This is a genomic window from Nitrosopumilus ureiphilus, from assembly GCF_013407185.1.
GTDB lineage: Archaea > Thermoproteota > Nitrososphaeria > Nitrososphaerales > Nitrosopumilaceae > Nitrosopumilus > Nitrosopumilus ureiphilus.
The window spans coordinates 286827-343903 of the sequence record NZ_CP026995.1 but is presented as its reverse complement, the minus strand read 5'-3'; the positions used below and the strand labels follow the sequence as shown (position 1 = coordinate 343903).

The 57077-nt window shown below is 34.4% G+C and carries 66 protein-coding genes and 5 tRNA genes (2 of these 71 cut by a window edge); 28 read left to right on the top strand and 43 right to left on the bottom strand.

What is annotated here, in order from left to right:
* From C5F50_RS01975 to C5F50_RS01960, 4 genes are all read left to right on the top strand, one after another.
* Positions 1-92: the 3' portion of a ribosome biogenesis/translation initiation ATPase RLI gene (locus C5F50_RS01975; protein WP_179372874.1), read on the top strand. Its footprint begins 1696 nt before the window's first position; 92 of the gene's 1788 nt are visible here — the last part of the coding sequence; its start codon lies off the left edge, out of view; it ends in the stop codon at positions 90-92.
* 81 nt (positions 93-173) lie between these two features.
* On the top strand, positions 174-566 hold the full coding sequence (locus tag C5F50_RS01970; RefSeq protein ID WP_179372038.1) for a hypothetical protein: 393 nt from the start codon (positions 174-176) through the stop codon (positions 564-566).
* A gap of 358 nt (positions 567-924) precedes the next feature.
* A complete protein-coding gene (locus tag C5F50_RS01965) occupies positions 925-1320 on the top strand; it encodes a hypothetical protein (protein ID WP_179372037.1) in 396 nt (131 codons plus the stop codon).
* A 113-nt stretch (positions 1321-1433) separates the two neighbouring features.
* Entirely contained in the window at positions 1434-2261 is an 828-nt protein-coding gene (locus C5F50_RS01960) for a class I SAM-dependent methyltransferase (protein WP_179372036.1), read from the top strand.
* Here C5F50_RS01960 and C5F50_RS01955 read toward each other — a convergent pair whose 3' ends face one another.
* Positions 2262-2480, bottom strand: a complete 219-nt coding sequence (locus C5F50_RS01955) for a transcriptional regulator (RefSeq protein ID WP_179372035.1) — start codon at positions 2478-2480, stop codon at positions 2262-2264.
* 37 nt (positions 2481-2517) lie between these two features.
* Positions 2518-3015 (bottom strand): ribosomal protein S18-alanine N-acetyltransferase, encoded by a 498-nt coding sequence (gene rimI / locus C5F50_RS01950; protein WP_179372034.1) that lies wholly within the window; start codon positions 3013-3015, stop codon positions 2518-2520.
* Positions 3016-3089: 74 nt separating this feature from the next.
* Here rimI and C5F50_RS01945 point away from each other — a divergent pair, with 74 nt between their 5' ends.
* Positions 3090-4196 carry a site-2 protease family protein gene (locus tag C5F50_RS01945; protein ID WP_179372033.1) on the top strand — a complete coding sequence of 369 codons (1107 nt, stop codon included), beginning with the start codon at positions 3090-3092 and terminating at the stop codon, positions 4194-4196.
* Here the strand turns inward: C5F50_RS01945 and C5F50_RS01940 are convergent.
* Positions 4188-5270: a nickel-dependent lactate racemase family protein gene (locus C5F50_RS01940; protein ID WP_179372032.1), complete on the bottom strand. Its 1083-nt coding sequence runs from the start codon at positions 5268-5270 to the stop codon at positions 4188-4190. The genes C5F50_RS01945 and C5F50_RS01940 overlap by 9 nt on opposite strands.
* Before the next feature lie 50 nt (positions 5271-5320).
* Here C5F50_RS01940 and pyrE point away from each other — a divergent pair, with 50 nt between their 5' ends.
* Positions 5321-5926 (top strand): orotate phosphoribosyltransferase, encoded by a 606-nt coding sequence (pyrE, locus tag C5F50_RS01935; RefSeq protein ID WP_179372031.1) that lies wholly within the window; start codon positions 5321-5323, stop codon positions 5924-5926.
* A 376-nt stretch (positions 5927-6302) separates the two neighbouring features.
* Here pyrE and C5F50_RS13165 read toward each other — a convergent pair whose 3' ends face one another.
* The 5 genes from C5F50_RS13165 to C5F50_RS01915 all read right to left on the bottom strand — a co-directional run bounded on the left by C5F50_RS13165 (position 6303) and on the right by C5F50_RS01915 (position 9254).
* Positions 6303-6428 (bottom strand): hypothetical protein, encoded by a 126-nt coding sequence (locus tag C5F50_RS13165; RefSeq protein WP_280924465.1) that lies wholly within the window; start codon positions 6426-6428, stop codon positions 6303-6305.
* A gap of 21 nt (positions 6429-6449) precedes the next feature.
* Positions 6450-7361 (bottom strand): transcription initiation factor IIB, encoded by a 912-nt coding sequence (locus C5F50_RS01930; protein WP_179372030.1) that lies wholly within the window; start codon positions 7359-7361, stop codon positions 6450-6452.
* A gap of 18 nt (positions 7362-7379) precedes the next feature.
* Positions 7380-8243, bottom strand: a complete 864-nt coding sequence (locus C5F50_RS01925; RefSeq protein WP_179372029.1) for a hypothetical protein — start codon at positions 8241-8243, stop codon at positions 7380-7382.
* 263 nt (positions 8244-8506) lie between these two features.
* A tRNA-Ile gene (locus C5F50_RS01920) sits at positions 8507-8580 on the bottom strand.
* Between the two features lie 41 nt (positions 8581-8621).
* On the bottom strand, positions 8622-9254 hold the full coding sequence (locus tag C5F50_RS01915) for an iron-containing redox enzyme family protein (protein WP_179372028.1): 633 nt from the start codon (positions 9252-9254) through the stop codon (positions 8622-8624).
* An 80-nt stretch (positions 9255-9334) separates the two neighbouring features.
* Here C5F50_RS01915 and C5F50_RS01910 point away from each other — a divergent pair.
* Positions 9335-9428 (top strand) — tRNA-Glu (locus C5F50_RS01910).
* Positions 9429-9442: 14 nt separating this feature from the next.
* Positions 9443-10321, top strand: a complete 879-nt coding sequence (locus C5F50_RS01905) for a polyprenyl synthetase family protein (protein WP_246282107.1) — start codon at positions 9443-9445, stop codon at positions 10319-10321.
* Here C5F50_RS01905 and C5F50_RS01900 read toward each other — a convergent pair.
* From C5F50_RS01900 to C5F50_RS01850, 11 genes are read right to left on the bottom strand one after another with little or no spacing between them, the layout of a single operon-like run.
* Positions 10311-11795 carry an NADH-quinone oxidoreductase subunit N gene (locus C5F50_RS01900; RefSeq protein WP_179372027.1) on the bottom strand — a complete coding sequence of 495 codons (1485 nt, stop codon included), beginning with the start codon at positions 11793-11795 and terminating at the stop codon, positions 10311-10313. The two genes, C5F50_RS01905 and C5F50_RS01900, sit on opposite strands and share 11 nt — an antisense overlap.
* Positions 11796-11807: 12 nt before the next feature.
* The gene (locus tag C5F50_RS01895; RefSeq protein WP_179372026.1) at positions 11808-13886 is read right to left on the bottom strand and encodes an NADH-quinone oxidoreductase subunit 5 family protein; all 2079 of its coding nucleotides are present in this window, start codon (positions 13884-13886) and stop codon (positions 11808-11810) included.
* Between the two features lie 3 nt (positions 13887-13889).
* Positions 13890-15443 (bottom strand): complex I subunit 4 family protein, encoded by a 1554-nt coding sequence (locus tag C5F50_RS01890; RefSeq protein WP_179372025.1) that lies wholly within the window; start codon positions 15441-15443, stop codon positions 13890-13892.
* Positions 15443-15748 (bottom strand): NADH-quinone oxidoreductase subunit NuoK, encoded by a 306-nt coding sequence (nuoK, locus tag C5F50_RS01885; protein ID WP_179372024.1) that lies wholly within the window; start codon positions 15746-15748, stop codon positions 15443-15445. The genes C5F50_RS01890 and nuoK overlap by 1 nt, the downstream gene beginning before the upstream one ends.
* Positions 15729-16241, bottom strand: coding sequence for an NADH-quinone oxidoreductase subunit J family protein (locus C5F50_RS01880; protein ID WP_179372023.1), 513 nt, complete (start codon positions 16239-16241; stop codon positions 15729-15731). The genes nuoK and C5F50_RS01880 overlap by 20 nt, the downstream gene beginning before the upstream one ends.
* Positions 16234-16731, bottom strand: a complete 498-nt coding sequence (locus C5F50_RS01875) for an NADH-quinone oxidoreductase subunit I (RefSeq protein ID WP_179372022.1) — start codon at positions 16729-16731, stop codon at positions 16234-16236. Before C5F50_RS01875 ends, C5F50_RS01880 begins: the two co-directional genes overlap by 8 nt.
* Positions 16731-18029, bottom strand: a complete 1299-nt coding sequence (gene nuoH, locus C5F50_RS01870; protein WP_179372021.1) for an NADH-quinone oxidoreductase subunit NuoH — start codon at positions 18027-18029, stop codon at positions 16731-16733. The genes C5F50_RS01875 and nuoH overlap by 1 nt, the downstream gene beginning before the upstream one ends.
* Positions 18030-19166: an NADH-quinone oxidoreductase subunit D gene (locus C5F50_RS01865; protein ID WP_179372020.1), complete on the bottom strand. Its 1137-nt coding sequence runs from the start codon at positions 19164-19166 to the stop codon at positions 18030-18032.
* A gap of 1 nt (position 19167) precedes the next feature.
* Positions 19168-19755: an NADH-quinone oxidoreductase subunit C gene (locus tag C5F50_RS01860; protein ID WP_179372019.1), complete on the bottom strand. Its 588-nt coding sequence runs from the start codon at positions 19753-19755 to the stop codon at positions 19168-19170.
* On the bottom strand, positions 19755-20279 hold the full coding sequence (locus C5F50_RS01855) for an NADH-quinone oxidoreductase subunit B (RefSeq protein WP_179363006.1): 525 nt from the start codon (positions 20277-20279) through the stop codon (positions 19755-19757). The genes C5F50_RS01860 and C5F50_RS01855 overlap by 1 nt, the downstream gene beginning before the upstream one ends.
* Before the next feature lie 40 nt (positions 20280-20319).
* The gene (locus C5F50_RS01850) at positions 20320-20652 is read right to left on the bottom strand and encodes an NADH-quinone oxidoreductase subunit A (protein WP_109876566.1); all 333 of its coding nucleotides are present in this window, start codon (positions 20650-20652) and stop codon (positions 20320-20322) included.
* A gap of 156 nt (positions 20653-20808) precedes the next feature.
* Between C5F50_RS01850 and C5F50_RS01845 the strand changes: the two genes are divergently transcribed.
* On the top strand, positions 20809-21273 hold the full coding sequence (locus C5F50_RS01845; protein ID WP_179372018.1) for a redoxin domain-containing protein: 465 nt from the start codon (positions 20809-20811) through the stop codon (positions 21271-21273).
* A 14-nt stretch (positions 21274-21287) separates the two neighbouring features.
* Here the strand turns inward: C5F50_RS01845 and C5F50_RS01840 are convergent, their stop codons facing one another.
* The 6 genes from C5F50_RS01840 to C5F50_RS13035 form a co-directional block, all read right to left on the bottom strand.
* The gene (locus C5F50_RS01840) at positions 21288-21800 is read right to left on the bottom strand and encodes an acyl-CoA carboxylase biotin carboxyl carrier protein subunit (RefSeq protein ID WP_179372017.1); all 513 of its coding nucleotides are present in this window, start codon (positions 21798-21800) and stop codon (positions 21288-21290) included.
* A 6-nt stretch (positions 21801-21806) separates the two neighbouring features.
* Positions 21807-23294 (bottom strand): acetyl-CoA carboxylase biotin carboxylase subunit, encoded by a 1488-nt coding sequence (locus tag C5F50_RS01835; RefSeq protein ID WP_179372016.1) that lies wholly within the window; start codon positions 23292-23294, stop codon positions 21807-21809.
* A 6-nt stretch (positions 23295-23300) separates the two neighbouring features.
* A complete protein-coding gene (locus C5F50_RS01830; protein WP_179372015.1) occupies positions 23301-24848 on the bottom strand; it encodes an acyl-CoA carboxylase subunit beta in 1548 nt (515 codons plus the stop codon).
* A 106-nt stretch (positions 24849-24954) separates the two neighbouring features.
* Positions 24955-25266 carry a hypothetical protein gene (locus C5F50_RS01825; protein ID WP_179372014.1) on the bottom strand — a complete coding sequence of 104 codons (312 nt, stop codon included), beginning with the start codon at positions 25264-25266 and terminating at the stop codon, positions 24955-24957.
* Positions 25263-26420 carry an AAA family ATPase gene (locus C5F50_RS01820; RefSeq protein WP_179372013.1) on the bottom strand — a complete coding sequence of 386 codons (1158 nt, stop codon included), beginning with the start codon at positions 26418-26420 and terminating at the stop codon, positions 25263-25265. Before C5F50_RS01820 ends, C5F50_RS01825 begins: the two co-directional genes overlap by 4 nt.
* Before the next feature lie 8 nt (positions 26421-26428).
* Positions 26429-27544: a hypothetical protein gene (locus tag C5F50_RS13035; RefSeq protein ID WP_246282106.1), complete on the bottom strand. Its 1116-nt coding sequence runs from the start codon at positions 27542-27544 to the stop codon at positions 26429-26431.
* 82 nt (positions 27545-27626) lie between these two features.
* Here C5F50_RS13035 and C5F50_RS01810 point away from each other — a divergent pair, with 82 nt between their 5' ends.
* From C5F50_RS01810 to C5F50_RS01800, 3 genes are all read left to right on the top strand, one after another.
* Complete coding sequence (locus C5F50_RS01810) at positions 27627-28427, top strand: inositol monophosphatase family protein (RefSeq protein WP_179372012.1); 801 nt, start codon at positions 27627-27629, stop codon at positions 28425-28427.
* A 131-nt stretch (positions 28428-28558) separates the two neighbouring features.
* Complete coding sequence (locus C5F50_RS01805; protein ID WP_179372011.1) at positions 28559-29401, top strand: FAD-binding oxidoreductase; 843 nt, start codon at positions 28559-28561, stop codon at positions 29399-29401.
* 110 nt (positions 29402-29511) lie between these two features.
* Positions 29512-29679, top strand: coding sequence for a DUF1059 domain-containing protein (locus tag C5F50_RS01800; protein WP_179372010.1), 168 nt, complete (start codon positions 29512-29514; stop codon positions 29677-29679).
* Positions 29680-29683: 4 nt separating this feature from the next.
* Here the strand turns inward: C5F50_RS01800 and C5F50_RS01795 are convergent, their stop codons facing one another.
* From C5F50_RS01795 to C5F50_RS01780, 4 genes are all read right to left on the bottom strand, one after another.
* A complete protein-coding gene (locus C5F50_RS01795; RefSeq protein ID WP_179372009.1) occupies positions 29684-30760 on the bottom strand; it encodes a glutamyl-tRNA reductase in 1077 nt (358 codons plus the stop codon).
* Between the two features lie 12 nt (positions 30761-30772).
* Positions 30773-31483 (bottom strand): hypothetical protein, encoded by a 711-nt coding sequence (locus tag C5F50_RS01790; protein ID WP_179372008.1) that lies wholly within the window; start codon positions 31481-31483, stop codon positions 30773-30775.
* Positions 31484-32199: 716 nt separating this feature from the next.
* Positions 32200-32808, bottom strand: coding sequence for a response regulator (locus C5F50_RS01785; protein WP_246282105.1), 609 nt, complete (start codon positions 32806-32808; stop codon positions 32200-32202).
* A gap of 586 nt (positions 32809-33394) precedes the next feature.
* Positions 33395-33967, bottom strand: coding sequence for a hypothetical protein (locus C5F50_RS01780; protein WP_179372006.1), 573 nt, complete (start codon positions 33965-33967; stop codon positions 33395-33397).
* A gap of 195 nt (positions 33968-34162) precedes the next feature.
* Here C5F50_RS01780 and C5F50_RS01775 point away from each other — a divergent pair, with 195 nt between their 5' ends.
* The 4 genes from C5F50_RS01775 (at position 34163) to C5F50_RS01760 (ending at position 36689) form a co-directional block, all read left to right on the top strand.
* A complete protein-coding gene (locus tag C5F50_RS01775; RefSeq protein ID WP_179372005.1) occupies positions 34163-35098 on the top strand; it encodes a metal ABC transporter substrate-binding protein in 936 nt (311 codons plus the stop codon).
* A 310-nt stretch (positions 35099-35408) separates the two neighbouring features.
* Entirely contained in the window at positions 35409-35807 is a 399-nt protein-coding gene (locus C5F50_RS01770; protein ID WP_246282104.1) for a winged helix-turn-helix transcriptional regulator, read from the top strand.
* 79 nt (positions 35808-35886) lie between these two features.
* On the top strand, positions 35887-36225 hold the full coding sequence (locus C5F50_RS01765; RefSeq protein ID WP_179372004.1) for a YciI family protein: 339 nt from the start codon (positions 35887-35889) through the stop codon (positions 36223-36225).
* A 116-nt stretch (positions 36226-36341) separates the two neighbouring features.
* A complete protein-coding gene (locus C5F50_RS01760) occupies positions 36342-36689 on the top strand; it encodes a TfoX/Sxy family protein (protein ID WP_179372003.1) in 348 nt (115 codons plus the stop codon).
* Between the two features lie 23 nt (positions 36690-36712).
* Here the strand turns inward: C5F50_RS01760 and C5F50_RS01755 are convergent, their stop codons facing one another.
* Both C5F50_RS01755 and C5F50_RS01750 read right to left on the bottom strand, forming a co-directional pair.
* A complete protein-coding gene (locus C5F50_RS01755; RefSeq protein ID WP_179372002.1) occupies positions 36713-36937 on the bottom strand; it encodes a hypothetical protein in 225 nt (74 codons plus the stop codon).
* Positions 36938-36976: 39 nt separating this feature from the next.
* A tRNA-Asp gene (locus C5F50_RS01750) sits at positions 36977-37054 on the bottom strand.
* A gap of 96 nt (positions 37055-37150) precedes the next feature.
* Between C5F50_RS01750 and C5F50_RS01745 the strand changes: the two genes are divergently transcribed.
* Both C5F50_RS01745 and C5F50_RS01740 read left to right on the top strand, forming a co-directional pair.
* Positions 37151-37224 (top strand) — tRNA-Lys (locus C5F50_RS01745).
* A 508-nt stretch (positions 37225-37732) separates the two neighbouring features.
* The gene (locus tag C5F50_RS01740; protein ID WP_179372001.1) at positions 37733-37900 is read left to right on the top strand and encodes a hypothetical protein; all 168 of its coding nucleotides are present in this window, start codon (positions 37733-37735) and stop codon (positions 37898-37900) included.
* 39 nt (positions 37901-37939) lie between these two features.
* Here C5F50_RS01740 and C5F50_RS01735 read toward each other — a convergent pair whose 3' ends face one another.
* Entirely contained in the window at positions 37940-39823 is a 1884-nt protein-coding gene (locus C5F50_RS01735) for a DNA/RNA non-specific endonuclease (protein WP_179372000.1), read from the bottom strand.
* A gap of 441 nt (positions 39824-40264) precedes the next feature.
* On the opposite strand from C5F50_RS01735, the gene C5F50_RS01730 reads away from it, so the two are divergent.
* A complete protein-coding gene (locus C5F50_RS01730; protein WP_179371999.1) occupies positions 40265-40780 on the top strand; it encodes a hypothetical protein in 516 nt (171 codons plus the stop codon).
* 11 nt (positions 40781-40791) lie between these two features.
* Here the strand turns inward: C5F50_RS01730 and C5F50_RS01725 are convergent, their stop codons facing one another.
* The 3 genes from C5F50_RS01725 to C5F50_RS01715 form a co-directional block, all read right to left on the bottom strand.
* Positions 40792-41202, bottom strand: coding sequence for a hypothetical protein (locus C5F50_RS01725; protein WP_179371998.1), 411 nt, complete (start codon positions 41200-41202; stop codon positions 40792-40794).
* A 109-nt stretch (positions 41203-41311) separates the two neighbouring features.
* Positions 41312-42634 carry a beta-propeller fold lactonase family protein gene (locus C5F50_RS01720; protein ID WP_179371997.1) on the bottom strand — a complete coding sequence of 441 codons (1323 nt, stop codon included), beginning with the start codon at positions 42632-42634 and terminating at the stop codon, positions 41312-41314.
* Between the two features lie 243 nt (positions 42635-42877).
* Positions 42878-43387 (bottom strand): nucleoside 2-deoxyribosyltransferase, encoded by a 510-nt coding sequence (locus tag C5F50_RS01715; protein WP_179371996.1) that lies wholly within the window; start codon positions 43385-43387, stop codon positions 42878-42880.
* A 167-nt stretch (positions 43388-43554) separates the two neighbouring features.
* Between C5F50_RS01715 and C5F50_RS01710 the strand changes: the two genes are divergently transcribed.
* Complete coding sequence (locus C5F50_RS01710; RefSeq protein WP_179371995.1) at positions 43555-44073, top strand: hypothetical protein; 519 nt, start codon at positions 43555-43557, stop codon at positions 44071-44073.
* Positions 44074-44155: 82 nt separating this feature from the next.
* Here the strand turns inward: C5F50_RS01710 and argH are convergent, their stop codons facing one another.
* Complete coding sequence (gene argH, locus C5F50_RS01705; RefSeq protein ID WP_179371994.1) at positions 44156-45616, bottom strand: argininosuccinate lyase; 1461 nt, start codon at positions 45614-45616, stop codon at positions 44156-44158.
* Positions 45617-45665: 49 nt separating this feature from the next.
* Here argH and C5F50_RS01700 point away from each other — a divergent pair, with 49 nt between their 5' ends.
* Positions 45666-45989, top strand: coding sequence for a metal-sulfur cluster assembly factor (locus C5F50_RS01700; RefSeq protein ID WP_179371993.1), 324 nt, complete (start codon positions 45666-45668; stop codon positions 45987-45989).
* Here C5F50_RS01700 and C5F50_RS01695 read toward each other — a convergent pair.
* From C5F50_RS01695 to C5F50_RS01680, 4 genes are read right to left on the bottom strand one after another with little or no spacing between them, the layout of a single operon-like run.
* Positions 45986-46753: a succinate dehydrogenase/fumarate reductase iron-sulfur subunit gene (locus C5F50_RS01695; protein ID WP_179371992.1), complete on the bottom strand. Its 768-nt coding sequence runs from the start codon at positions 46751-46753 to the stop codon at positions 45986-45988. The two genes, C5F50_RS01700 and C5F50_RS01695, sit on opposite strands and share 4 nt — an antisense overlap.
* A gap of 2 nt (positions 46754-46755) precedes the next feature.
* Positions 46756-47100 (bottom strand): succinate dehydrogenase/fumarate reductase transmembrane subunit, encoded by a 345-nt coding sequence (locus C5F50_RS01690; protein ID WP_179371991.1) that lies wholly within the window; start codon positions 47098-47100, stop codon positions 46756-46758.
* Between the two features lies 1 nt (position 47101).
* The gene (locus C5F50_RS01685; RefSeq protein ID WP_179371990.1) at positions 47102-47533 is read right to left on the bottom strand and encodes a succinate dehydrogenase/fumarate reductase transmembrane subunit; all 432 of its coding nucleotides are present in this window, start codon (positions 47531-47533) and stop codon (positions 47102-47104) included.
* Positions 47534-49246 carry a succinate dehydrogenase/fumarate reductase flavoprotein subunit gene (locus tag C5F50_RS01680; protein ID WP_179371989.1) on the bottom strand — a complete coding sequence of 571 codons (1713 nt, stop codon included), beginning with the start codon at positions 49244-49246 and terminating at the stop codon, positions 47534-47536.
* A gap of 94 nt (positions 49247-49340) precedes the next feature.
* Here C5F50_RS01680 and C5F50_RS01675 point away from each other — a divergent pair, with 94 nt between their 5' ends.
* The 3 genes from C5F50_RS01675 to C5F50_RS01665 all read left to right on the top strand — a co-directional run bounded on the left by C5F50_RS01675 (position 49341) and on the right by C5F50_RS01665 (position 52093).
* On the top strand, positions 49341-49850 hold the full coding sequence (locus tag C5F50_RS01675) for a PadR family transcriptional regulator (RefSeq protein WP_179372870.1): 510 nt from the start codon (positions 49341-49343) through the stop codon (positions 49848-49850).
* A gap of 42 nt (positions 49851-49892) precedes the next feature.
* Positions 49893-51182 carry an MFS transporter gene (locus C5F50_RS01670; RefSeq protein ID WP_179371988.1) on the top strand — a complete coding sequence of 430 codons (1290 nt, stop codon included), beginning with the start codon at positions 49893-49895 and terminating at the stop codon, positions 51180-51182.
* 62 nt (positions 51183-51244) lie between these two features.
* Positions 51245-52093: an isocitrate lyase/PEP mutase family protein gene (locus C5F50_RS01665; RefSeq protein ID WP_179372869.1), complete on the top strand. Its 849-nt coding sequence runs from the start codon at positions 51245-51247 to the stop codon at positions 52091-52093.
* Between the two features lie 28 nt (positions 52094-52121).
* Here the strand turns inward: C5F50_RS01665 and C5F50_RS01660 are convergent, their stop codons facing one another.
* On the bottom strand, positions 52122-52409 hold the full coding sequence (locus tag C5F50_RS01660) for an AlbA family DNA/RNA-binding protein (protein WP_048117992.1): 288 nt from the start codon (positions 52407-52409) through the stop codon (positions 52122-52124).
* 114 nt (positions 52410-52523) lie between these two features.
* Here C5F50_RS01660 and C5F50_RS01655 point away from each other — a divergent pair, with 114 nt between their 5' ends.
* Positions 52524-53057 (top strand): HEAT repeat domain-containing protein, encoded by a 534-nt coding sequence (locus tag C5F50_RS01655; RefSeq protein ID WP_179371987.1) that lies wholly within the window; start codon positions 52524-52526, stop codon positions 53055-53057.
* Here the strand turns inward: C5F50_RS01655 and C5F50_RS01650 are convergent.
* A tRNA-Ala gene (locus C5F50_RS01650) sits at positions 53058-53131 on the bottom strand. It abuts the gene before it with no gap.
* 124 nt (positions 53132-53255) lie between these two features.
* Between C5F50_RS01650 and C5F50_RS01645 the strand changes: the two genes are divergently transcribed.
* Both C5F50_RS01645 and C5F50_RS01640 read left to right on the top strand, forming a co-directional pair.
* Entirely contained in the window at positions 53256-54101 is an 846-nt protein-coding gene (locus tag C5F50_RS01645) for a ferredoxin--NADP reductase (RefSeq protein WP_179371986.1), read from the top strand.
* Positions 54102-54163: 62 nt separating this feature from the next.
* On the top strand, positions 54164-54775 hold the full coding sequence (locus C5F50_RS01640; protein WP_179371985.1) for a hypothetical protein: 612 nt from the start codon (positions 54164-54166) through the stop codon (positions 54773-54775).
* 225 nt (positions 54776-55000) lie between these two features.
* On the opposite strand, the gene C5F50_RS01635 is transcribed toward C5F50_RS01640, so the two are convergent.
* Positions 55001-56524 (bottom strand): metallophosphoesterase, encoded by a 1524-nt coding sequence (locus C5F50_RS01635; RefSeq protein ID WP_179371984.1) that lies wholly within the window; start codon positions 56522-56524, stop codon positions 55001-55003.
* 208 nt (positions 56525-56732) lie between these two features.
* Between C5F50_RS01635 and C5F50_RS01630 the strand changes: the two genes are divergently transcribed.
* Positions 56733-57077, top strand: the 5' portion of a protein-coding gene (locus C5F50_RS01630; RefSeq protein ID WP_179371983.1) for a vWA domain-containing protein. It continues 900 nt past the right edge of the window; the window shows 345 of its 1245 coding nt (coding positions 1-345); its start codon is at positions 56733-56735; the stop codon falls past the right edge of the window.

Sequence of the window (57077 nt, the reverse complement as noted above, 5' to 3'; positions counted from 1 at the left end):
ATGAAAGGAGTCTCAGACCTCGTGTGAACAAACTAGAGAGTAGATTAGATAAAGATCAGAAAACATCTGGAAATTTCTATTACAAACACTAAAAACTACTGGTAACCATATGTATGACATATACGTCATATATGACATGGACAAACCAGTGCAGGACTTTTTGGACTCGGTCTATGTCAGGTCTCACAGCGACGAGACAGTCAGGATCTCAGTTTAACATCAATATTGTTAGATCTGGATGTGATGGTGGTGCTGAAACCGCAAACTACAAAGGAACTTTGACTAATGGATTTAGTACAATACCAATCCAACAGAGTTTTCCATCAATAGTAACAAGCGGTACTTCCCCAAACTGTAACACGTTTCATTGGCAAAACAATGTGTTTCTGAATATTCAACACACAGGAGATGGATCTGGATGTGTTGGTAATCTAATCACAAATCCAACAACATCATATACCATACTTTGTGGCACAATAAAGGCTGGATTGTATGTTGTGTATGTTAATGCTGACTATGAGGCAAATCAAGATATGGGTGGTTACACCTTGGTAGCTGTAATATAGCACCATTTCTTTTTTTTATCATGATCAACAAAGAAGAACATGAACAGTATTTGCAAGTAATTAAGATGTTAGTAGATAAAAAATTAGCGGATTCCAATACTGAAGAAAAATTGATTCGATATGAAACACAGGAAATTTATCTAAAATTGATAAAAGATTTTTTTAAATTGGATCCAACCTCATTTCTACCTAAGAAAAAATGATCAAATCTCCAGATAAATTCTGATTGCAGTATTGCCTGTGTGATATATTGAGACTGTACAAGGGTTGTCAACTCATCTGACCATGTCCCATCAGCGAAACAGCATCCTAAAGTCTGGCCTAAAGTATAATGTATGCATTAATGAATATCACAAAGGTGAATAAAACAAATCTAGTTATTATTATTGGTATAATTTTGACCGTTATTGCAGTTGGGATAGTTTTATTTCATCATCATTCTTTGGAGCAATTATATGAATCACAAAATACACAAAGTCAACTTGAAAGAGTGTTTTCTGATTGTGCATGTGTAAATAAAATTAACAAATATCCCGAACCCGATCAACTCTGCCTTGATTTATTATCATCATGGCAAAATGATACACATTTCATTGACAGTAACATATGCAAATTCATTGAATTAGATGAAGCAGAAAACAAACAATTAATCACAACTGAAAGAACAAACCCAATGCCACTAATTTTGGCAATTGTTATTCTGTCAGGGATGTCTCTTTCCAGTTTTTACATTATTGTAAGAAATAAAAGTTAAAGTAAATCAACATTACATATTCAAAATCATTTGGAATTTTTCAAAAAAGTGCCAAAAATGAGGTTATCTAGAATATTTATTCGCCTTAATTTTTATTACAAGCATTGACTCGGATGCTAAAAAAAGCACTTGCAAGTGTGCTTTCTGAAAAAGAAAGTGAGGATTTGATCTCAGCATTTGATCAAATTGGAGACATAATTATTGTAAGAATTCCAGACACCTTGTTACCAAAGAAGAAAATCATTGGTGAAACTTTGCTAAATGAAGTAAAAATTGCCCGAAGTGTATACTATCAAGCATCAGATGTGGAAGGAGATTTTCGTACAAGAAATTTGGAGATCCTAGCAGGAGAAGACAATACTGAGACAGAATACAAAGAATTTGGATGTAAATTCATAGTTGACGTTGAAAAGGCATTTTTTTCACCTAGACTTTCAACAGAAAGGGAAAGAATTGCAAATTTGATTCAGGAGGGAGAAATTGTGACCAACATGTTTGCAGGAGTTGGAATGTTTTCAATAATGGCTGCAAAAAAGAAAAAATGTACTGTATATAGTTTGGATATCAATCCAGTTGCCTCAAAACTGTGTGAAAAAAACATAGAATTAAACAAACTAGCAGGAAAAGTAATATCAATTAATGGAGATGCATCAAAAATTATCAAAGAACAGTTAGAGAACAAATCAGATAGAACATTGATGTTATTACCAGAAAGATCTGATGAATTTTTAGAATCTGCAATCAGTACAACTAAAAATGGCGGAACAATTCATTATTATTCACATATTCACGCTGATAAAAAATCAGAAGCTGGAAAACTATCAGAAGCACACTACCTTCAAGTCACACCAGTCAAATCAGAAATTCTAAGTTCAAAAATTGTAAGGGCAGTAGGTCCAAGATATTATCAAACAGTAGTTGATGTAAAAATTTCCAAATAGCTAATCTTCAGAGGTAATTGATGCTGACGAAAGTTTTGTTGTTGCCATAACATATCCAATCCATGCAATTACTCCAAGAATTCCCCCTGCAATCATTAACACAGATAATTGCAATACAATTGGACTCCATTCAGAGAGCATTAACAAATATGCATAAAGAAAAAAGCTACCAATGCAAAGCACAAAAATTGTAATGCCCATCCCTTTACGCTTATCCATGGCGGAGAATTTTTTGAGAGTTATTTATTGGTTTGAACTAATCTAATTCAATTGCCATAAGATATGCATCTTCGCCATCTCGATAATAGGCGTTTAGTTGTTGTCTAATAACAAATCCTAGTTTTTCATACAGTCTAACAGCTTCGTTATTACTACATCTAACTTCCAAATAGAATTCATCACACTTTCTTAATTTTACGCCATTAACGGATTCTTCTACAAGTGCTCTCCCAATACCTTTTTTTCTAAATTCATCAAGAACTGCAATAGAAACCACATGACCTTTTTTAACAAACCCTAATTTTTTAAAATTTGAAAACCCGTATTCAGTTTTACACATAATATAACCAACGTGTTTTCCTCCAATTTCTGCAACAATGAACGCCTCAGGAAGCTCTGCCAGCAGGCTTTCATAGAAATAATCAGAGTAATGTTCTGGAAGGGTTTTCAGATTAATTTCCATCACAGAAATAAGATCGCTTGGTTCTGCTCTTCTAATATTGCAATCTCCTAGTTGTCTAAGAATTACTTGCATACTATAGATTATGAGCATCAATATTTATTTTTAAACCAAAAGACCATTTAATGGAAAGATGTAGCGTTTAACAGATGGAAGACGCCTCACAAGAAAACATTATTTCATTAGTCAAATCCATATTTGAGGTAAGTGATTTTACAAAAACGGAGTTTTCTTTAGAGTTTCGAATAGAAGATTATGATTTCAAATCAAAGTTTGAGGATTTAGCTAGAAAATTGGAGAATAGGAGTTATGCAGGGAAATTAGAAGAGATGAATGGTGGAAGATATGTAATCATTCAGAAATTTTCACCAAAAAAACAGAGAAGATGGATGAGTTCTTCGTGGACTCCCAGAATATTGTTTGCAGTCGTAATTTCATTTGTAATGATTGATGGATACTATAGAACATCAGGAACTAATTCCATTATAGAAATTGGAGATCCTCTCGAAATGGCAGGAGTATACACATTATCATTATTAGGAATTCTAGGAATTCATGAGCTGGGCCATATTATTGCTGCAAAAATACACAGACTAAAAACAACTTGGCCTTACTTTATTCCAGGGTTACCAGTAATTGGAATTCCAACATTTGGTGCATTTATTCAGTCAAAAGGATTAACAATTAATCGGGAAATTTTGTTTGATGTTGCTATTGCAGGTCCTATTGCAGGATTAGTGATTGCAGTTATAGTTTCAATTTATGGAGCATATACTGCACCAATGTTGGAGCAAGATATTGCAGCAGGGTTATTTGCCGAATCCAAATTAATAGAATGGAATCAGGGTGAGCCACTACTAATGACTGCAAGCCTAGCATTGTTTGGAAAAGGAGGAGAGGGACACGAGGTAATCATGACACCAGTCATGTTTGCAGCATGGATTGGATTTTTAATTACGTTTTTGAATTTACTTCCAGCATGGCAACTAGACGGAGGACATATGGCAAGAACATTACTTGGCCCAAAACTTCACAGATATGCAACTTTTGGAAGTATGGCAATTCTTGTTTTGTTAAATTACTGGTTAATGGCAATGTTAATTCTCATTATGAGTTCAAGAAATCCTGGAGCAACTCCACTTGATGATATTTCACCACTTTCGAGAAACAGAAAACTTGCATACATTGGAATTATAGGATTAGCAATTTTATGTGCACCATTACCATCAGATTTTCTACCAAATCTCTTACCTTAGTAAAAGTCTAGCACCATCTGTAACAACTGCAACCTTTTGTCTTGCTCCTTGTGTTTTTAAAATATAATCCATAGAATATTTTATTCCAGGTAGTGAAATCATGTTTAGTTTCTTGGTATAAAAGTCAGGCAAGATTGAAACTAGACCAATCTGAAAATTCTTTTGTACTTCTGAGAGAAATAACAGATCTTCCATTCCACTAATGTATTTGGTAGGATTTCTTAGTTGCTCCAAAGTTAATCTATCTTCAATGTATTGTTGAATTGCATCAGATCCCAATCCACCTTTACATTCAGCCACCAAAATTGCAAGACCGTCTTTTTTTATTGCACTGGAACAGTTCCAAAGAGACGAAAGGGATTTTCCTAAATCAAAATTACTTGCATCCTTGCCGGTACTAATCACCATAGTTTTATGCTCCCCTACATCTTTTATTGAGTTGGATTCCAAGGTTTTTGTTGTAGAAATAGTTTCAGATGGATGACCTATTGAAAAATCAATCATGCCTTTAGAATTTGCAACTATTTCAATACCTTGAATTTCAAAATTATCAGTGAATTTTTTTGCTTCTACTAAACTTTCAGGATGCTGTCCTGGTACAGGCAAATTTCCTTGTCTTTTAGCATATGCTGAAAGCATAGAATCTAAACCAAATTTTTTGAGAAGGCGAGTTGAAATAGTTTCATAGCCAAATAATCCATCAAATTCCATCTCACCCATAAATACAAGATTTGAATTTGAAATGCCTACGTCATCAAATTCGTTAATTGAGCTTCCTTCAGGAAGTCCTGCTTTGACCAAATTCAATATTTTTTTCTCAGCAAAAATTTTCGGGAATGGTTTTGATTTTTGCTCGCACAAAATAAACAGAGAAGAGATAATTTTTTGAATGGATTTTGAATTATGTAAAACTACTAGTTCCATAGGTTTTGATAAATCAAGAGAGTTGAGTTTTTCATTTATAGCAGAATCCTCCAAAATTTTTCCATCAGAATCGATTTTTTGCTCTAAATTTTCTGCTCTTATATCTAAAACAACGTCTGTGATACCATAATTTAACCAGATTTCAGGCATAATTCATTGATAATACAAACCAAAATAAATCCAGTGTAGTTAACTTTGGTATGGAATTTGTAAAAGAGTTTGCAACCTTTTTGCATCAAAAAGGCATTATAAAATTTGGAGAATTTACACTTGCAAGTGGAAAAAAGAGTTCTTACTATGTGGATTTAAGACTAGTTCCAAGCTATCCTCATGAATTTAGAAAAATGGTGAAATATCTTGAAAACGAGATTGCTCAAAATATAGGATTAGATAATTTTGAGTCCATTGCTTCTGTCCCAACAGGAGGATTAGTAATTGCATCAGCATTAGCAATAGAAACTGTAAAACCTCTAATCTATGTTAGAAGCAAACCAAAAGATTATGGTACTTCAAAATCAGTTGAAGGAAAAATTCATGATGGAATGAAAGTAGTTATGATTGACGATGTTGCAACTACTGGAGGTTCAGTCGTGAATGCAATAAAATCACTAAAAGAAGTCAACATTTCAGTAAAGGACGCATATGTAATTGTCAATAGAATGGAAGGTGCGGATCAAGCCTTATCTGAATTAGGAGTCAACATGCATTCAATTCTTGATATTTTGCAGATCACAGAAGCATTGTATGAACAAAATTTAGTAGATGAGAATGTTTTAGAAAAGGTGAAAAAACAAATTAACAAATGAATACTGGCAGCTCAGACAAATGCCTTCCAATCATCATTTCAGATATAACTCTGATTCTTCATTGCAGCCAATGAATTTTGGATTGGCTCATTTTAAAACTAATGGAAAAAGATATGGGTCAAAAGGGCTTTAGAATATTTTGCTTGTAGATTTAGATTCAGTTTAGGCGTCATAATTTTATTTTTTTAAGATACTATCTATACAAACAACTAGAAATGAAGTTTTTCACATATTTAGAATCAGATACTTTAACCAATCAAATAATTTCTCTTGAGATAATCAAGGTATGGCATCAAACTAAAAGATCAATACCGCAAATGGGTTCAACTCCATGTGAACTCAATCACCAGATTGGGTATGAAAAGGGATGTAAGAATTACAATTCTAGTGGTTCACGGTTTTCTGAACCACATGCAGGACAGTTAGAGATTGGTTTCAAACCTACTTCTCTGTTAAAAATACATCCACAGTCAACACATACCCTAAGATCAGCTTTTACCATACTATGAAAAGCATTTTATGATTATTGAAGTTTTTTCCATATACCATCCACCTCTTTGAGGCTTTTGCATCTGTTTCGGATTGTGACTTCTGTTATTCCTGCAGCATCAGCAATCTCTTTTTGCGTTCTATTTTCTTCAAGATTAATGCATGCAAGATATAGAGCAGAGGCAGCAACACCCATTGGATGTTTTCCTGCTAAGGCATTTTGTCTTTCTGCATTTTTTAGGATTTTCATTGCATAACGTTTTGTTTTTTCAGACAACTCGGCATTGCTTGCAATTTTTGCAACGCATGAAACAGAATCAACTACGGGCATTTTAAGGTCTAATTCTTTGAAGATTAGTCTGTAGGTTGCAGAGATTTCTTTTCTTTTAATTCCTATGGTTGCAGCAACTTCCCTTAATGTTCGTGGAGTTTCTGATTCACGACATGCGGCATAAAGACAAGCTGCAATAAGGGATGAGATGGAACGTCCCCGAACTAGTTTCTTTTCCAAGGCTTTTCTATAAATATAAGATGCTTTTTCAGCGATTGCATCAGGCAAAGATAATTTTTCTTTCATTTTTAACAATTCTAGAAGAGCTTGTTGGAGATTTTTATCATTACTGGTTTTGACACGGCTTCGACTGTCCCATTTTCGTAATCGTGTCATAGATGATTTCATCGAAGTTGATAATGGATTACCAGCAGAGTCTTTGTCAAAAGGATTAATCATAGTGCTAAGACCACGATCATGCCTTGTTAACGAGGTCTTGTCTCCAGTATGAGATTTGATTGTAGGAGAATCTGTAAATCTTCTCTCAGACCTGCTATCATTGACCTTTTCTTCAACTACAATGCCACAATTTGAGCAAAATACTTCGGAAGATTCTACATCAGTAACTAGTGTGTTTTTTCCACATCGGAGGCATTTTATTTCCTGGAAGCTCATAGCATAATCAAAAAAGAATTAGTTACCTGCATGTCTTTTCAGGTCTTTTGACATTGTAATTAGTTGATTTTCTAGTTTTTTTGGACTTGCTATATAAAAATCAGCATAAAAATGATCATCATCTTCAAGCCATTTTGTATCAATTCCCTTATGGTGTAAAAGAGATAGGGTCTTGTGTTTTTCTTCAGGATCAGAGAATCTTCTCTGACGAATAGGCCGAAGATCAGTCTTTACCAAGGAATAACCATAATAATCAAAGGTTTTCTCAATTTGTTCCATATCAAAAATCCTCAAAACAGAAAATGCAAAAACTGGGCCTTTTTTTGGATTCTCCGAATTTATCCCAGATTGTTGTTTTTTTATTAATTCAAAGAGATTGGAGAATGCTTTGTATCCAATGTATCCAATACAGCCTGTTGCAATCACCATGTCAAATTGAGGTAATTCCTGCATAGGCAGATTTCCAGATTCAAGATTTACACATATTCCTTTTTTGCATAATTGAACATCTTCAGAAAATTTTAACGCAGGATTCGAAATATCAATCTGGTAAAAATCAAAAGAGTCATCAGATGGAAGATTATCAAAGAATTGTTTTGATCGTTCAAGTGAAGGTTCTTCTTTTAAAAAGAAATCATCAAGGTCAGACATTGTAAGATCATATTGCATTAATGCAGAATTGATACCATATGAACTTCCAATATCCAAAATTTTTAATTTTTTTGAAATTTTTTTGTAAAGTTGTTTTGCTAGCGATAGATACAATGGTTTAGTTTTATCAGGAATGCGATAGTCTAATTTTTTCATTTCTTTTAAATATGAATTTGGGAATTTTTGTGTGTAAATATTTGTAAAATCTTTTTTTACTTTTAATTCTTCCATGTTGGAGAAATGTTATCATAGCACTTGTTATAAAACCATCGATGAAAATATCTGCAATATTATTAATGTAATAATTTTTAAATGAATTTTCTAAGACTGTTTACACGGTTTTGATGAAGAGTGATGACGATTAACCTACTACACATAATGCTCTTTGCACCAAACCTCTATTCTATTTTGAAAAATATCATAAAAAAAATAATTCTCAAGAAGGATTTACGATATTAATTTGATATCGAATTCAGAAAGGTGCAGATAGGGTATGGGCCCGAAGGGCTTCGATCCCTTGGCTCACCGGTTATGAGCCGGTTACTCTACCAAGCTGAGTTACGGGCCCTAAGCAGATGAATTTATTCTTAGGTTTAAAATGTTATGAGATTAGCAATATTCTTCATAACAACTATCAAGCAACAAGTTTTGTGCAGAAATAGATTTGTCTGCAATTTCAATCAGATTGTTTGAATCAGTTGAAGATTTTTCCAAAATATTTCTCCATGATGCAGCATGACGAACATCAGCTTCTGTATGGAGTTCAAAATATTCTGTAGCTTCATGACTTGTCAGACCATAAAATTCAGCCAATCCATCAAGTTTAGTTTGACTGATTTTTGGAATTTCTTTTTCAAAAGCATACATTGCACATGCACCGCCTTCAAAAGTATCCATCAATCCATTCAGATCAGATACTGCTTTCTGAGTTTTTGATGTTCCAGCATATGGAATCAATTCGTCTTCAGAAACACCAAGTTCTTCTGCAAAGGCAAGCCACGGTTTAATATGATCAGATTCTTCGTGTTGGTTTTCAATTAATTCGCCAACAACTGCTTCTGGTGCTTTCTCAATAATGGGAGTCATAAAATCTGGAACAGCTTTTACAAGTTGAAAATATTCTTTGGAATATCCTGCCAAAGATTCTTGGGTCAACTTTCCATCAGACCACATTTGATAGAATGGATGTTTTAGCAAACTTCTTTCTTCAATCATTTCATCAATTTTTTTAATTATACTCATATTTCATCTCCTAAATTGCCAATAAAAAAATCTTTGTTGTTTACAAAAGATTTTATGGTCAAAACACAGAATTTTCTTGGGTTCCAGTGGTGTAGACCGGTCAAGCATACTGCCCTTTCAAGGCAGTGATCCCGGGTTCAAAATCAAACGATGAAAATCCCGGCTGGAGCACCAAGATTTATTTACTAATGACAAAGTTTTTTGATCAGGCAATTTTGGACAGGAAAAATATCGAAATCAATCCACTACTTGAAACCTATGGAATGTATATTCAAAAAATTGATGAAGCGTTAGATGATGAACTTTCTCTTTATTCTGAATCAGAATTCATTGAACCATTAAAATATTCATTAGATGGCGGAAAACGAATTAGGCCAATTATTTTGACTCTTGCAGCTGAGAGCGTAGGAAAAGTTGATGAAAATACATGGTCAGCATCTTGTGCTGTTGAATTTTTACATATGGAATCGATCATTCATGATGACATTATTGATAATGAAACTATGAGAAGGCAAAAAGATCCATTTCATATCAAATTTGGTTACAATACCAGTATACTTACAGGGGACTTTGTTTTAGGATTAATTCTTGCAATATCTTCAAGATTAGACAATGCCAGAATTACAAAAGATTTAGCCACAACTGCCATGTTGATGAGTGAAGGCGAAATGATTGAAAATAGATTAGAAACCAGTGAGGATGTTACATTTGATGATTATCTCAAAGTAATCGAATACAAAACTGCAACTGCATTTGAGGTAGCAGCAAGAATAGGTGCAATCATTGCAAATGGATCCGAAGAGCAGATTGAAGCATTAACTGAATATGGAAAAAACATTGGGATTGCATATCAAATTAGAGATGATTTGTTGGACTGGAAAAACGAAGACAAGTTGTTTAATCTACTAATTAAGAAAAGTTCCGACCCAAGAGATGTTTTTAATAAAATGGAAGAGTTGTTAAGAGAATATTCTGAAAAAGCAAGAGTCGGTTTAAGAAAAATTCCAGATAATGACGCAAAAATAAATCTAGATAATTTAATTAAATTTACTTCATTTAAGGCATAAGGCCTAAACTAATAACCGGAGCTGCAAATTCTACAAATTTAATTAATGGATCTGGATATACACCGAATCCTACCAAGAAGATTGTTGAGAAGATCATAACTGCGATAACAGATTTTGGCTCTGCAACTCTTTTTTCTGTTTCACCTTCAAAGTACATTTTTCGTGTAATCCAACCATAGTAAGCAAGAGATAATGCACTGTTAAGAACTCCTGCAATTGCAAGCCATGGTGCCCACCATAAAGCAGAACTTGCATCTAATGCACTACCAAATAACATCAGCTTACTCCAAAATCCTGAAAGTGGAGGAATTCCAGCCAATGCAAACAATGCAATTACCAAACCTAGAGCAGTAATCGGCATTCTTCTTCCAAGTCCTTTGAGTTTATCAATATTAGTTACAGCAAGAGTTGTTACAATTCCTGCAACTGCAATGAAAGCTGCTCCCTTCATTACGGCGTGATTCATGATTTGATATAAAGAACCCTGCAATCCAAGTGAGCTATGCGGTGCAACTGCAAGGCCAATCAAAATGTATCCTGCATGTGCAATACTTGAATATGCTAGCATTCTTGAAAGATTCTTTTGCATAATTGCAGCAACGTTTCCTATAGTCATTGTCATCACAGCAATAATACCAAGGGCTAATGTCCAGTCAAGATTTAGAACTACCATTCCCAGGACTACAACTCTGATTGTAGCTGCAAATCCAGCTTTCTTTGTTGCTGCTGCAAGGAGTGCAGTTATTGGTGAAGGCGCACCCTCATAGGTATCAGGAAGCCATTGATGGAAAGGTACAAGTCCCATCTTGAATCCAAATCCTGCAATAAACATTCCAACAGAAAGTAATGCTAGAGGCAGCAGAGATGGATCAAGCGTTGAGTAACCTTGAATCACCTCTCCAATATTTGTAGAACCAGTTAATCCATAGGAAATAGAAATTCCGTAAACTATGATTGCAGAGGACAATGCGCCAAACAAGAAATATTTTAGAGCAGCCTCATTTGAGCTTGGGTTCTTTTTCATAAATCCAACTAAGACATATGTTGGAATACTCATCAGCTCCCATGCAACAAACAACATAACCAAATCTGTAGAGTATGCTACTAACACCATACCAATAGTTGCAAGTAAAATTAGAGAATAGTATACTGCAGGAGAATTATGTTTTCTCATGTAATTGAAAGAGCCAACTGTTGTGAACAAAGCAACAATTAACATTGCTATTGCAAAGAATCCACCAAATGCATCATCAACTACAACATCATCTGAGAAAAGAGCAGATGCAGAAACATTTTCGTTAATGAATTGATATCCAACATATCCCATGGATACAATTAAGGCTGCAAATGCAATTACTGCATAAAATGAATTAGACCCTTTTTCTTTTCTAGCGATACTGATAATCGGAAGAATGACACCGACAGTACCCAATATTGCAATTAATACCAATGGGGTTGAAGTAATTTCTAACAAGTCATCAATCTCCTATATCAACAATATCAGAACCACGAATAGTAGTCCTGCTCCAAATACGAATAGATATGATTGTGAGACACCAGTTTGAGTTCCTTGTACAACTTTTGCACTCCATCCAACGGCTTTCTGAACTCCATCATTCATACCATAATCGATAGCTGTCTTTTCAAAGTATCTGAATACACCTCTTGCCAACCACAATGGTGCTACAACAAAGCACCAGTAGATAATTGCATTAAGATACCATCTGTTTAAGATAATTTTGTGAATTGCATAAAAGAAGATGTTAGAATTTACAAATCTTACAGGATCAACCCACCTGCCAATATAGAAGATGTAACCTAGTCCAATTCCAATTGCAAATGCTGCCAACGAAGATCCTAACGCAATTGGATTAAGACCCTGTAAGAATTCAGGAAGAATAGATGTTTCTGTAGCTGCATGTTCAGTGGTAATACCAAAGGATTCTTCAAGATAATCTACAAACAATTCATGAAGTCCTTCTTCTGTAGATAAACCAATTAGTCCAATTCCAATTGTAAGAACTGCAAGAATTCCATATGGTATCCACATTGATAATGATGCTTCATGAATATGATGTCCTTCTTCTTCCATCTTTTCGATGTGTTTGCTCTTCTTTCCAAAGAACACCATTCCAATCATTCTTGTAGTGTAAAATGCTGTAATTACTGCAGTCAATACTGCAATTGCATAAAGTGGCATTGCCCATTCATTTCCTGATTCATAGACTGCTGCAAATATTGCATCCTTACTCCAGAAACCAGTTGTGATAAATGGTGCACCCATCAATCCCAAACCCGCAGCCCACATGAATGCATAAGTCTTCTTCATCTGTTTTCTAAGACCACCCATATCGGACATGAATCTAGAACCAACAATATGCAACAGAGAACCTGCTGCCATGAATAATGATGCTTTGAACATTGCGTGAGAAATCAAATGGAAGAAACCTGCAGTGTAACCATCCACATATTGATGAGATAATCCTGCAACACCCATGGCCATCATCATATAACCAATTTGAGAGCCAGTAGAATATGCAAGGACTTTCTTAATTTCAGGACTGACCATTCCTTGTGTTGCCAACAATAACGCAGTAATTGCACCAACCCAAGCAACAATTTCAAAGAATTGATCTGCAAGAATTCCAGCAGCACCTAATGCAAAAACAAGAGGTCCAATTCTTGCAACTAAGAAGACGCCTGCTTTGACCATTGTTGCAGCATGGATCAATGCTGAAACTGCTGTAGGTCCAGTCATTGCTTCTAAGAGCCATTCGTTTAGTGGGAATTGTGCAGATTTTCCAACTGCTCCTCCAAACAATAAAACAAATGCAGGAACCAATAATCCCTGAGCAGACATTGCAGTTGCCCATGCAGTATCACCCATTAGTTCTTTAAATCCAAATGTCCCTGCAAACAAAAATATCAAAAGCATACCTGCAATCATCATAACATCACCAACTTTGGTCATGATGAATGCCTTCATACCTGCATGTGTTGGAGAATAGTAGTCTAACATTCCAAGAACAGTACGTCCTTCAGTTCCAACATGATCTTTCTTCTTATCGCGATACCAAAAGCTGATCAAGGCATATGATGCAAGTCCTACACCTTCCCATCCAAAGAATACTTGAAGTAAGTTATCAGACAATACAATTAACTGCATAGAACCAATAAAGAACATCATCCAGAACCAAAATCTTGTAATGTCTTTATCACCTTTCATGTAACCTGTACTGTATATCATAATGAGAAATGAAATCCAACCCACAACATTTGCCATGATTATAGAAAGTGGATCTGCTAACACACCACCTTTGAGACCAATTGCCTCAATCCACATTATTTGATGATGTAATTCCTGAGCCTCCAAGGCAACAGGAATCATTGATGCTGCAGATAATGCACTCATCAAAGCAAATCCAACTGCCACATATCCAGTTGCATTCTTTGACATTTTGCCAATTCCAGGCATAATTAGTGCAGCAGCAAATGGCAAAATCCAAACAAGCCATGCACTAAGAGTTCCAACTTCAAATGGCAATCCTAAAGCTTCAGTTGCCATATTCTAAACCCCTAACACTCCATTCATGTACGGAATAATTGTTTTCAAAAAGATATCCGGATAAATTCCCACTACAATAGAAAATCCTGCCAATACCATCATTGGTGCAGTCATGTACCAACTTCCTTCTTTCACATTTTCAAGATGTTCAGGAGTTTTTCCAAAGAACACGCGTTTTAGCATCCAAAGCATATAAGACATTGTAAGAACAGTTGCAACAAGACCTAAACCAAATGTCACCGCTCTAATTGTTGAGCCCTCTTCAATTGCAGTCTCTAATGCACCGTAAAAGAGAATCCATTCTCCCATGAATCCACTAGTTGGTGGCACACCCATGATTGTCAATGCACCAATAACTGCACACACTGCTGTAATTGGCATCTTTCCAGCTAATCCTCCAAGTTTGGAGATGCTTCTTGTTCCAACCTTAAGGATAATAATTCCAGCCATCATGAAGAGGATGCCTTTTCCAATACCGTGTGTTACATACATCATTTCTGCACCTGAAAGACCAAGTACAGAAATTGAGCCAATACCAAACAGGATGTAACCCATCTGACTAATACTAGAATAAGCAAGAAGACGTTTCAAGTCATCCTGCATAAGTGCCATTGCACCACCATAAATCATTGTAACTAGCCCCCAAATGTGGAACCATATTGCAAGGTCTGCAAATGTTGTAGGTAAGAATTCAACAATTAATCTGAAAATACCATAAGCACCAATTCCGATCATGGCAGGTGACAATAATGCACTAATTGGTGTAGGTGCAGAACCGTGGACATATGGAAGCCAAATGTGGAACATGAAGACTGCCAGTTTAACTCCAAGACCTAATGCAATTGCAATTGCAGAGAGCATTACAATGTCTTGTGGAATTTCTGATTCATGAATATCTGCAAAGTCAAAACTTCCAATTGTGAGACCAATCATTAAAAAGCCTAATAGTAAAACAACTGCGCCTGCATGAGTCCAAAACAAAAACATTAAACCAATCTTTCTTCTTTGACCTGCACCCCAAAGTGCAACTAAGAAGAAACCTGGAATCAACATGAACTCAAAGAACAGATAGAATTCAATTAGGTTTGTTGCAAGAATTGTTCCAAGCATTCCCATTGCAAAGACAAGATAAAGTGCAAAATAAAGTCCAGATTTTGCATTTACATAATTTGAAAGAGAAGAAGATTCAATTACGGATGTCTGTCCACTTGAAGATGTATTGATTTTTTGTTCTTCTTCGAATTGTTCGTGGAATATATGAATCATGTATGGTTTTGAGTAAAGTACCAAGATAGTAGATAGCACATAAATAATTATTGCAAACGGTGATGCTAAACCGTCTAATAAGAAACCAAACTCACCAAACTGTTCCGTCCATGGATAGTGTTCTTCAACAGTTCCGGAAAGTGCAGCAGTGATTACAAGAATTGTTGTGTAAAGTAAAATTGCAAACGTAAACCACATTGCTTGTGTTGGACCAACTTTTCTTCCGATAATGTAGGCCACCGGAGACAGTAACAATGGCAAGAAAATTGCCTGTAATAATGCATATTCCATTAGCCTTTCAAACTCCTAAAGTCTGCAATATCTATATTTTGATACATTCGATAAGCAACAATAATCAAGGACAATCCAACTGCTACTTCAGCTGCTGCAATTGCGATTGAGAATAAAGCCAAAGTCTGGCCACCACTATGAGGTAAGAATCTACCAAATGCTACAAGGTTAAGATTTGCAGCATTGATAATAATTTCAACTGCAAATAACATTCGAATGAAATTGCGTTTCACTGCAAGACCGTAAATTCCTATGCCCAACAGAGCAACGGATACAAGTGTAAAATCAACTAGTTCGCTGGTCATTTTCCACATCCTCTCGTTTGGCTAAAACTAGTGCACCAGTTACAGAACCAGCTAAAATTAATCCCATTAAAATTAAAGCAGGCCAATAATATGTTACAAAGTCAGTACCAATATCTCTAAAATCAACTGGGGGTTCATCAGTAGTTATTGTTTTAATTCCTGAATCCAAGAATACAGCCCCTAGTGTCACCATAACTACTAACATTAACCCAATTCCTGCAAACTTTCTCCTCTTATCTTCAATTTTTTTGAAAATTAATTCTCTTTTTACTAACATTACAGTAAACAAAATCAGGACAGCGATGGAACCGACATACACTGCTAATTGGAACAATGCAACAAATGGTGAATCCAACAAGAAGAAGAATCCTGCTATACCACCAAGCGTTCCCATTAAAGCAATTGAGCCATAAATCAATGATCTTAATTCAAGTGCAGCAATTGCTGAACCAATTGTTATTACAGTTAATGCAAGAAATGCTGCATCAGCCATGTGATGCACCTCTATCAGTAATTTGGATTTCACTATCTTGTGCTACATATGGTTTTACAGCAAGCTGCGCAGGAGTATAGATTAATCCTTCTTTTGAAAATGAAGAAAGTTCATAATCGTTAGTCATGTAAAGAGCATAAAATGGGCATGCATCAACACATAGTCCACAAAAAACACATTTGCCATAATCAATTTGTGGCATGATAGATTTTTTATTTTGTTTTTGCTCTTCTGGAACTTTAACCATTGCAATTGCCTCTGCAACACCTTCACATGCAATAGAACATAATTGACAACCAGTACAATGATCATGAAATAACATATGTCGTCCCTTTAGTCCAGCAATTCCAACACCTGTAGAAGGATCATATTGGTATCCATCACCTACAAATTTTAGTTTCTCTTCAGGATAACGAAGTGTAAATCGTTTTGTTGCAATATGTTTAATTCCAGAGTTTAATGCACGAATAATACCTGTTGCAGTTCCCATTATTGTAATCCTCCTGGTCCTAACACTCCAGCGTAAAGCAATCCTAGAGCAATAAAGATGTTAACGAATGCAAGTCCAATAAGTTTGGTCCAACCAAGACTCAATAGCATATCAATTCTAATTCTTGGGAACACACCTCTTGGTAATAGTATGAAGAAGATGACTCCAACAGTTTTTAGAACAAACCAAAGTGTCCCATTAAGCATTTCTTGTGTGAATAATGGTAATCCGGGAATATTAGCAGTAATAGGACCCATTACGATTCCATCTGTAAGAATTTCTGCTGGGAATGGAGGCACAACCATTGGACCATTCCATCCACCAAGGAATAACACTACAAACAATGCTGCAAATGCATAAAGTTTCAGATAGGTTCCTAATTGAACAAGCCCATACATCATTCCAGATAATTCAGTTAACCACCCAGCTACAATCTCACTTTCTGCCTCTGGTAAGTCAAATGGAATTCTTTCTAATTCTGCTAGCATTGTAATGAAAAAGACAATAGCACCAACTGGTAAAAATACAATCCAAGGGAAACTAGATTGACTTGCTGCAATTTCAGATAAGTTTAGAGTTCCAGTTAGAATAACAACGCCTAACAAAGATAGAATTAATGGAATTTCAAATGAAACCATCTGGAATAAAGCTCTGATGCCTCCAATGAATGGGAATTTACTATTTGCAGACCATGCAGAAAGAATTGTAATGATTGGGAAAAATCCAATCACTGCAAATACTCCCAGTAATCCTAAATCTACATCTGCAACTACCCAACCTGGTGCAACAGGAATTAATGCCACAAATGCTGCAGCTGCACCAACAAACATTACTGGTGCTGCCCAAAAAATTGGCTTATCGGCTTTTGCAGGAATGATAATTTCTTTTGAGATTAATTTTAGTCCATCTCCCATTAATTGTAAAATACCTTCAATTTTTCCACAGTAAAATGGACCAACTCTCAATTGTAATTTTGCAAGCATTTTTCTTTCAACAAAAATTGTACCCGCAGCAAGTAGTGCTGCAAAACCAAATCCTGGAAATGCTATTACTCGAAAAATATCAGTTGCCATGAAGGCTTTGATAATTGGAAGAGTACGTGATGGATCTGCTATCCAAGTTAATGCAAGAAATGGTGTAAGTAATTCCCCATTAATGACAGGCATTTCGATTGCAAATAAAACCATGAAGACTAATGGAATTCCAATTAAAACCAATATCAAGAGTATCCAAAAGACATTATCAAGTAGTGATTTGATAAATTCACTAAGTTTGAATTTTGGTGCAATTACGGACATTTATCGGTCTGCCTCCACTGGCCAATAGTTAAGACTCCAATAAACAGATGGCATGTTACCAAGTTTTTCGCCTTTGAGAAGATAGGGCAATGCAATTAAGTTTCTAAAAGAGCCAACACTCATCTTCAGTCTGTATGGCTCGGTTTTGCCATCAGACACAATATAACATCCTAGAGAACCTCTTCCAGATTCAACACGTTTGTACACTGAGTTAAGGCCTTTACCTTTTGGATTAGGTTTTAGTTTAGTTCTAACAGAACCAGACTTGGGCATTTTTTGTAATGCTTGTCTAATAATATTACAACTTTCCATCATATCAAGCCACGGAACTCTTGATCTTGCATAAGAATCGCCTTCCTTCATTACATTAGTGTGAACATCTAATTCATCATAGACATCATAAGGTTCCTTTATTCGAAGATCATAATCTACACCACTTGCACGAAGTACAGAACCAGTTGTACCAAGTCTAATTGCATCTTGACGGGAAAGAATACCAGTATCACGAGTTCTAGAAATCAGAATGGGGTTATCGTAAAACACTGCGGCATATTCTTTGATACGTTTTTCAAAGTAATTTACTTGACGTAAACAAACATCTTCAAAGTTTGGGGGCAAATCATTTCTTACTCCACCTGGAACAAAGTGAGCATGTGTAACTCTTGCACCAGTCATTTTTTCCATTAGATCAATTAAGAGTTCACGATCACCTGCAGGCCACATGAACATTGTAGAATGTCCTAAGAAAATACCATAAATTGCTAGCCAGTACATTGTGTAAATACATCGGTTTAGTTCAGATGCAATAACTCTAACATATTTTGCACGTTCTGGGACTTCAATCCCAACAATTTCTTCAACTCCCAAAACATATGGATAAAGAATATTACATGAATCATGAATTACTGGTCTTTCTAAGTGAGGAATGTTTGTAATGTAATTTCTATACTCTGCCATTTTTTCTTCACCACGATGAACATATCCAGGATCGGGATCACATGCTACAATATAATCACCATCAATTTGAACAATAATTCTCATGTGACCAGAACCTGGATGTTGTGGTCCAACATTGAGAGTCATTATTCTCTCATCAACTTTTTGGAGTGCTAGTCCAGGAGGTAATTCAGTAGTCATTCTATCTTCCCTTTATTGCAAAGTCCTTTCTAAGTGGTGGTAAATCTGCCCAATCTTCTGGCAAGAGTAATCGTCTATTATCAGGATGTCCTTCAAAGTAAACTCCAAACATTTCAAAAACTTCTCTTTCATGAAATTCTACACTGTAAAATACATCTCTAAGAGTTGGAAGTTTAGTTGCATCATTTCCAGGAATTGGGTTTTCTTCTCTTTGTGCCCTGGTGGATAAAACAAGAATTTGACTTGCCAATGAAGAATCAGTATAAGATCCTATATGATAAACAACCTCAATTTCTTTATCTTGAGGATAATCTACACCTGAAACAGATTCTACGTGATCATAGTTTAATCCATCACGAATGAATTCAGCAACATCATGAACATTTTCTCTTCCAACATTGATTCCGACTCTATCCTGTTTTACAAATGCAACTTCAACTTTATCCCCAAATTTTTCAACAATTTTATCAGAAATTCCTTTTTCAAATGCAGGTAAATCTACGGGTTTTTCTTCAGGTTTTTTTGCAGGAGGTGAAGTTTTCTCTTCAGGCTTTACATCTGCAGAAGGTTTTTCAGAATCAGAGCTCATTATACAAACTTCCTAGCCTTCATTCTCTTAATTTTCTCTTGCAGTAACATACAACCTTGGATTAGAGTTTCAGGTCTAGGTGGGCAACCTGGAACATAGACATCAACTGGAATAACTCCATCAATTCCTGGAAGTACGTTGTATGAATCAAAATACAACCCTCCAGTAATTGCACAAGCTCCCATAGCAATAACATATTTTGGTTCTGGCATTTGATCATAAACTAACCTAAGACGTGGCGCCATTTTTCTTGTAATAGTTCCTTGAACAACAACTAAATCACATTGTCTAAGTGAACCAAATGCTTCAATGATACCAAATCTTTCAACATCATATCTAGGACTTGATGCTGCGCCAAATTCAACACTGCAACAAGCTGTTTCAATGTGGACAGGCCAGAGTGACCAAATTCTACCCCAATTGATGGCATAGCCCAATGGCTTATCAATTGCTTTTTCTAAAATGTCTCCTAACTTTCCGATAAAGACATTTGCGTTTTCTGGCGTTACCAAGTCTTTAAGCAATCTTATCCCCTATCCTCGTAAATACAATTTATATAAAAAACTACCATATTCTCCTTCTCCCTGATTGATATAATGCAAACGCCATTGCACCAAACATAATTGCTAAAAATCCCATCATAGGCAGTGTTGCACTTTTAGGAAGTTCCAAAAGAGCACTGCCCCAGGCATACAAGAAAATTGCCATTACATCAAAAACAACAAACATGAGAATGTAAGGATAATATTGCATCATGAAATGAGTTCTTCCTTCACCAGTTGGGACTTGACCACATTCCATTGGCAAAAACTTTACAGGATTACTTCGTTTTCTTGGAGAAATCATTCTTGAAATTATTAATGCTGGAGCCATTGCTGCTACAGCAAAGCCAAACATCAATACAACGGTACTATAATTGCCCGCTAATTCCCCGACCAATTTAGCTTTTGACCCTAATTTTTGTATAAAAAGGTATGCTTCCTTTTTTCCGATCAAATTTTAAAAAAAATTATTTTTCTAAAGTACTTTATAGACCATTTACAAAATGCGATCATGACATTGAATATTGGAGATATAGCTCCTAACTTTGAACTTCCAGATACAGAATTGAAATTACGGACTTTGGATGAATTTAAGGGCAAAAAAATTGTATTATCATTCATAGTTGCTGCCAGTTCACCAGTTTGTGAAACAGAATTGTGTACTTTGAGAGACTCTTGGCAAGAAATTGCAGATCTTGGTGCACAAGTAATAGCAATCAGTAATGATGGTCCATTTGCAAATAAAGCATTTGCCGAAAAAAATAACTTCAATTTTCCTTTGTTGGGAGATTATGCAAGTAAAACAATTCGCGACTATGACATATTGATGCCAGATTTACTCCATATCAAAGGCTACAATGCTGCAAAACGTTCTGTGTTCATAATTATGGAAGACGGAAAGATTGGTTACAAATGGGTTTCAGAAGATCCATTAAAAGAGCCAAACTATGAAGAAATTAAAAATTTCCTGAAATAGGAAAAATTTCTTTTTTATTCTATATCAGCAATAGGATCGCCTTTGGCGACAGATGCTGTCTCTTTAATTTTAATTGATTTCACAACTCCGTCTTTGTGAGCCTTTACTGAAACTTGCATCTTCATTGACTCAAGTGTACAAACAACATCACCCTTCTTTACTGAATCTCCTTCAGCAACTGCAATTGATACAACCTTGCCAGGAATTTGACTCTTCAATGATAACTGTGTATTACTAGCACCAGCACCTCCTGAGTGCTTGTAAACAACTTCATCAAAGTGAGAGTATCGATTAATAATAATTGGAACATTATCAATTACAATATTCATTTCGTTAGTTGACTGTTCAAGATATTTTGCCTTGTGATATTTTTGATCTAAAATAAATTCAATTCCACTAGAATTCATACTAATAATTTTCAAGTTGTGTTCATTATCATTTATTTTAATTATGTAATCATTATTTCCAAGACTTTTCACTATCTTTCCATCAAATGATTTTTCTATGTCTGGTATTTTATAATCCATTTTTCATCAATCCAATTTATACATCCAGTTATAGCTTGAGGTAGAATCTTTTTGTATGCGACTCTTAAAATATTCAGAATGAACTATTGCGGCAGCAATTGCTGCTTCACTTTTCTCCACTTTCTCTTTTTTAAGATCATCAGTTAATTTATCAATCATCCCATATCGTTTTAAGAAATCTGTTGAAAGATCTCCATTTTTGTATTCATCAGAATTTAGAATTGTTTTGTATAGTGGAATAGATGTCTCAACTCCTTGAATGTAAAAGTCATTTAATGCAGCAAGCATCCTAGTTCTAGATTCTTCAAATGTTTGACCCCATGTTACAAGTTTTGCCATAAGTGAGTCATAAAATGGAGAAACTGTGCATCCTGGATACAAGTAAGTATCACATCGAACACCTGGCCCTGCAGGAATTGTTACATCTGGAACAGGTCCTGTTGATGGAGCAAAGTCCAAGAAGGTATCTTCAGCGTTAATTCTGCACTCAATTGCATATCCATTCATTTTAAGATCATTTTGTTTGAAGGGAATTGGTTCGCCATTTGCAATATCTAATTGTAATTTCACTAAATCTAATCCAGATACGAATTCTGTAATTGGGTGCTCTACTTGCAATCGTGCATTAATTTCAATAAAGTAAAATTCTCCGTTATCTGCCCTTAGAAACTCTGCAGTACCTAAATTGGTGTAACCAACTGCATCTGCTGCTCTACAAACTTGTTCACCAACACGTGCTCTTATTTCTTCATCAACTACTGGAGATGGAGTTTGTTCAATCAACTTTTGATTACGTCTTTGAATAGAACATTCCCTTTCAAAAATATGAACAGTGTTACCATGAGTATCTCTGGCAAATTGATATTCAATGTGTCGTGTTTTCTCTAGGAATTTTTCAACTAAGATTGCAGATTTTCCAACTGCAGAGATTGACTCTCCAGTGACAGATTCAAAGCCTTCTCGTAATTCTTTGTCGTTATTAACAATTCTAATTCCACGACCCCCACCACCATAAACTGATTTTAACATTACAGGATAACCAATCTCATTTGCAATTTTTTCTGCTTCTGCTGCATCATTTACGAGACCTGGACTTCCGGGAACTGTCGGAACTTTAGCTTTTAGCATGGCGGCTTTACATTTCATTTTATCACCACATAGATTCATAGAGTCAGCAGTTGGGCCGATAAAAGTAATTTTATTTTTCTCACATAGTCTGGCAAAGTCATCGTTTTCAGATAAGAAACCATAACCTGGATGAACTGCATCAGCACCTGCAGATAGCATAACATCAAGAATTTTTTCTTGATTGAGATATGATTTTGCAGGAGCTGCTTCTCCAATATGGTATGCTTCAGATGCTTGTTTTACATGCATCGAGTTGTAATCTTCATCAGAATATACGGCAACAGTTTTGATTCCAAGTGCTTTACATGTTCTAATAACACGCAATGCAATCTCTCCTCTGTTTGCAATCAGTACTTTCTCAATCATATTCAATCACAAATTGATGTTTCCGTGTTTTCTTGGTAGTTGTTTTTCTCTCTTGCTTGCAAGCATATGTAATGCTTTGATAAGCATAGGTCTTGTTTCAGCTGGATCAATTACGTTATCTACAGTACCATGTGATGCTGCTACGTATGGATTTTCAAATTTTTCAGCAAATTCATCGATTAATTGTTTTTTTAGCGCTTCAGGATCATCGGCGCCATCAAGTTCTTTTCTATACATGATTTTGACTGCAGCCTCCCCTCCCAAAACTGCACATCTTGCAGTTGGCCATGCATAATTAATATCAGTTCTTAGATTTTTACTTCCCATTGCAATGTATGCACCACCATATGCTTTTCCAATAACTAAAGTAATTCTTGGAACAGTTGCTTCACAGTATGCATATAACAACTTACTTCCATGTCGAATGATTCCATTGTGTTCTTGATTAGATCCCGGCATATATCCTGGAGTATCAACTAGAGTAATTATTGGAATGTTAAATGCATCACAAAATCGAATAAATCTTGCTGCTTTGTTTGATGAGTCAATATCAAGTGCACCTGCAAGATGTATTGGCTGATTTGCAACAATTCCTACAACTTGACCATCCATTCTTCCATAACCTACTATAACATTGGGTGCAAACAGCTCATGTACTTCAAAGAATTCATGATTATCTACAATTGAATTAATTATTTCTTTCATGTCATATGGTTGTAGGGGATTTTCTGGAATGATGTTAATTAAATTATGATCCATTCTATTTGGATCATCGTCAGTTTTGGTTTTAGGAGGTGCTTCGGTATTATTTTGAGGAAGATAAGAGATTAATTTTTTGATATAATCCATACACTCGTATTCATTTTGTGCAACAAAATGTGCAACACCACTTTTAGAACCATGTGTCATGGCTCCACCAAGTTCATCAAATGAGATTTCTTCACCTAGAACTGTTTTAACGACATCAGGTCCCGTAACAAACATGGTTCCAACTTTTTCTACCATAATTACAAAGTCAGTCATTGCAGGAGAATACACAGAACCACCTGCCGAAGGACCAATACTTGCAGTAATTTGAGGAATAACTCCTGAAGCTAATTGATTATGATAAAAGATATCTGCAAACCCATCAAGACTCATAATTCCTTCTTGAATTCTTGCACCACCAGAATCCATAATACCAATAATTGGACAGCCAGTTCTTACTGCATGATCCATTAGTTTAGTAATTTTTTTGGCCCCCATCTGACTTAGTGTTCCACCAAGAACAGTAAAGTCATAAGCAAAGACGAAGATTTGTCTACCATTTACATTTCCATAACCACCAACCACACCATCAGTGAAAAATTTCTTTTTCTGCATATCATATTCATGATAGTGATGTGTGGTTAACGGATCAATTTCAGTAAAAGTACCTTCATCAAGTAAAAGATCTATTCTTTCACGAGCAGTTAATTTGCCCTTATCATGTTGAGCCTTAATTCTGTCTTGTCCACCTCCTTGAAATGCTGTGTTATTATTTTTAGAATATCGCTCAATCTTTTCAGAATGCATAACAGTGATCTAAGTTTGAGAGGGTTTCCTATATTAATTTAGTTTGAGAATAAAAATATCATGAAATTTTTACAAAAATTCATAGATCATTGTTTTTTTTAGAATTTCAAGAGTTAAGAATTGGAAATTTCTTGTTCGTTGATTTTTGATAAGAGCTAAAGGCATCTTTTTCTTCACTACATTTCTTACAAATACATAATTGAGAAACATTTGGAATGTCACAAGTTTCCTGAAATTCACAATGAAGGCAACCAGCTGGGCCTCCACAAACACTGCATTGTAATTCATTGATTTGGGCACATTTTTCGTGTTTGACACCTAATCCTTTTGCCCATAAACCAATCTCATTAATTTCAATTTTTTCGTTACAAATTATACATGTTCCCGAAAATTTCATAGGAATTTTTCTCCAACTCATTGAATTAGCTCAATCTCCTTTTCAATAATATCACCAAAGGTTTCCTCTAACTCTAATTCCAGAGTTTTATTTTTAATGCAAAACAAAACAAATGGCAAACATAAAGTTACAAAAGCACTTGAAGACATATGTAATTTTTTTGCCATTACAGATGACAATGATTTGATTTTTGCACCATCCCAACGAATTCTATTGAGTAATGGCCATGAGAGATTGTATTGTGCATATCTAATTCGATCATCATTTTGATATAATTTAATTAAAATATCATTTAGGTAACGTAAAAGTCTCCAGTTCTGAGTTTTCATAATTTTTCCAAAAAGCATGTCAGCATTAGACATAGTTTCTAAATATTTTGCAAGACTTGAATTATCTAAATTACTGGTAATAATACTTGAATAGAATGCATTAATTTTTTCTCGAGGATCAATCCGCATAGAATACAAAACAATTCTAGCTTCTTCAATTGAATTTGCTTTGAAGAAAGCATTAACGCCATCTTCAACATTAATATTTTCAAAAGTTGTTTCCGTTTGTGGATTAAATCCAGTAACTAAAGATTGAGTGAAATTAATCATTGAACGAATATCTCCTTTAGATTTATCAATCACTTTGATTAATGAACCAGGACTTAGTTTTGCGTTTTCTTTTTTCAAGATATTTTCAAGATAAACTCGAAGTAATCTAGGAGGAATTCTTTTAAACGATATGGTTTTGACTACTTTTTTGATACTTTTCATTTTATCTGATGCATCACTATTTGCTGCAAGAACTATTGGTACTGTAGGTTCTTTTAGAATATCAACAAGTGCTGAAGCACCACCATAATCACCTCGCCCATGAATTCCATCAACTTCATCGACGAAAATCATTGGAGTTCCTAAGACACTTACATTACCCAAAACAGGCATAAGAATTTCATTTATTCTAGATTTGCTTCTAACATCACTGGCATTTAGACCAATCATATCATATCCAAATTGTTTGGCCACAAGATAAGCAATGGTGGTTTTTCCAATACCTGGAGGACCAACTAGAAGAAGAGGTTTAGTGCCTTTTTTCCATTTTGCAAACCATTCCATTATTACTGCTCTTGGCTCTTCATTTCCTACCATATCAGAAATAATCTGAGGTCGATATTTTTCAGACCACATCAATTTTATCACTTGGGAAGATTAGATTGAAATTCAGACCATTTATTGGCCTTTTGTAATTTATTGTACCAATATTGATTGTAATGCTCTACAGTCAAAAATAGAAATTCTAAAAATTCTTTGTGTGAGAATTCTTCTGGCAATAACTCCAGAGTAAGTCGAGCATCTTGTAAATACAAATTACTTTTTTCCAAAGTGATTTCAAATCCTTTTTTCACATCAGTTGCCAACAAAGAATAGTAAAGTGGCCAAGAAGGAATTTTTACAAATCCATTTTTTATTGAATCTTCAATCTCATTTCCACATCCAACACCTTCCGCAGCTCGTGCCATACCTAAATAGAAAATTTCTCCTAAAGGTCGTTCTGCTAAAGCCATGTTTCTACCAGCAGTTCCCATTACAGCACGATATTTTTTGTAAGAGAGAGTCATTTCTTCTTCAGTAATTGTAGTTGGTTTTGATTTTAATTTCTCATCCAAGTATTGTCCAATTCGAGCATCTTTAAATCCCGCCTCAAATTCTTTTAGAACTTGTTCACCACCTTTTGAAATTTTATCTCTAGCTAATTTTAGAATGTAGGGATTCATAAGTTTATAATCATCAAGAAATTCCAAGTCTTCATCTTTATCTACAATTCTATCCATAGGTTCACTCAAATCAATTGCTAGAATATGTCCTTCAACCATATCTTGTTTTAATTGCGGATCGTCTCTTCCAGAAAATTCTGCTGCTGCATCAAACAATCCATTGAAAACAGGAAATGTCATTTTTACAAAATTGGAATTTAAGATTCTATTTACTCTATCTTGCAGTACTTCAAGACTCTCTAATTTTGATTTTATAGGCTCGATTTCAGAGGAATTTAGAATAATTTCAGTTGAACCAACTTCATTACCAAATGCTTGTTGAGTAGAATTAGGATTAGTATCAGATTTTATTTCATTTAGGAGGCCTTGTGCAAATCTCTCTGCAAATTTTGGAAATTCATTTTCTGTTTCTTCCTTGTATTTGTTAAATAATTTGAAACCTTTTGATTTGAATAATGCTTGCTTCATTATTTGTTTTCCAGGTTTTGTACTCATCAAAGCTTCTTTGCTTACAACAGATTGATCTTTTCCACTCACAAACGTAAGCTTCTTTATTGTTATTTATGCTTTCAAAACAAAAATTTTCTTCACTTAAATTACGAAGTAGAAAATATTCATTGTGGAAGTAATAGAAATTCTTCGAGAAGCATCAAATAGAATTTATGAAAACGTAAAGGATCTTGCAGGAACTGAACATGCCGCGGGAGACTTTGGCAGAGGAGCAGGAGGAGATATTTCAAGAAACATAGACATTGTTGCTGAAAAAACAGTTTTAGATTATCTTAAAGAAATTAATTTTGAGTGTATTGTTTTAGGTGAAGAATGTGGACGTGTTGAATTATCAGATAATTCTAAAGGATACGTGATAATGGATGCAATTGACGGTTCTGCTAATGCTGTAAGAGGAGTTCCTTTTTTCTGTAGTTCCTTAGCATTTGCAACAGAAAATAAACTCAGTTCAATCACAGATGGAGTAATTACAAATCTAGTAAATGGGGAAATGTATTGGGCTTCAAAAAATAAAGGTTCATTTTTCAATGAACAACGAATTAAAGTACATGATAATGATCCAATCTACAAGATAGTAGGAATCAACATTTCAGGTGCAACAGAGGATTTGGTTAGACGATTTCTTCCAATTTTTGAAAAACACAATCATCTTAGACATTTTGGAGCAAATGCTCTAGAAATGGCATTTTTTGCAAGAGGGTTAGTGGATATTTTTATTGACTTGAGGGACAAAATTAGAATTCAAGATATTGCAGCAGGTTATCTAATTGTCAAAGAAGCTGGGGGATTATTATTAGATGCAGATTTGAATCCGCTTGATTCAGATCTTAGTTATGAAACAAGAGTTTCTTTCATTGCTGCAGCAAACAAGAAAATTCTCGATGAGATAATGTCACAAATCGATCAATAATTGATTTTGTCATTAATTGAATTATAGTGATTAATTTCACAGATAATTTGATACATTAGAATAATAATGGAATTTTTCAATCAAATCATAACAGAAATATATTTATCCAAAGTCACAAAAAAACATCTTGTATGGTAACTGAGATGAAAGCAAAGGTAGTCTATAGAGAGTTACTAAAAGAAGATCTTGTAATTATTCGATTGGTGCCAGAAAACGGCATGCCTCAATACAAGACAGGGCAATTTTTAACAATAGGTCTTCCTATTCCATCAGAAAAAAAAGTGGTTAGAAGAGCATACTCAATTGCATCTCATCCAGAAAATAGAGATTATTTTGAATTTGTTATTAGATGGGTTAGAAAACCACTTCCAGGTAGAGTAACTACTGAATTATTTTATCTAAGCGTTGGTGACGAAGTATCTCTTGGAGATCCAACAGGAGCTGCATTGCAGATTAGTGACAATTTACCTAACGGTCAGAAAGATAATAGAAGAATAATTTGCGTAGGAGGAGGCACAGGATTGGCACCATTTATTGCATTTGCAAAACATTTCCACGATACTAACGATAAACGTGAAGTGGTAATACTTCATGGTGCAAGCTATGTTGATGAATTAAGCTACAAACGTCTCTTAACTGATTTAGAATTAGAAAGTGAAAAAAGAGGAAGGGATCAATGGAATTTTAGATACGGAGCAGCTATTAGCAGACCAAAAGAATATTTCAATAGATCATGGAACGGTCATGTGGGAAGAGTTGAGTCATTTTTCAAATCGGATAAAAAAACAGGATTGTCACCAGTTGAAGAGATGGTAGGTGAAGAAATTACTCCAGAAAATACAATTATCTACATTTGTGGTTATCAAGGAACTATAGATGGTGTGCTTGAATATTTAGGGCCAAAGGGATTCGTAACTGAACATGAAAAAAAGCCGGATGGCAGTTTTGCTATAAAATACGAATCTTACGGATAGAATTTTTAAAAAAATATCAGATCAAGTTGAGTCTTCAATCTCAGTAACTTGATGTATCTAAATTAGCAATATACCTGTGGATTTTTATATTGATTATCTTTCACCAAAGCATGGCACAACTAAAATGCAGAGATTACGGTTTTGAGTGTGATTTTGTTGCAGATGGTGAAATGGAACAAGTAATTGAAGATTTTAGAACCCATACTGATGATGAACATGGAATAGATTATTCTAAAGAAGCCATAATGCAATTTCTCTTAAGAAAACAAGGTTTGTAGAAAATTAAACATCCAATCTTTTCATTCTAGCAGATAAAACAGGAAGTTCTTTTTCAATAATTTTCTCAACTGCAGGAATAATACCTGTTCGAGTTCTTACACTTTCTTCATAAATTTCTGCTATTTGATCTCTGAACAATAATTTGATTCCAGGAAGAGCGGTAATTCCTTCATCTACAGTTCTAGGTTCAGATAAATCTAAAACGAGTGTACCCTTTGTCTTTTCTTCCATTACTAGTCTAATTCTATCATACGTAATTAAGAAATAATCAGAGGTGGTTGCGACAAAAACAATATCATACTTGTCAAATCCTGTCAAAACATCATTAAAATCTACAGGAGTTCCACCAAGAATGGTTGTAAAACCAGTTGCACGTTCAAGAGTTCGACTAGTGACATCAAATGAGATACCTTTTTTATCTAAAGCTTTTACAAGTGTTGCTGCAGATTCACCAGTTCCAATTACTAAAACTTTTTTCTTAGAATCAAGGCCTGCTTTTTCATCCACAAGTTTTACTGCAACATCCCCAAGTGAGACAACATCTTTTGAAATTCCTGTTGTATCCCTCATTCTAGTAGATAATCTAATCACGCTCTCAAATAATTTATTTAGAATTGGACCAGATGTTCCTGCATTTTTTGCATTTGTTAATGATTGAACAACATCATCAAAAACATTTTGCCATCCAACAACTAAAGCATCTAATCCCGAGGCCAATCTTAAAAGATTGAGATAAACATCATCACCTTTGTAAACTTCTAGAGTTTGATCAAAATGATCAATATCAATTTGCTCTAGTGATGATAAAGATACCCAAGTATCTTTAATTTGATTTAACACGAGGGTTTTACCTTCGGGTCTTCTTGCATCGGGAGAATCATCAGATTCAACATTACTAACTGTAAAGATTTCCACTCTAGTTGCAGATTGAATAATTATACATTCTTCAACACCAGGGATTTTTTTAAATTCTTGACATGCTGTAATGACATCTTTAAAAGAAAATTTTGATAATGTGTGTATAGGAATATTTTTGAAAGTAACTCTCGCGTTCATTACATCAAAAGATATTTGACTCACAACATTCACCTATTATGCCTTTATTTTATCCCGTCCGCCTTTAGCTGTTCTGAAAACATTCATTCCAATATAGAAATTTTCATGCAAAGATTCTAAGTAAATAATTTCATTTTCAGCATCTCGGATTTCTTTTGGAGATGAGTCTGGATCATTTTTTAATTTTTCAAGTTTTAGTTTTGCTTCTTCTAAAAATAAATCAACACTACGTTCATAATTTGAAACTCCACCAAATTCTGGACTAAGAACATGTTCAGGAATATATGCAGGGGTTTGATCCTGTGGAATCTCTGCTTGTCTTGTTAGAGATTCTTGTTCATCTTGTGAAAGAATTGGTCTTGGGAATCTATCTTTTTTATCTAAGAAAAATTCAGGTTCACCCATTTCTCGTCTGAAGATTTCTTCACCTTGTCGCTTAAACGTAAAATCAGGTTTCTTTGCAGCATCTGCTTTAACCTCTGCAGCTATTGCTTTGTATTCTTCTTCTGCTGCAGCTTCTGCTTCTGCTTTGGCAGCTTTTGCTTTGGCAAGAGCATCTTTTACTGCAGCTTCTGCAGCTTCTGCAGCTTTTGCGGCAGCCTCAGCCTTTGCAATTGCATCCTCAGCTGCTTTTGCATCCTCAGCTGCTTTTGCATCAACTTTAGATTCTTCAACAGATGTTTTTTCAGAGGATGAATCTTCGGCAGATTTTGCATCTACTTCAGATTCTTTTTTCTCTTCAGACATCAAATTTTACTAAAATTGCCTGAATTTTAATATTCTTGTAGGTAATTCAATTATAATTCATTTTGCAACAGCAATCACAAAAATTCTGATTGATCGCTATGAATTATTTTGAGATTATGAAATTATAGGAATAATGGACCCTCGGCGGGATTGGTTAAATTAAATTAACACTCTCAAGTTTGATATACCAACTTATGCCTAAAAAGACCACTTTAATGAAATTAATAAGATAGGACTATTTTGAAAGAATTTATTTTCGGTTCAAATTGGCTCTCTACCCACATGACACGGGGAATAGTCAGGAACATAGATTTTGCACTATTTTGGGTGAAAAATTTTGCTTTAGGAAAAGGGCAGTTTATCCAGTAAACCAGAAGAAGAGATTACAGGTAGATAAGTACTTTCAATTTCCTGTAAATTTTCTCTAAGCCGATTACATGGTCAATACTGCCAAAAATAGAAAGCGCCATCATGCCAGTAAATTACATAGCAACTACTGAGAATATTAGCAAAACAATTATTATTTTTCTATGATTGGCAAAAAATCTATTTTCATTTTCTAATTATGACTCAGAGATGCCAAAATATCTGCATCAACATGTTTTACAGATAGAATTTTGTCCCAGCCTCTTTCAATTAGTTTCTGTTTTGTTTCAGCCGTCACAAATACATGACGGAGATTACCAGATCCACCAAATCAGGAATAATTCTTGCAATTATTGGAGTTGTGGTACTATTTCAGATATCATTTTAATGTAACTAAAGTCATCTTTAGACGCCAAGTCAAGTGCTTTTTGCATTTTATTTTGATATGAATCGATATTTTTTTGAAAATTATCGACTATCTCACATTCCTCAATCATTGGTATTTTTTTTAGATTCCGGTATTGCTCATATGTAACTTTGCATAAATAGTTCTCATTATCTTCCTTGAATTTATATCGAATTTTAAATAATGAAGTTTTACTCAAATCACTCTCAATCAAAAAACTATCCACTATGATCTGCTTTATTGAACGAATATCAAATGGCTTGTTGATGATAGATATGTTTAATGAATCAAAAATATTAGATTTAACATATTCAGAATATCCTGTCATTGCAATTATCTTTGTGTTTAGATCCATATCTCTGATTTCTTCAATTGCATAAAATCCATCATAACGTGGCATATTCAAATCTATAAAAGATATGTCTGGATGAAACATTTTGTACATAATTGCAGCATCATTACCGTCATTACCTGTGGCAACAACATCTACACCAACAATATTTAGTATCTCACAAAATACATTAACAATATTTTGATCATCATCTATAACCATGCATCTGACCATTGATCATACAGTTATAATTTACTACTATATTAAATTATAATTTACTTACTATATAAAGTCATAATTTAGTACTATATTGAGTTATAATATTCATAATAAATATGAAAAATGATGGAAAGCGCATATAGGCTAAGATTTCAAATTAGAGACATAATCTAGGTGTCAATGTAATTTTTCAGATCATCCTCTAGCTCCTTTAGTAGAATTTGCAGTATTGGTTTAACACCCCAAAATAGTCTACAATTTTGGAATGATTTAGTTTTTTCACATTCATTTTCCTGTCCACATATGCAATGTGATTCTGTTTTTCTGGTTTATCTTAACAAGTAATTTTGATTCTTGATGAATTGATTTCTTTAGCAAAATAATTTTTGCACACATACTGATAAAAAATTCAATATATTAAGATGATCATAATGTACGAATTTTGTGGCTCATTATGATAGAACAAAATGAACCATAAGTAAATTCATGCACAGTTCCAAAAAGTTCAACTGCATTATATTGAGTAAATGAAAAAACAATTCCTAACGCTAGAAGAATGATTCCACAAAGGATATTAGCAGTCTAGTTTTCATTTCACTCCTCCAAAATGAATTCTTTCATTAACATCAATAAAATCCCTTGATGTTTTTTGCCAATGGGTTTTACCATACATTCCTGTAAATTCACATGAGTTTCCCCTATCTGAGCTAACATTACTGATGTTTTTACAACTCTCTATGCAATCAGATTCAGAGCTTGCGCCAAAACTTGTGGTACTGCCCTTATGCTCAATACCGTCTTTTGTCATGATACCTGATGAAACAATAAAAAATCCAGACTCCCATTGTGGTACGATATAGCCGGATGGGAGTAAAATGGTAAGTATTGGTATTAGCAATAGTATAAGAATAATTAATCTACGATATCTTTTTTGTTTTGGTATGAATGATGGTTTTACATGAACAAATGCCATATACAAAAATATTCCTAGCATTGCAAATCTCAAAAAACTAAATCCAAAAGTTACCCACATCACAGCAGAGTTAGCAGGAAAAATAATTTGTAAAATTATATGAATTGGTATGAATCCAAAGTAGAAGCTAATTATTCCAAACAGTACATAGGTCAGTCTTTTCTTCCAATTTTCTTTATAGTCAATCATTTCTTTTTCTCTACTGCTTTTTAGGTGCTGTAGAGTTATCGGAGGATTACTAGTGAATTCTATACATGAACAACCTAAGAGGTAACAGTACCCTCAATTCAATATTTTATACAAAGTTATTAAAAACTAATAGTTATTTCAATAAATGTTAATAATATTTTAAAGGTTTATTAATAATATAATTGATGTTTAGGCGTGAATAAGCAAAGCAAGATGGCAATAATTGCAATTGCGGTAGTAATTCCATTAGTATCGCTTTTTGTTTGGTCAAGCGATCCGAATAACAATCTTCAAGAATCTTCAGTGGAGACAAAAGGAGAAAAAATCCAGATACTTGCATCATTTTATCCATTATACGAATTTACAAAGGAGGTTGGTAAAGACAAAGTTGATGTTTCTGTTTTGGTCTCACCAGGAGTGGAACCACATGATTGGGAACCAACTGTCAAAGACATACAAAAGATGCAAAACGCAGATCTTGTCATAATTAATGGTCTGGGTTTTGAGCAGTGGGTCAAAGATGTCAGTACAATAAATCAGCAAGTAAAAATGGTAGACACTAGTTTTGGAATTACTCCCATCAGAACAAACTCTGACTCAACAGATGAATCTGAACTGAATTTTGATCCTCACATATGGCTAAATCCACAGACCATAAAGATTCAGGTAATCAATATTGCCTCTGCACTAAAAGAGGCTGATCCAGAAAACAGTGAATACTATACTGATAACACCAAACAATATCTGGCAAAAATTGATTCTGCAGATAAAGAGATTAGAGAAGAACTAGCTCAATGCTCAAAGAAGGATTTCATTGCATTTCATGATGCGTTTAGTTATTTTGCAAAAGAATATTCGCTAAACCAGCACACTGTGGTAGATTCACTAGATCCATTTGGAGATCCAAGCCCACGAAATATAGAAAATGTGATAAATACAGCACGGGAGCTTGACATCAAGATTATTTTCACTGAAGAGTTTGTCAATCCAAAAATGTCCCAAGTGATAGCAGATGAATTGGGAGGACAGGTCTTAGTGTTGTCTCCATTGGAAATACAAGAAGAAGGTAAAACATTTCTGGATAGACTAAAGGAAAACAAAGAAAATTTGAAAAAGACATTATGTGATTGAGTTGTCGCATACGGATGTTAGTAATTTACAATACTAGATTTAATTGAATATATCACCAAGCAACTAATCGTTGTTGGTCTTAAGATTCAATTTTATTTTGTTCAAAATTAAATTATTAAAAAATATCTTTTATAGAGACAAATATAGTTCCTTTAAAGGGATTTGAAGAATCAGTTTAACACCCTATCAATAACCAAATCCATTGGGGTTTGAACATGGGATTACCATTCTGAATTTCTAAAAAAATTAACTTATATTTTTACACTAGATTAAAATAGTTAATCTGTATTTGAACCTAATAGTGTGAAAATTGGCTCAAGAATTCGTTGCACCAAAAGAAGTGAAAAGTTGTCCAGTTGATAATACATTTAGAATTATTGGTAAAAAATTCACAGTTCAAATTGTTCGAGATATGTATTTGAGAAAACAATCAAGATTCAACGAATTCTTATCATCTGTAGATGGAATAAATTCCAATACTCTTGCTGTCAGACTTAAAGAAATGGAAAAAGGAAAACTGATTACCAAAAAAATATTATCCAAAACTCCACTTAGAATAGAATATGCCTTAACTAACAAAGGATCTGATCTTATTCCAGTATTAGAACAGATGGCAGCTTTTTCATTAAAGCATGAACCTCAAATTTACTTTGATAAAAAAACTCGTAGCTTTCAAGAAGTTTGTGGACGAAATCCAGCCTCACTTTAACTTAACATAGTCTAATCTAGTTACTACTTTGTTACTATCTAATTTTAATACATAACATGTTATGAGTATGTAGATAAAAATGACAGAATTTATTGTGCTCTATAATGCACCAAAATCTGCACAAGATAAATGCAAAGACATGAGTCCTGATGAGATGTCAAAAATGATGGAAGCCTGGATGAAGTGGGCTGAAAATTGTGGTGAACATCTTGTTGACATGGGATCCATACTTGGCAATGGTAAGCATCTTGATACATCAGGTTCTACATCAAGTAGTTCTGAGGTTGGAGGATACTCCATTATGCAAGCAGATAATGTGGCAAAAGTAGAAGAACTACTCAAAGAAAATCCACATCTTAAAATGGGTGATGGATTTCATATTGAGATTCATGAAAAAATGCCTCTTCCAAAATGTTAAGGCAACTTCATATTTTTTTATTTTTTAATAATCCTCATTTTTTATATTCATCTATGTCTTATTTTACCCCAAAATAATTCTGAGTCTTTATCTATCATCATGAAATAGAATATACTATGGCCAAAAAATATCTGGATTCTCTCGTAGAATTAATGAGAAAAATTGATTCATCTAAATTCAAAAATATTGATCTAAAATGTAAGCATTTCTTTAGCGGTGCAGCTGTTTATGCAAATGGAAAAATTTGCATAACTCTAACTCCAGCTGGGTTTGCGATGAAATTGCCTGAAAAGTATAGAGATAAACTATTGAAAAATAAAGATGCCAAGCCTCTTCATTATTTTCCAGGATCTCCAGTTAAGAAAGAGTATGTAGTATTACCTAAAGATATTAAAAATAATTTGAGATCATTACGATATTGGGTTAAAATCAGTGTTGAATATGTGACCTCTCTTCCAATGTAGTTCAAACCTATTAGAATTTAAAATTATTTGATTATTTTTGTGAGAGATGAAATATTTGTAGAATTGTCTGCAAATGCTTGTGTTGTAATGCCTTTGAGAGAGATTCTGATCATTACGTTGTGATATTGCTCAATAATGGAGATATTTTCTTGCGATAATTTCTTTTTGATTAGAATCATAGTTCTTGAGATCCTCTTGTCATAGTCATAAATGCCAATATTCTTTGGATTTGAGGCTTTTTGGCTCAACAATCTCTATTTACAATGTAGGGATTTAAAGAGAATTGATGGCGCCCTCGGCGGGATTTGAACACGCGTCTCAGCCGTGACAGGGCCGAATTCTAGACCGGGCTATACTACAAGGGCACAAATTGTTTGAACAGAATTGCCAGATTAAAAGTTTCTGTCATAAGAAAAAATTTTGTAAAAGACTAAATTATACACGAAAAGCATTTTTGATGAGGGTCTATGGCGCAGCCAGGTAGCGCACCGGACTTTTAATCCGGTTGTCAAGGGTCCGAATCCCTTTAGACCCGCCTCATTTTTGACATTTATCTAGGATACTCATGTATTTGATTTTGTGGGAATCAAGATAAACAAAAACGACATCAAACATACTACAGATGATCCTATCACATTATTTAGATCCGGAATAAAATCACCGCAGACAAGAACAACTTACGAGAAGAGACTCAGAGAATTTGTTTGTTGAGTGCTGGAAGATTATTTAGACGGGGATAAACAACTACGAGAACAACAAAGAGTAGAACGTCTAAAGCAGGGAAACAAGAAGATGATCTCATCTATTCTGGAATGCAGATTTTGAAATTAGAGCAAACGAGCTTGTACAAAAGACAAGAGAAGACCCTGACAGTACAACTGGAATCTTGCTCGCATAGGTATCCAAACTAAAAGAGTGATGTGAAAAACCAAAAGATGATCCTGATTATTTGAATCTCAATAATATCCCCAACATGTTCAAGCCGATAAAAAAACTATTCAAGATGAACGGGGTACACTGGATGAGAGCGCATTGATGCATCAATGCCAACATCAGAAGTCAATTTAGATACAAGAGGATACACACATGAAGAGATAAGAGAGATTCTAAAGTTTACCAATCCGCTAGAGGCAACAGTCACCCTTGTTGCATCGTCTTCCGGAATTAGAAGGGGTGGATTTGATTTTACATGCTACCGATTCGTTGATTAGTTTTGCTTGCTTTTCACGGAATTTCATTTTAGATAACAGTTATGACCAATCAATATCTCTGGATGATTCTAATGGTTTACGTTTGCTCAAGACTTCAGGTTCATGAGAAAGATTCTCTCCTACTGAATCAACAGATTTAAGCTTCGATGAGAATTTTACCCCCGTCCTGTCTTCGATTTCGGTGAGAGCAACTTGGAATACTTTGAATTCATCTAGTTCGAGTGCCTCAAGTTCATCCAAGTTCTGAGTAAGAACAAATCCCTTTGCTTTTAGCTTACCATCTTCCACAAAAGCAATTACTTTCCAAAAATCAAGTGGGATTTTTATTCCCCTATATTCTCGATCAATATCCCGAAAAATTGGTCCGCCAAATACACTTACACGTAGATCTTCAACATCAGTATCCTCAAAAACTGCATTTTCAAGATTTCCCCATAATCCCCCACTACTAGAGCGGTTGAAATCATCCATTTGTGGAACTATATTTGTAAAATAAAATGAATCCTTATTCGCTTTTTTAGCTTCTTTAAGATTACCCCATACTAAATCTGCACGACGTGCGATGTGGCCTCTATCTAATTTGTTATCTACATAAAGTTGATTTCCAATTTGAAACTCATTTGGAATATTTGAATCCAATACAAATAATATTCCCTTTCGACTGACTTTTCTTATATTCATCCCATCAATGTTCCAAGCTACCCAAAATGCAAACTTTCTTGATTTGTTAAGGGCCAATGAAAAGTGTGTGTAATCAATTACTTCACTTCCATTTTCTTTGTACATTTTTTTCCTGTTTGAAGGAGTTAATTTGGGAAGAGGGATTTGAGTAGAGAGAAAATTTTCATCATATCCAGTACCACTTACACGTTGAGTATCAGAAGGGGGTTGCAAAGAAATTTCAAGTTTCTTAAAAATTGAATTTGGATAACAAGCTATTGCATATTCCATAGGATTCCCTTGTCCTTCTCCTGCAAAATGTAGGCCTGCCATAACATTGGTTAGTGAGCCTGAATTTGTCTTAAAAATCCAAACAGAACCAGAATCACCGCCCATGCTTACTTCTCCATTATCAGGAGTATAATCAGGGTCAAGACCTATCTCAAAACCACCAATATTTTGTTCTCCAACAGAACCACCATAATCAAGTTTTGATATTGTATCAACACGAGTTACTATTCCATGAGTCACACCAGTAGTTCTTCCACTTTTAATGACTTTGTCACCCAATTCTGGTTCTCCCAGTTTTTCAACAGTTGTCGGAATATCAATTATTTCACTGCTGAAATTACGATCTTCAATTGTTGCAATAGCACAATCACCTGCTAATCCTAAATGAGATCTGACAAGTTTCCCAAGTCGATTCAAATGAGTTCGATTATCATCAAAAGGTCCTGGTTGAACAATCTCATCCCCAATTTTTCCTTTAGACCCTTGAAGCACATGCCAATTTGTAAGAATGCATGGAGTTCCATCAAATTTATCATAGACAATACATCCAATTGTTCCAGCTGTTTCATTTACATTTGCTACACTAGCTCCAGAAAGTATTGGATCTAATCGTTTTTTTCTATCAGGTGTTATTGCTTCTTGTACAAGACGATAATCTGCTTTGAATTCTCTCTCAATTACATTTGTAGGTACATCGATGTTTCCAATTTTAATTGATTCAGGTAGTAAAGTAGTATTTAGACTTTCAAGCATATCCGTTGTAGCTTTTTTCTTAACGGTAAATTGAATTGCAATTTCCTTAGTTGGTTTCCCATCTTTAATCTGATAACCAATTCCAATTGAGGATACATTGCCATCTTTTAGATATTTACTGCCTTCAGTTCTGATAAAGGAACGTAATTTTTTCATCATGATTTTAGATTTATCTTTATTTTTTTTGTCAGTTTTTTTATAATTTGAACTACTGACCATAACTTACGAGAATAAGAAGTAATTAATAAAGTTAAAACATTTATTCGATCACATTTTAGACTACAAGCAATACTTGAGAATTATTATTGTTCTTATTCATTATAATTGTAAATAATTACGAGATAAAATTTTGATTTTTGATTTCTTTGATAAATGGAAGATTTCCAGCATCAATAGTATGCCCATCTTTTTTGTAGATGTATGTTGTTCCATCTTTCAAAATATAGACTGGTGTTGAAGAAAATGTTTTAAATTGGAATTGAATCTTGGTTGAAGATAGTATGAGTATCGATAATCACTTTTCTGATAATTGAAACAAAAAAATCTGTTAGCAATAAACTTGAGATTAAAACACAAAATAATAACTTACATAGGATATGAAATTTTATTATTAAAATAATATCAAAGAATAAATTGCTAAATAAAATAATCACTTAAAAAATGAGCAATTTTGCAACCAATCAAGAAATAAGAAATATCATCAATCAAGTCAGAATCATAGTATTAGGTCCAGGTAGACCAGAAGACCAATTGGGGTTTAGAAGAGAGATTTGTGCGAATTTACAAGATGATGGATACAATGCATTTGTCATGGAAGATGAGCCTGATTGGGAATATTATCAAACACATTTGTATAAATTTAAAAAATTACTACGTGACAATAACCCTATTCTTTGTGTTGCAATTTATTCAAAAAAAGGTTCTCCTTTAGGAGTCACCTTCGAGATTGGATATATTGCAAGAAACTATGAAAAGAATATCAAGAGTGTTCTAAAACTTTTGACAGAAAAAAATATCAAGAAAGGGAAAATCTTGACATCATACATACATGATGCACTTTATCAAACTGTTTCTCATGAAGATTATTCAACAAAAGAAGACATCATAGAGCAAATAAAAGGATGGACTAAAGCAAGAGCTTTTGAATTGAAAATGTTTAAGCAATTCTATAAATAAAATTTAGAGATTTATGTTCCTTTGTGCTTCTTATTTTTTAAATGATCATTGTATGTACTAGCTAAACTTAGTACTAGACTTCCAAGTTTAGTAAACGTATACAATAATGATTCGCCTTTACCATATAATTTAGAGATTAGTCCTTTTCTAGATAATTTCACCAAGAATTCATCAAATTGCTCTGTGTTCACGGACTCATTAAGACATTTTTGAATTTCCTCAAGTAATTCGCCATAAGTAAACGGTTTTTTTCGATCATGTAGATGTGCAAGAATACACGAGATGTGGGAATCTTGTGCCAATATTGCTTCATCTTCAATAAAGGGAGGAATCTTAACGCCTTGTAATTCCAAAGTCAATAAAAGTAGATCATAGTGGACAGTAATAAATTGATCAGGATCAAGGATTTGAACTAGGATCAATAAAAATTATGTATTTTATCGAAATTCTAAAAAATGATAAATTCAGTCACAGACTTGGCCGAAATCAGACCTAGAAGGCATACAAGTCCCTTTAGTCTTTTACGTGGATTTAGTTCTTTTTTTGTTTTCTAATTACTATGAATATAATTATCACAATTGCTATGACAATACCTGCAATGATAAACCATAGAGTGTTATCAGTTGTGGTAACTGGATGACTTGTAATGCAGTTGCTACCATCACATGCAATGATTGATGCACCTACTGCAGAACTATAATCAAATGGCGTACCTCCCAATTCATTTTGCTTGTTAGATATTTCATGTGTTCCACTGTTGGATACAAAAATTTTACCATCAGGAGTAACCAAAACATCTCTAGGCCCAACACCTACTTTATCAGGATGGTCTTCATATTCTATTTTTCCGTCAGATACTAAATCCAATGTGGTGGCATCCCATATTAACAAAGTACCTTCTTCTTGCTCTTCTCCAGGATTTGCCTTGTTATACATGTCGACACCGTAGATCTTATCACCTTGAGAATAAACTGCCCATGGTTCGTTATGAGTTGCACCTTCATCTTCAAATTGTAATTTTTGCGGAGGACCTACAGTACAGCCACCAAAACTATAATCTAAATTCCAACAATTCTTAAGATTGAAAACTGGAAAAAATGCAGGTTCGCCTGCGACGATTGGTTCGGCAAAAACAGTGAGTGGTGATTCTAGTTCGATAGAGTTTGGCATAGTAGTAATATCATAACTATCTCCACAGGGTGTAACAATTAGACCGTCATCTGTAATTACAGGATCCCATGGATTATAGCATTCTATTTGACTCAAATCAATCTCAAACATTTCCATAGTTACTCTATGAATTAGTACAAGTTTTTCTTGACCGTCATCTGTAATTACAAGCCATGTGTCATTGGGATGTGAATTAAGTCCCCATGGTCCACCATCAAGATTGCCTCCAATTGGAATGTCTGTTCTAGGAGGGTTTCCAGTAAAATTGTATATTGTTAATGTGCCATCATAATCTGTGCCGCCAATGTTACTTCCTCCCCAGTTTGCAACAAATAATTTACCGCTAACAAGAGATATTCCCCAAGGGAGATTTCCTACATCCAATGGAATGTAAGTTGAATCATACTCATCAGTAATAGGATCATATGTGATCTTTGATACTGTCCCATCAAAGTGATTTGTCACATAGATTTTGGTTCCATCATCACTAATTGCAATATCTCTAGGATCTGTCCCTACGGAAATTTTTGCCAACACTTGAAAAGTGTCAGGAGCTGCTGTTGCATTTATTACCCATACTTCATCTTGACCAGAATTTGCAACATACACTCGATCTGTATTGGCATCATAATCCATCAACCTAAAAGAGTCTGTTTGAGCATAAGCATCAACTGAATAGCTCACCGCAACAACAAATAACATGATAAATAATAAAGATAATTTTTGATACAAATCAGATAATCTAATTTTACTTAGTATATTAACATAATCATGGAATATGTATCTCACATATTATTCCATCAAAGTCATCATAAAATTTGCAACATCCATAATGATTATAAAAAAAAGAAAAATCCGTCATAAAATGGGTCTCAAACCAAACCCAGAAAAGTATATCAGCCCCTTCCGATCCGTAATCACAATTATTCAGATGTGTTCTACTTCATTTTTTAAATATTCACTCAGTTGTTCTATAGAGTTTAGAATTTTTCCGCCACTTTTTTTAATATCATATTCAACTTGTAGATTAATCTGAACCTGATTGTTTTCTCCTGTTTGTCGCAAATCGCCACGATAGCCAATTATCTTTTTTCCTAAACCATATGCCAAACCTATTTCTGCAGCTGTTCCACTATCAACATCTACACCATCCAATATTGCGATAACCATATCAGAACTGCGTAAATCAGATTCATTTCTATCTCCCAAAAACTCATTAAACTCGTTTAATTCATGATCCTGTTCGTTAGCATCTTTTTTCAGTATTTCTTGAATTTTTTTTTCATCTGAATCAAAGTTTCTCCATGGATTTATAATTCGAATTTTGTCATTTTGAATTTGAGGAATAAATTTTTCTTTTAGAAAGAATCTCCCTGCTTCAGAAAATCCCAACGGATTAGCCAAGAAAATTTTGATAGTTTGTTCTTGCTGATTCAATACTAATGAACATAGTTTTAGACTAGAATAAATGTCCACTTGCTAGTTTTTCCAAGGCACATATCATATTATTTATAAGAAAACTGTTTTAATGTAGGAATATCATATAATAACATCTCATGTGTGATGATACGAAAAACTATCTTTTAGAAGATTGGAAAATGACAATGACGAAAATTCATCATTTAGATGATATTATTTTAGATATCAGAACTAAGGGATTACCCATAGGTCCAATTATTCAGGTAATAGCAATTGTCACATCTGCAGGATTTATCCAAGATTCACCATCAATTCTTGGATCGAATATTCAATTTTTATCTTTGATCATGGTAATTGGTTCAATATACACGGTACCAATATTTCTTTTAGATAGGCTATATACCAATTTGCTAATAGATTCTGCAGAACATGCAAAAAAAGTTGAAGACAAAATAAAAATAATTTCGTTATCCAAATCCATTACAACCGATGGCAGATCTACAATACACAAAATAGCATCAACAGCAATATACATGATAATAATTGAGTTGGGATATTCAATTTTTATGATTGATCTATTAGATAAAGGAAATCAAATCACAGATATAGGATTTTTACTTGTTTTGTTATTGCCGATCATCATAATTGTTATTGTCGAAATGGTTCTAGAAATCAAAAAAACCAGAACCACAAGCAACAACTAGTGGATAAATATCTAGTTACAAATTGGGTCAAAATTGAACCAAGAAAGATACAGGTCCCTTAGATCCACTATTTTTCTTTTATTTATTTTATAATTTCATCTATTTGTTTTGTCAATGATTCAACAGAAGAACTAATTTTATTTTCTCTTTTAGTGACATCTATTCTATATTGATTAATTTTTTGAATCCTATCAGAAATCATTCTTTTTTGTTCATCATAGCCTGAAGAGCCAAATGATTTTCTGTCTTTGAGGGAAGAAACAACAGTAGTAGTAGAAATGATTTTAGATACAATTTTTGGATCGACTTTGGTATCAGATACAGATTTTTTTATTTGTTCCAGACTTAGTTTTGAAATAGGTTTTTTTGATTGATAAGCTAATTGCACTAAAACTCCTGAAATTTTATGAGTCACTCTAAAAGGAATTCCTTCCTGAACTAATTTTTCAGCAATATCAAGTGCAATGAGATTACTTGATTTAGTGACTTTTTTCATTTGTTTTTCATTTACTTTCAAAGTAAGAAGTATGGATTTTAAAATCAATAATGCACTGATTGAAATTTTCGATGTTTCCCAGATAGAAGATTTAATCTGTTGCAAATCACGTCCATAACCAGTTGCCAATCCTTTGATGGTTGTAAGGATTGCAGTAAGGTTTCCAATTATTTCAGATGTTTTACCACGTGTTAATTCTAAAATATCTGGATTTTTCTTTTGAGGCATTACACTTGAAGGAGATGTAAATTCATCGGCTAGTTCAATAAAAGAAAATTCAGACGTTGACCATATTACAAAATCTTCAGATATCTTACTTAGATTGGTCATCAAAATTGAAATCATGGCAACATATTCTGCAACAAAATCACGCGTACTTGTTGCGTCAATTGAATTTTCAACAACTCCATCAAAGCCTAACATTTTTGCAGTGCTTTGTCTGTCAATTGGAATACGTGTTCCACCAACAGGTCCAGCACCAAGTGGACTTTGATTTACTCTTTCAAATGTTCCATAGAGTCTCTGAAAGTCTCTGGACAATACATCTGCATAAGCTAAAAGGTAATGAGAAAACAAACCAGCTTGGGCTTGTTGAAGATGAGTGTAAAGTGGCATGATTGTTTTTTGATGATTTTTGGCTACGGAAACTAGGGCTTCAATAGTATCTAAAAGACAATTACAAATGATGTTAATATCATCTCTAATTTTCATTCTAATATCTAAAGCAACTTGATCGTTTCGAGACCTAGCAGTATGCATCTTTCCACCACTTGCCATGCCAACCTTTTTGATTACTAGTGATTCAATTAGTTCATGAATGTCTTCTGCTCCAGAAGATGTATCAAATTTTTCATTTTTCAAAATATCTAATGTTGATAAGATCTTTTTTGCATCATTTTTTGTTATGATGCTATTTTGGTATAACATCAAAGTATGAGCTTGACTTCCAATGATGTCATAATATGCAATTTCAGAATCATCATTAATTGATGAAACATAATCTAAAGTGATATCACTCAAATCAGTACCAAGACGTGAACGATACATTATCTAAGGTTCTAGAATGGTTATATATAGCATCGACGCTTTTGCCGACATGAGTCAAGATATCAAACAGCTTAGAGTGAAAATCTTCGATGAGTTATCAAAGATTGTAGATCCAGAAATTAACACTTCAATTGTAGAATTAGAATTGATTGACGAAGTTGATATCAATAACAATAACGTCAAAGTTGATTTGCATCTCACCAGTCCATTCTGTCCTGCAGTATTTGGTTTTAAGATTTGTCAGGATGTTCATGATAATCTCTTGAAAGTAGATGGAGTTGATGATGTTAAAGTAAATGTATCAAATCACTTTATGGCAGAACAGATTAACAATCAAGTAAATAACAGTCCAAACCCAAAGAAGTCGGGTTAACCTCTAAAACCTAGCAAGTATCCTCTAAGTAACTGAATACCCATTGCTGGATCAACACCTTTTGGACATACTTGACTACAAGAGCCCGCAAAGTGACATCTCCAGATTCCATGAGATTCATCAATAATTTTCAGCCTGGAATCTTTTCCTTTATCTCTGCTATCAGCAACATATCGATATGCTTGAGCTAATGCTTGGGGTCCAACAAAAGAAGAATCAGTTGCCATGGTAGGACATGCGGAATTACACAGCCCACATTTGATACAATTTGCAAATTGTATGTATTGTTCTACTTCTTCAGGAGATTGCAAAAATTCTTTTTCGTCAGATTCTAGTTCAGCGTCATCTCGGATAAGATATGGTTTGATTTTGTGATGAGTGTCAAATAATCTTTCAAACTTTACTGCAAGATCTCTAATAATTGGAAAATTATTCATAGGTTCAACTGTAACAACATCGGATTTTAATTCACTAATTTTTGTAAAACATGCCAATCGAGGTTTTCCATTAATCATCATTCCACATGAACCACATGTGGCTTGTCTACATGAATAACGTACTGCTACTGAATGATCAAAATGTTTTTTGACCTCAAGAATTGCCTCCAAAACAGTTGTCCATCGTTCATACGGAATTGTAAATTCCATGAATTGACTTGAATCATCGTGTTCTGGATTGTATCTTGCAATTCGAAGTGTAATTGATTTTGATGAAGATACTGGTGTGGATGCTTGTTCATCTGCAATGTGAGACACTTGTGCCATCTCTATACCATCCCCATGTTAGTCATAATAATTGTTCTTGAACCATATGCTATTAAACCAAACATTGCTGCAAGACATCCATATGAAACAGCTTTTTCATAAACTCGTCCTTGTTTTAATTCTAACAAAATAACTCGCAATCCATTAAATCCATGAATAGAAAGTAGGATCAATATTAATTCCAACATTGCAGCATATGGAATGAATTTGTAATTTGCAAGAACGGATTCATACTCTAAAGACTCTGCGAATCCCATCGTAAGACGCATTAAGACATGGACTGCAACCAAAGCTACTGCTGCCAGAGCAGTTCCATAATGAATTTTCATAATTGTGCTTTCTTTCATTTTATTCACCAAACATTACCGCTAATCCATACATCATAGCAATTGCGGCAAGAACTATTGCAGAATAGATGCCTATTTTGTGTCTGTAGTTTTGTGATGCTGGATCATATGGGTAATCAGGTCTTGCAGGTTTTCCTACACCGACTCCTCCATGTCCTAACATAACTCTAATTCCGTTAACAGTATGAAATACACACATCGCAATTACAATTGCCAAGAAAAGATGCCCTTCAGTAGTTTGAGTTAATTCTAGAAATTCATCCCATCCTACTTGTCCTCTCAAAATGGTACTTGTTTCATAAATGTGAGCTACAAAATATGCTAAAAGTCCCAATCCACTTAATCGCATTAACCAATAAGCTACCCTTTCAATTCCGTAACGGCTTGGATTGGCCATTCCTTTGATTCCTTCTTTGTGTTCGTCTTGAGTCATCTAATATTTCCTCTCAACTGGCTGATATTTTGTAATTGTCACAGGATGTGTTTTCATAATTGGTTCATTTGGATCATAGTATGCAAGAGTATGATGTAAAAAGTTTGCATCATCACGTTTAGTATAATCAGTTCTTGCATGTGCTCCACGAGATTCTTTTCTATTAATTGCACCAAGCAAAACAATCTCGGCTACTCTAAACATAGAATCAAGTTCCATTACATTTGAAAAGTTAGTATTGTACTCTTTTGCTTTATCATCAACATGTTTCCAAGTTTGTGTTTTTAGTTCACGAATTTTTTTAAGGCCTGCAACAAGATCAGTTTCATTTCTATAGACATATGCTTTTTCATTCATGGTATCAGTGAGTTCCTGTCTAATTTCATATGGATTAACATCACCGTTTCCTCTAAAAATTCCATCATAGATTCTCTTTTCTTCTGCAGCAACTAAATGATGTGGCCAAGGATTTGATCCAGTATTATTCATCGCATATTCTGCAGCCAATTCACCAGTAATTTTTCCCCAAACAATGCATTCAGATGTAGAGTTTGCGCCTAATCTATTTGAGCCATGAACACTGTTACATGCAGCCTCTCCGGCAGCCCAAACTCCCTGAATTTCTGTTGCACCATCAATATCAGTATGAATGCCTCCCATCATATAATGACATACAGGTCTAATGTCAAGTAAATCTTTAGCAGGATCAACACCAGAAAACTTTATGGATATCTCTCTAATTCCTCCTAATTTTTCTTTAATTTTCTCATCACCAATATGTCTCAAATCAAGTTTCATACAATCAACACCTGTTTCATGTTTGAATCCACGTCCTTCTTGAATTTCTGTCATAATTGATCTTGATACAATATCACGAGGTGCCAATTCCATTTTACCGGCAGCGTAAATTTTCATAAATCGTTCGCCTTTGTTGTTTAAAAGATAACCACCTTCTCCCCTTGCACCTTCTGTAATCAAAATTCCAGACGGCATAATTCCTGTTGGATGAAATTGTACAAATTCCATATCTTTGAGTGCCATACCAGCACGCAATCCCATATCCAAACCATCAGGAGTTGAAGAAAGGGCATAAGTTGAGAAACTATACAATCGCCCAGCTCCACCAGTTGCAATGATGAGGGCTTTTCCTTTAATTGTGTAAAATGTTCCTGAAGATAATTCAATTGCAGTAACTCCCATGAATTTTTTTCCATCGTGTATAATTGATGTTACAAACCATTCATTGAGATACTCAATATTTTCAAATTTTTGACATGTATCATACAAAGTTTGCATTTCAAAGAAACCAACTTTATCAGATGCATACGTTGCTCTGGGAAAACTATAGCCACCAAAGTTTCGTTGATCAATTCTTCCATCGGGTCTTCTAGACCAGGGCATTCCCCAATGATCTAATTGATGAACTTGCTGTGGCATTTCAACACAAAGTCTTTCAGCAACATCTTGATCTGCAAGAAAATCACTTCCTTTAACAGTATCATAAACATGTGATTCAATAGTATCGCCTTCATCCTCAAAAAGAACTGCTGCGGTTCCTCCTTCTGCAGAGACAGAATGAGAACGCATTACTTGCACTTTTGAAACAACGCCAATTTTGAGATGAGGTCCCTTTTTGGCCGCAGATATGGCAGCTCTCAATCCTGCAAGGCCAGAACCACAAATAATCAAATCAAATTCTAAGGAATCAACCATTTTTAGACAGACTTTCTTGATCTGGGTTAAATATGTAGTAATTGTCAGGCACAACACAAAAAATTAAAATATATCACTAGTGATATCACTAGTGATGATTTCTGAATGGTTTCAAAGAGTAGGAAGTTCAATCCCAAGAGGATTTTCCAGATATTTCATTTTAGAACTATTGAAAAAGAAAGAGCGTACTGGTAAGGAGATCATAGATTATGCAGTAGAACAAAGTAATGGGATTTGGAAACCATCTCCAGGATTAGTCTATCCTCTACTTGGTAGATTACTAGATGAAGGACTGATTGAAGAAACAAAAGACGGCAGATACAAACTGACAAAAAAAGGAATAGACACTGCTGAAGATGTAGATAAGATCAACGACATTGTAAAAAAACAGTTAGAGGTTCTTTTCAGATTAGGGAATGTAGGAAGATTTGTTGCCTTAGATTTGTTAGAGAAGATCTCCACAATGGGATCTATTCTTAGTTCCAATTTAGCAAATATGACAGATGATGAAACTCAAAAGTATAGAAAATTCCTTCAAGATGAACTAAAGAAAATGAATGAAAAAAGTTCAAAGAAGAAAGGAAAAGAGATTAAAATTGAATGATGATTTTGAAAAGTAAAAATTAATCTACTTTTTAGAAAACATATGACATCACTTACTAGAGAACAAAAGTCTATAATTTTTGGTTCATGGTTAGGATGGTCACTTGATGGTTATGATTTAGTTTTGATGTTACTTGTAATTCCATTAATTAGCATATTATTTTTTCCTGCTGAAGATCCAACATTTTCTCTTTTAGCAACATTTGCAGCATATATCATTACACTAATCATGAGACCATTTGGAGGAGCTTTTTTTGGAAACTTTGGAGATAAACATGGAAGGAAAAAAGCAATGATCATTACAATCATGGGATTTTCTGGTGCCACATTTGCAACAGGATTACTACCAACTTGGCAAATGATTGGATTTATGGCACCAATTTTACTAATTGGATTACGATTAACACAGGGATTTTTTGCGGGAGGAGAATGGGGAAGTGGTGCAGTCATTACAATGGAAACAGTACCAAAAGAAAAGAGGGGAATTCTTTCTGGATTTTTACAAAGTGGTTTTAATTTTGGTTTTGTAATTGCATCAGTAGTATTTTTTGGAGCAGTTTCATTATTTCCAGAAGAGCAATTTGTTGAAATTGGATGGAGAATAATGTTCTTTACAGGAATCATTCCTGGACTTGTTGCATTATTTGTTCGATTTAGAATGAATGAATCACAAGTATGGCTTGCAAAACAAAAACAGAAGAAAACAGAAAGATCACCTCTAAAGAAATTACTTTCTAGTAAAGACGGAAGAAAGCGATTCATCTTTTCCTTGATTTTAATGACAGGACTCATGTATGCATATTATACATCAATTGGGTTTTACCCAACATTTCTTCAAAATTATGTAGAAATTGAAAAAACTGAAGTATCGTTGTTAATGATTGTTGGAACAACTACATCATTGTTTGGTCAAATTTTTACAGGTTATCTTAGCCAAAGAATCGGCAGGAGAAAAGCAATTGGGTATTTTGCCATGGCCGCAATTGCATTGGCAATTCCAACATTTTATGGATTGTATTATGCTGAATCAACATTTGAAAGAATTGCATATACTGTGGTTTTGATTGCTGTTGCAACTACAGGATTTGGTCCAATTCCGGCATTTTTGTCTGAGAGATTTCCAACAGAAGTTAGAAACAGCGCAAGTGGTTTTATCTATAACGGAGGACTAATTTTTGGATCTTGGGCGCCATTAATTGTAGTAACAATGATATCAAAAGGTGCAGAATTAATTCCAGTTTTACTTGGAATTAATGTAATAATTGGTTCAGTAATTATTTTAATTGGTGCAAAAATTAATCCAGAAACCAGAGATGTTGATATTTCAAAGTGACATTACTTTTAAAATCATAAATAATTCAGAAAATGAATAGATTCATGAAAAATTTACGTAATATGTTAAAATCGAATAAACCCATTGTTATTCCAGGAGTTTATGATGCAATTGGTGCAAAGATTGCAGAGAAGGTTGGATTTGATGCTATGTTCCAAACAGGTTATGGTACATCTGCAACTCTATTTGGAATGCCAGATTATGGATTTATTGGTGCAGCTGAAACAGTGGATAACGCAAGAAGAATTTGCAGAGCAGTTTCAGTTCCGGTAATTGTTGATTCAGATACAGGTTATGGAAATGCACTAAGTGTTTGGAAGCTAGTAAAAGAATTAGAGACTGCAGGAGCATCAGGAATGTTTCTAGAAGATCAAAGATGGCCTAAGAGATGCGGACATATGCAAGGAAAAGAAGTAGTAGCACAAGAGGAATACACAGAAAAATTGGGTGCTGCAATTGATGCTAGAGAAAGTAAAGACTTTTTCATTGTTGCCAGAACAGATGCAAGAGCAACAGAGGGATTGGATGCAGCAATTGAGCGAGGACTACAAAATAAAAAAACAGGAGCTGATGCTGTGTTTATTGAAGCACCAAGATCATTAAATGAAATGAGAAAAATTGGGAAGGCAATTAATGCACCTCTTGTTGCAAATATGATTGAGGGAGGAGCAACACCACTTAGTTCCGCTCAAGCATTAAACAAAATGGGATTTAAAATAATATTATATCCACTATCTGTACTATTTGCAAATACATTTGCTACAATGAATATTTTACAAGAGTTAAAGAAAACTGGAACCACTGCAAAATTTAAACAAAAGGTTGTCAATTTTGATCAGTTTAATGATCTAGTGGAGCTTCCAAAGTTTAGAAAGATGGAAAAGAAGTACGGATTTTCAAAGATAGAATAAAAGAAAAAATTTCAAGTAAAGCATACAGTTATGCTGTATTTCTCTTTACTTCAATTTCTATTGTTGAAACGTTTCTGGTTCTACCGTCTTGTGACTCTAGTGATTCTGAGCCAATTTTAATTTCTCCAATAGAGTAGCCTGCATTTTCTGTTTTTCTTGCAATGATTTGAGCTACATCTACAGCACGACCTATGCTTAGTCCTCTAGCTTTGATGTTGACGGCCGGTAAGTTTGCCAGTTGAATTAGCGTTGATGTGACATATGCCATCAATGGTTTCTTACCAATGAATATGGTGTCTCTGGCTTCGTTTGACATAGAAAACTTGCTATTTAAGGATAATTTAAAGCTAAAAGGGTTTTTTTGAATTTGTTGAAAAAATCTTGAAAAATTTTAACTAATATTAACCAGAAAAGAGGATTTCTTGCGAACTTGGAAAACATTTCAAAAGTTTTAGAATCAGGAAACAGTCAGGAGAAAATCAAAATTTTAGAAACGCTAGATAAAACAGACAATCCAATAATTTTAGAAAAAATAATTTCAAAGTTAGACGATGATGATATTCAAGTACGAGGAGAGGCGTTCAGCTCACTTGTATTAAATGAGAATGATATTTCTAATTTTTTAATTAAAAGTTTGAAATCTACTAGCAAAAATATCAGAGGTTTTGCATCCCTGGCATTAGCAAATAGAAATGAAACGGATGCAATCCCAGAAATAATCAAACTTGCTAAAGATGAGCACTCCATGGTTAGATCATGTGCGATAGGTGCATTAGGGCATCTTAAGGCAAAAGAGATAGAAGAAATTTTCTTAGAGTCTCTTTTAGATTCAAATTTAGAAGTGAGAAAAAGTGCTCTTCATGCAATTATTGTTCTAAAAATTTCAGTTCCCGAAGAGAAAAAAAATGAAATTAATAAACAGAAAGATTCAGAAATGGAAAAATTACTTTTGAAATTAAAATAGTGGACCGGAAGGGATTTGAACCCTTGATCCGATGCATGCCATGCACCTATCCTACCAGACTAGACGACCGGCCCAATAATCAGAAATCTGATTGAATAAGATTTTTCAAATTGGTTATTAACGTTTAGCGGTTTTGTTGAAATCTGCCTGTGAAATTAACACAATATATTTAACCTCGAGAATGATGGTTCAATCGTTATGGTAGTAGATAACAAAGCAACTGTCACTTATGTGCAATTACTAAAAGAAGATCTTGTAATAATTAGATTAGTTCCAAAAGATGGACCAGTTCCAGATTATCAAGCTGGTCAATTTATCACATTAGGATTACCAAATCCTGCAGAAGGAGGTAAAATCGTCAGACGTGCATATTCAATTGCATCTCATCCAGAAAATAGAGATTACATTGAGCTTGTAATTAGATGGGTTAGAAAACCACTTCCAGGTAGACTAACTACTCAAATATTTAATGCAAAAGAAGGAGATGAGATTCTCTGGTTAAAACCTACAGGTAGAGCGTTGTTAATTAATGAAGAACTTCCAAATGGGGAAAAAGACAACAGAAGAATTATTTGTATTGGTGGCGGTACAGGACTTGCACCATTTGTTAGCTATGCGCAACATCTTCATGATATAGGAGATAAACGGGAAATCATAGTTTTGCACGGTGCAAGTTATGTCGATGAATTAAGTTACAAAGATTTGCTAACTAATCTTGAAAATGAGAGTATTGCAAAAGGCAAGGATGAATGGAATTTCAAATACAGAGCAGCCATCAGTAGACCTCAAGAATGGTTTAACAGATCATGGGCAGGTCAAGTTGGAAGGGTTGAAACATTTTTGAGACCTAGGGATAACGGAAGATCACCACTGGAAGAATTAATCGGAGATGCAATTACAAAAGAAAATACAATGTTTTATGTTTGTGGTTGGCAAGGAACAATTGACGGGGTAATGGACTTTTTAAAACCAAAAGGCTTTGTCACAGAACACGACAAACGTGAAGATGGAAGCTTTGAAGTAAAATACGAATCATACGGATGATTTTTCAAAAAATAAGTCTAAAAATCAATCATTGAAATACAAGATTCATCTAGTAAAACCAATTGATTACCGCACTATATCTTGCACATCTAAATCCCGTAACTAATGCACATGTTGAAATAATTTCGGACCTAAAAAAAGAAGCAGATGTTGTCAAAGTCATGCCAGTAGTTTTCAAAGACGGTGAAAAAGAAATCAATAGCAAGAGTTTTCCATTTAATTTTGAAACTAGAAAGAAAATGCTTTGGTCAGTTTTTGGAGATTCAATTCAAATTACTGATGATTACGCTTTTTTTGCCCCATTTAAGAAATACATGCCACCATTGTTGGCTCCAAAATCATGGCAATTAAGAAAACAGATTCTCAGAGGAGTGAAGGGCGATTTTTTTTCATACACAGGTGACAGAGCAGAAGGATATATGCTGAAAATATACAGATTGAAACCCAAAGTAGGGCAGAGAAAAGTACTTTCTGCAGCATCTGTCAAAGAAAAATTGTACGATGCAGCTCTTGGAAAAGAATCTGCATGGAAAGAACATGTACCAGAAAGTATTGCCAAGATAATTAAAGAAGATTGGAAAACAGTTGAAAAATTTGCAAATTCAGAAGATATGACTACCAGAGTAGCAGGAATGAAATTTCCTAAAGAAGGATGGTCAAGGAATAATTCATAGTACTTTTTCCATTACTTAAGGTTAAGAGACTTGAGACACTGTTACGTTAACGGTTAGTCCTGAATGAATTTTACTAATATTCAACCTTAAGAGGTAACAGCACTGTTTTGTCAGATACAATCTTTGAGAATGAAATAAGCACATCTCAATCAATTACAATTCCTGTAAAATTAGCGGAGATAAGTAAAAACCACATTATAGAAAAAGGCCAAAGCATCTGTTTTGCTAACTTACAGTAAACTCTACACTTAGTGGATGGCCCTTAGGATCGACTGAGTTATTCTTCCAAGGACCATTTCCTATTTTGGCTCTGTAAGAAACATTTGAACCAGTGACAGAAACTTTATTGCTAAAAAGTCCAGTAGGGCAATCAAAGTTCAAGACGATGTTACTGCCATTATTTGAATATGTCACACTACCATCAGCACCATGTATTCCAAGTGAATCTTGTAACCAAAATCCTGAACGTGAATTTGGTGCTATTGAAGCACTTGGTTTTAGAACCCATTTACCGTTTGGATTTGTGGATTTAGTAAGAGTTAGTGTGTTTGAAGAATTATTAACTATTCTAACAAAGCATGAATAGTCCATAGGAGTAGGAAGCTTTGGAAGAATAAATACAATATCGCCTTGTGGGATACCTGAAGCCTCGTTACAAAGATAACCACCATGAGGACCTTTTGTTACGTCATAAATAGTCGGTGTTGGAGTAGTATCTACATTAGTGACTTCAGCAAATGAATATCTTGAGGTGGTTGAGTCTGGTTCTGCAAAACACTCAAATCCACAATTGACATCGTCTGCCAATGCCTTTACTCCTGATGTAGGCCAATGTGTATGTCCGGTAATAGTGAGATCGGCATTATTTTTCAGTGCCGCTTGTTGAGTAAACCAAGACATGCTTCTTGCCATGCCGTCAGTATAGATTGATTTTTGAACGTATTCAACACCATACTTGTTAACCCATGTTGTAAACAGATTTGCATAGTCGGACTTTACATCATCAATAGTTTTTGTACTTCCGTCTGCCATTTTAAAGACGCCTGTTGTTGGAAATTTGGATACTTGTACCCAAATGTCGACAAAGTCACTAATAGTTGATGCGTCAAATTTTTGCATAGCATACATTTTTACAATAAATTTCAATGCTGGTAAAAACGCCTTATCCAGCAGTATCTGCCTCTCTGCAGGAGCACCGAATCCCGTTATCTGCCACGCAGGAGTTCCCTGTTGTTGTACATAGTATGCAATAAGACGGGTTACAAAATGTCCAAGTGGAATAGGGTTTACAGGATCAGGGGCATTAAATATTGTAAACAAATGCCCGTGTGTAAAAAGACAGTTGCCAACTGTATACTCATCGGTCTGTTTTGTAATTTTATAACCACCAGAAAGTGGAATTTTATCTAAATCTGCTTGTGTAATACTAATGTCATGATTTCCGACAACATAGGAAACATTTCCATCTAGTGCAGATACAACTGTGTCAAGGGTTCCTTTGTTTGCAAATATGCCGGGATTTGCCTTTATGATGTCCTCAACAGTTGGTGGCTGAACATCTGGAGGATATGTCCAAAAATCAAACAGATCCCCTAAAATTATAAACTCTTTGAGATTGTCTTTTTGTGATATTACGTATTCTAAAACTCTATTCAAATAAGGTTCATGATATCCTTTGTTATACCAACATGCAATGCTGTTATTGCCAATGTGAATATCGCTTATCGATACAATGGATGTTTTATTCATCACATATGAATATGTGAATACTTTTATTAAAATATTTATTATTAATGTCTTAAGATCGATCAATTATTTTTAATATTAATTTGATGATTTTCTTATAATCACATGGTAGTTTACGATAATTTTCATAATAACTTAGTAAAATAATGTAATTATTTCATAACCGATCTGTCTGTTTATGTTTTAATATCACTTATTATCACAAACGTACATGACTTCAGTTTCTGTCGCCCTCATACTTGATGTATCAGGTAGCATGGCAGGTAGCAAATTAGCTAATGCACAAACTGATGCATCTACATTTGTGAATCTTATGCATACTGATGATTATGTGGGTGTCGTAAAATTTTCAGACAATGCAACAATAATTTATCCAACTAATGCCGCATCAAACTTGGTACAGATTACAGGTTTACCGATTCAAAATGCCGCAGTCTCGGCAATTATGGGAACCAAGTCACTTAATATGACCAACATAAAAGATGCAATTACCAAAGCATTTGGGATGTTTCCTTCATCACCTACTAACTCTGGAATGGTTTTGTTATCTGATGGC

Coding starts and splice junctions, on each gene's coding strand:
- C5F50_RS01780 (WP_179372006.1), bottom strand. CDS start 33,967: ATGATTGACTATAAAGAAAATTGGAAGAAAAGACTGACCTATGTACTG.
- C5F50_RS01875 (WP_179372022.1), bottom strand. CDS start 16,731: ATGGGAACTGCAACAGGTATTATTCGTGCATTAAACTCTGGAATTAAA.
- C5F50_RS01710 (WP_179371995.1), top strand. CDS start 43,555: ATGACGAAAATTCATCATTTAGATGATATTATTTTAGATATCAGAACT.
- C5F50_RS01735 (WP_179372000.1), bottom strand. CDS start 39,823: ATGGTCAGTAGTTCAAATTATAAAAAAACTGACAAAAAAAATAAAGAT.
- C5F50_RS01740 (WP_179372001.1), top strand. CDS start 37,733: ATGCCAACATCAGAAGTCAATTTAGATACAAGAGGATACACACATGAA.
- C5F50_RS01945 (WP_179372033.1), top strand. CDS start 3,090: ATGGAAGACGCCTCACAAGAAAACATTATTTCATTAGTCAAATCCATA.
- C5F50_RS01850 (WP_109876566.1), bottom strand. CDS start 20,652: ATGTTTGGCTTTGCTGTAGCAGCAATGGCTCCAGCATTAATAATTTCA.
- C5F50_RS01700 (WP_179371993.1), top strand. CDS start 45,666: ATGAGTCAAGATATCAAACAGCTTAGAGTGAAAATCTTCGATGAGTTA.
- C5F50_RS01800 (WP_179372010.1), top strand. CDS start 29,512: ATGGCACAACTAAAATGCAGAGATTACGGTTTTGAGTGTGATTTTGTT.
- C5F50_RS01930 (WP_179372030.1), bottom strand. CDS start 7,361: ATGAGCTTCCAGGAAATAAAATGCCTCCGATGTGGAAAAAACACACTA.
- rimI (WP_179372034.1), bottom strand. CDS start 3,015: ATGCAAGTAATTCTTAGACAACTAGGAGATTGCAATATTAGAAGAGCA.
- C5F50_RS01955 (WP_179372035.1), bottom strand. CDS start 2,480: ATGGATAAGCGTAAAGGGATGGGCATTACAATTTTTGTGCTTTGCATT.
- nuoH (WP_179372021.1), bottom strand. CDS start 18,029: ATGTCCGTAATTGCACCAAAATTCAAACTTAGTGAATTTATCAAATCA.
- C5F50_RS01835 (WP_179372016.1), bottom strand. CDS start 23,294: ATGATTGAGAAAGTACTGATTGCAAACAGAGGAGAGATTGCATTGCGT.
- nuoK (WP_179372024.1), bottom strand. CDS start 15,748: ATGACCAGCGAACTAGTTGATTTTACACTTGTATCCGTTGCTCTGTTG.
- C5F50_RS01685 (WP_179371990.1), bottom strand. CDS start 47,533: ATGACTCAAGACGAACACAAAGAAGGAATCAAAGGAATGGCCAATCCA.
- C5F50_RS01905 (WP_246282107.1), top strand. CDS start 9,443: ATGACAAAGTTTTTTGATCAGGCAATTTTGGACAGGAAAAATATCGAA.
- C5F50_RS01865 (WP_179372020.1), bottom strand. CDS start 19,166: ATGACTACTGAATTACCTCCTGGACTAGCACTCCAAAAAGTTGATGAG.
- C5F50_RS01765 (WP_179372004.1), top strand. CDS start 35,887: ATGACAGAATTTATTGTGCTCTATAATGCACCAAAATCTGCACAAGAT.
- C5F50_RS01805 (WP_179372011.1), top strand. CDS start 28,559: ATGGTAACTGAGATGAAAGCAAAGGTAGTCTATAGAGAGTTACTAAAA.
- C5F50_RS01670 (WP_179371988.1), top strand. CDS start 49,893: ATGACATCACTTACTAGAGAACAAAAGTCTATAATTTTTGGTTCATGG.
- C5F50_RS01970 (WP_179372038.1), top strand. CDS start 174: ATGTCAGGTCTCACAGCGACGAGACAGTCAGGATCTCAGTTTAACATC.
- C5F50_RS01830 (WP_179372015.1), bottom strand. CDS start 24,848: ATGCATTCTGAAAAGATTGAGCGATATTCTAAAAATAATAACACAGCA.
- C5F50_RS01940 (WP_179372032.1), bottom strand. CDS start 5,270: ATGCCTGAAATCTGGTTAAATTATGGTATCACAGACGTTGTTTTAGAT.
- C5F50_RS01695 (WP_179371992.1), bottom strand. CDS start 46,753: ATGGCACAAGTGTCTCACATTGCAGATGAACAAGCATCCACACCAGTA.
- pyrE (WP_179372031.1), top strand. CDS start 5,321: ATGGAATTTGTAAAAGAGTTTGCAACCTTTTTGCATCAAAAAGGCATT.
- argH (WP_179371994.1), bottom strand. CDS start 45,616: ATGTATCGTTCACGTCTTGGTACTGATTTGAGTGATATCACTTTAGAT.
- C5F50_RS01895 (WP_179372026.1), bottom strand. CDS start 13,886: ATGGCAACTGAAGCTTTAGGATTGCCATTTGAAGTTGGAACTCTTAGT.
- C5F50_RS01960 (WP_179372036.1), top strand. CDS start 1,434: ATGCTAAAAAAAGCACTTGCAAGTGTGCTTTCTGAAAAAGAAAGTGAG.
- C5F50_RS01680 (WP_179371989.1), bottom strand. CDS start 49,246: ATGGTTGATTCCTTAGAATTTGATTTGATTATTTGTGGTTCTGGCCTT.
- C5F50_RS01860 (WP_179372019.1), bottom strand. CDS start 19,755: ATGAGCTCTGATTCTGAAAAACCTTCTGCAGATGTAAAGCCTGAAGAG.
- C5F50_RS01635 (WP_179371984.1), bottom strand. CDS start 56,524: ATGAATAAAACATCCATTGTATCGATAAGCGATATTCACATTGGCAAT.
- C5F50_RS01730 (WP_179371999.1), top strand. CDS start 40,265: ATGAGCAATTTTGCAACCAATCAAGAAATAAGAAATATCATCAATCAA.
- C5F50_RS01675 (WP_179372870.1), top strand. CDS start 49,341: ATGATTTCTGAATGGTTTCAAAGAGTAGGAAGTTCAATCCCAAGAGGA.
- C5F50_RS01925 (WP_179372029.1), bottom strand. CDS start 8,243: ATGGAAGAATTAAAAGTAAAAAAAGATTTTACAAATATTTACACACAA.
- C5F50_RS01690 (WP_179371991.1), bottom strand. CDS start 47,100: ATGAAAGAAAGCACAATTATGAAAATTCATTATGGAACTGCTCTGGCA.
- C5F50_RS01665 (WP_179372869.1), top strand. CDS start 51,245: ATGTTAAAATCGAATAAACCCATTGTTATTCCAGGAGTTTATGATGCA.
- C5F50_RS01660 (WP_048117992.1), bottom strand. CDS start 52,409: ATGTCAAACGAAGCCAGAGACACCATATTCATTGGTAAGAAACCATTG.
- C5F50_RS01760 (WP_179372003.1), top strand. CDS start 36,342: ATGGCCAAAAAATATCTGGATTCTCTCGTAGAATTAATGAGAAAAATT.
- C5F50_RS01790 (WP_179372008.1), bottom strand. CDS start 31,483: ATGTCTGAAGAGAAAAAAGAATCTGAAGTAGATGCAAAATCTGCCGAA.
- C5F50_RS01645 (WP_179371986.1), top strand. CDS start 53,256: ATGGTAGTAGATAACAAAGCAACTGTCACTTATGTGCAATTACTAAAA.
- C5F50_RS13165 (WP_280924465.1), bottom strand. CDS start 6,428: ATGGTAAAAGCTGATCTTAGGGTATGTGTTGACTGTGGATGTATTTTT.
- C5F50_RS01820 (WP_179372013.1), bottom strand. CDS start 26,420: ATGTGGTCTGAAAAATATCGACCTCAGATTATTTCTGATATGGTAGGA.
- C5F50_RS01825 (WP_179372014.1), bottom strand. CDS start 25,266: ATGAGTTGGAGAAAAATTCCTATGAAATTTTCGGGAACATGTATAATT.
- C5F50_RS01915 (WP_179372028.1), bottom strand. CDS start 9,254: ATGAGTATAATTAAAAAAATTGATGAAATGATTGAAGAAAGAAGTTTG.
- C5F50_RS01845 (WP_179372018.1), top strand. CDS start 20,809: ATGACATTGAATATTGGAGATATAGCTCCTAACTTTGAACTTCCAGAT.
- C5F50_RS01785 (WP_246282105.1), bottom strand. CDS start 32,808: ATGGTTATAGATGATGATCAAAATATTGTTAATGTATTTTGTGAGATA.
- C5F50_RS01840 (WP_179372017.1), bottom strand. CDS start 21,800: ATGGATTATAAAATACCAGACATAGAAAAATCATTTGATGGAAAGATA.
- C5F50_RS01890 (WP_179372025.1), bottom strand. CDS start 15,443: ATGGAATATGCATTATTACAGGCAATTTTCTTGCCATTGTTACTGTCT.
- C5F50_RS01880 (WP_179372023.1), bottom strand. CDS start 16,241: ATGGCTGATGCAGCATTTCTTGCATTAACTGTAATAACAATTGGTTCA.